The organism is Bradyrhizobium ganzhouense (genome assembly GCF_049949285.1).
In the GTDB taxonomy this organism is placed as follows: domain Bacteria; phylum Pseudomonadota; class Alphaproteobacteria; order Rhizobiales; family Xanthobacteraceae; genus Bradyrhizobium; species Bradyrhizobium ganzhouense.
The window spans coordinates 4518496-4574917 of record NZ_CP181318.1; the positions used below are offsets into that span (position 1 = coordinate 4518496).

General features: G+C 64.8%; 50 protein-coding genes (2 of these 50 running past the window's edge). 21 read left to right on the forward strand and 29 right to left on the reverse strand.

Features of this window, described 5'->3' with window-relative positions; all coding sequences use genetic code 11:
- Both ACLFLU_RS20660 and ACLFLU_RS20665 read right to left on the reverse strand, forming a co-directional pair.
- Window positions 1–89, reverse strand: the 5' portion of a protein-coding gene (locus ACLFLU_RS20660) for a hypothetical protein (RefSeq protein ID WP_426406725.1). Its footprint begins 85 nt before the window's first position; only the first 89 of its 174 coding nucleotides appear in the window; its start codon is at window positions 87–89; the stop codon falls past the left edge of the window.
- A 202-nt stretch (window positions 90–291) separates the two neighbouring features.
- Window positions 292–1143, reverse strand: a complete 852-nt coding sequence (locus tag ACLFLU_RS20665; protein WP_426406726.1) for a PhzF family phenazine biosynthesis protein — start codon at window positions 1141–1143, stop codon at window positions 292–294.
- Window positions 1144–1383: 240 nt separating this feature from the next.
- Here ACLFLU_RS20665 and ACLFLU_RS20670 point away from each other — a divergent pair, with 240 nt between their 5' ends.
- The 3 genes from ACLFLU_RS20670 to ACLFLU_RS20680 all read left to right on the forward strand — a co-directional run bounded on the left by ACLFLU_RS20670 (window position 1384) and on the right by ACLFLU_RS20680 (window position 3932).
- The gene (locus tag ACLFLU_RS20670) at window positions 1384–2190 is read left to right on the forward strand and encodes an FkbM family methyltransferase (RefSeq protein WP_426406727.1); all 807 of its coding nucleotides are present in this window, start codon (window positions 1384–1386) and stop codon (window positions 2188–2190) included.
- A gap of 191 nt (window positions 2191–2381) precedes the next feature.
- Window positions 2382–2663 carry a hypothetical protein gene (locus tag ACLFLU_RS20675; protein WP_426406728.1) on the forward strand — a complete coding sequence of 94 codons (282 nt, stop codon included), beginning with the start codon at window positions 2382–2384 and terminating at the stop codon, window positions 2661–2663.
- 258 nt (window positions 2664–2921) lie between these two features.
- Entirely contained in the window at window positions 2922–3932 is a 1011-nt protein-coding gene (locus ACLFLU_RS20680) for an acyl-CoA desaturase (RefSeq protein ID WP_426406729.1), read from the forward strand.
- Between the two features lie 104 nt (window positions 3933–4036).
- Here ACLFLU_RS20680 and ACLFLU_RS20685 read toward each other — a convergent pair whose 3' ends face one another.
- On the reverse strand, window positions 4037–4801 hold the full coding sequence (locus tag ACLFLU_RS20685) for an alpha/beta fold hydrolase (protein ID WP_426406730.1): 765 nt from the start codon (window positions 4799–4801) through the stop codon (window positions 4037–4039).
- A 140-nt stretch (window positions 4802–4941) separates the two neighbouring features.
- On the opposite strand from ACLFLU_RS20685, the gene ACLFLU_RS20690 reads away from it, so the two are divergent.
- A complete protein-coding gene (locus ACLFLU_RS20690) occupies window positions 4942–5400 on the forward strand; it encodes a MarR family winged helix-turn-helix transcriptional regulator (protein WP_426406731.1) in 459 nt (152 codons plus the stop codon).
- Between the two features lie 136 nt (window positions 5401–5536).
- A complete protein-coding gene (locus ACLFLU_RS20695) occupies window positions 5537–6046 on the forward strand; it encodes a GDSL-type esterase/lipase family protein (protein WP_426406732.1) in 510 nt (169 codons plus the stop codon).
- A 21-nt stretch (window positions 6047–6067) separates the two neighbouring features.
- Here ACLFLU_RS20695 and ACLFLU_RS20700 read toward each other — a convergent pair whose 3' ends face one another.
- The 5 genes from ACLFLU_RS20700 to ACLFLU_RS20720 form a co-directional block, all read right to left on the reverse strand.
- Window positions 6068–6865, reverse strand: coding sequence for a transglycosylase SLT domain-containing protein (locus ACLFLU_RS20700; RefSeq protein WP_426406733.1), 798 nt, complete (start codon window positions 6863–6865; stop codon window positions 6068–6070).
- A gap of 64 nt (window positions 6866–6929) precedes the next feature.
- Window positions 6930–7943 carry a hypothetical protein gene (locus ACLFLU_RS20705; RefSeq protein ID WP_426406734.1) on the reverse strand — a complete coding sequence of 338 codons (1014 nt, stop codon included), beginning with the start codon at window positions 7941–7943 and terminating at the stop codon, window positions 6930–6932.
- Between the two features lie 148 nt (window positions 7944–8091).
- Window positions 8092–8607, reverse strand: coding sequence for a ParB N-terminal domain-containing protein (locus ACLFLU_RS20710; protein ID WP_426406735.1), 516 nt, complete (start codon window positions 8605–8607; stop codon window positions 8092–8094).
- Window positions 8608–8840: 233 nt separating this feature from the next.
- Entirely contained in the window at window positions 8841–9890 is a 1050-nt protein-coding gene (locus ACLFLU_RS20715) for a hypothetical protein (protein WP_426406736.1), read from the reverse strand.
- 155 nt (window positions 9891–10045) lie between these two features.
- Window positions 10046–13813, reverse strand: coding sequence for a vitamin B12-dependent ribonucleotide reductase (locus tag ACLFLU_RS20720; protein ID WP_426406737.1), 3768 nt, complete (start codon window positions 13811–13813; stop codon window positions 10046–10048).
- A gap of 766 nt (window positions 13814–14579) precedes the next feature.
- Between ACLFLU_RS20720 and ACLFLU_RS20725 the strand changes: the two genes are divergently transcribed.
- The gene (locus ACLFLU_RS20725) at window positions 14580–15476 is read left to right on the forward strand and encodes a DMT family transporter (RefSeq protein ID WP_426406738.1); all 897 of its coding nucleotides are present in this window, start codon (window positions 14580–14582) and stop codon (window positions 15474–15476) included.
- A 1-nt stretch (window position 15477) separates the two neighbouring features.
- On the opposite strand, the gene ACLFLU_RS20730 is transcribed toward ACLFLU_RS20725, so the two are convergent.
- From ACLFLU_RS20730 to ACLFLU_RS20740, 3 genes are all read right to left on the reverse strand, one after another.
- Window positions 15478–17733: a CHASE3 domain-containing protein gene (locus ACLFLU_RS20730; RefSeq protein ID WP_426406739.1), complete on the reverse strand. Its 2256-nt coding sequence runs from the start codon at window positions 17731–17733 to the stop codon at window positions 15478–15480.
- A complete protein-coding gene (locus tag ACLFLU_RS20735) occupies window positions 17730–18143 on the reverse strand; it encodes a response regulator (protein ID WP_426406740.1) in 414 nt (137 codons plus the stop codon). Before ACLFLU_RS20735 ends, ACLFLU_RS20730 begins: the two co-directional genes overlap by 4 nt.
- A 489-nt stretch (window positions 18144–18632) precedes the next feature.
- On the reverse strand, window positions 18633–19229 hold the full coding sequence (locus ACLFLU_RS20740) for a BA14K family protein (RefSeq protein ID WP_426406741.1): 597 nt from the start codon (window positions 19227–19229) through the stop codon (window positions 18633–18635).
- Between the two features lie 246 nt (window positions 19230–19475).
- Between ACLFLU_RS20740 and ACLFLU_RS20745 the strand changes: the two genes are divergently transcribed.
- Window positions 19476–19889 carry an NADH:ubiquinone oxidoreductase subunit NDUFA12 gene (locus ACLFLU_RS20745; protein WP_426406742.1) on the forward strand — a complete coding sequence of 138 codons (414 nt, stop codon included), beginning with the start codon at window positions 19476–19478 and terminating at the stop codon, window positions 19887–19889.
- Between the two features lie 321 nt (window positions 19890–20210).
- Here ACLFLU_RS20745 and ACLFLU_RS20750 read toward each other — a convergent pair whose 3' ends face one another.
- Complete coding sequence (locus tag ACLFLU_RS20750; protein WP_426406743.1) at window positions 20211–20897, reverse strand: DJ-1/PfpI family protein; 687 nt, start codon at window positions 20895–20897, stop codon at window positions 20211–20213.
- Window positions 20898–20988: 91 nt separating this feature from the next.
- Here ACLFLU_RS20750 and ACLFLU_RS20755 point away from each other — a divergent pair, with 91 nt between their 5' ends.
- Window positions 20989–21927, forward strand: a complete 939-nt coding sequence (locus ACLFLU_RS20755; RefSeq protein ID WP_426406744.1) for a GlxA family transcriptional regulator — start codon at window positions 20989–20991, stop codon at window positions 21925–21927.
- Here ACLFLU_RS20755 and ACLFLU_RS20760 read toward each other — a convergent pair.
- Both ACLFLU_RS20760 and ACLFLU_RS20765 read right to left on the reverse strand, forming a co-directional pair.
- Window positions 21924–22931, reverse strand: coding sequence for a Na+-dependent transporter (locus ACLFLU_RS20760; protein WP_426406745.1), 1008 nt, complete (start codon window positions 22929–22931; stop codon window positions 21924–21926). The genes ACLFLU_RS20755 and ACLFLU_RS20760 overlap by 4 nt on opposite strands.
- A gap of 16 nt (window positions 22932–22947) precedes the next feature.
- A complete protein-coding gene (locus ACLFLU_RS20765) occupies window positions 22948–23895 on the reverse strand; it encodes an alpha/beta hydrolase (protein WP_426406746.1) in 948 nt (315 codons plus the stop codon).
- Window positions 23896–24101: 206 nt separating this feature from the next.
- Here ACLFLU_RS20765 and ACLFLU_RS20770 point away from each other — a divergent pair, with 206 nt between their 5' ends.
- Entirely contained in the window at window positions 24102–25142 is a 1041-nt protein-coding gene (locus tag ACLFLU_RS20770; RefSeq protein WP_426406747.1) for a DUF2155 domain-containing protein, read from the forward strand.
- A gap of 33 nt (window positions 25143–25175) precedes the next feature.
- Here ACLFLU_RS20770 and aat read toward each other — a convergent pair whose 3' ends face one another.
- From aat to ACLFLU_RS20820, 10 genes are all read right to left on the reverse strand, one after another.
- Window positions 25176–25856 carry a leucyl/phenylalanyl-tRNA--protein transferase gene (aat, locus tag ACLFLU_RS20775; RefSeq protein WP_426406748.1) on the reverse strand — a complete coding sequence of 227 codons (681 nt, stop codon included), beginning with the start codon at window positions 25854–25856 and terminating at the stop codon, window positions 25176–25178.
- Between the two features lie 60 nt (window positions 25857–25916).
- On the reverse strand, window positions 25917–27020 hold the full coding sequence (locus ACLFLU_RS20780) for a sensor histidine kinase (protein WP_426406749.1): 1104 nt from the start codon (window positions 27018–27020) through the stop codon (window positions 25917–25919).
- A complete protein-coding gene (locus ACLFLU_RS20785; protein ID WP_426406750.1) occupies window positions 27017–27457 on the reverse strand; it encodes a response regulator in 441 nt (146 codons plus the stop codon). Before ACLFLU_RS20785 ends, ACLFLU_RS20780 begins: the two co-directional genes overlap by 4 nt.
- Window positions 27454–28971: a sensor histidine kinase gene (locus ACLFLU_RS20790; RefSeq protein ID WP_426406751.1), complete on the reverse strand. Its 1518-nt coding sequence runs from the start codon at window positions 28969–28971 to the stop codon at window positions 27454–27456. Before ACLFLU_RS20790 ends, ACLFLU_RS20785 begins: the two co-directional genes overlap by 4 nt.
- A gap of 104 nt (window positions 28972–29075) precedes the next feature.
- Complete coding sequence (gene accC / locus ACLFLU_RS20795) at window positions 29076–30434, reverse strand: acetyl-CoA carboxylase biotin carboxylase subunit (protein WP_426406752.1); 1359 nt, start codon at window positions 30432–30434, stop codon at window positions 29076–29078.
- A gap of 80 nt (window positions 30435–30514) precedes the next feature.
- A complete protein-coding gene (gene accB / locus ACLFLU_RS20800; RefSeq protein WP_426406753.1) occupies window positions 30515–31006 on the reverse strand; it encodes an acetyl-CoA carboxylase biotin carboxyl carrier protein in 492 nt (163 codons plus the stop codon).
- A gap of 37 nt (window positions 31007–31043) precedes the next feature.
- Window positions 31044–31511 (reverse strand): type II 3-dehydroquinate dehydratase, encoded by a 468-nt coding sequence (aroQ, locus tag ACLFLU_RS20805; RefSeq protein ID WP_027530894.1) that lies wholly within the window; start codon window positions 31509–31511, stop codon window positions 31044–31046.
- A gap of 256 nt (window positions 31512–31767) precedes the next feature.
- Window positions 31768–32580 (reverse strand): DUF1236 domain-containing protein, encoded by an 813-nt coding sequence (locus ACLFLU_RS20810; RefSeq protein ID WP_426406754.1) that lies wholly within the window; start codon window positions 32578–32580, stop codon window positions 31768–31770.
- 220 nt (window positions 32581–32800) lie between these two features.
- Window positions 32801–33568: a DsbA family protein gene (locus tag ACLFLU_RS20815; protein ID WP_426406755.1), complete on the reverse strand. Its 768-nt coding sequence runs from the start codon at window positions 33566–33568 to the stop codon at window positions 32801–32803.
- 96 nt (window positions 33569–33664) lie between these two features.
- Window positions 33665–35068 carry a M48 family metalloprotease gene (locus tag ACLFLU_RS20820; RefSeq protein WP_426406756.1) on the reverse strand — a complete coding sequence of 468 codons (1404 nt, stop codon included), beginning with the start codon at window positions 35066–35068 and terminating at the stop codon, window positions 33665–33667.
- 175 nt (window positions 35069–35243) lie between these two features.
- On the opposite strand from ACLFLU_RS20820, the gene ACLFLU_RS20825 reads away from it, so the two are divergent.
- From ACLFLU_RS20825 to ACLFLU_RS20835, 3 genes are all read left to right on the forward strand, one after another.
- Window positions 35244–36431 carry a pyridoxal phosphate-dependent aminotransferase gene (locus ACLFLU_RS20825; protein ID WP_426406757.1) on the forward strand — a complete coding sequence of 396 codons (1188 nt, stop codon included), beginning with the start codon at window positions 35244–35246 and terminating at the stop codon, window positions 36429–36431.
- A 90-nt stretch (window positions 36432–36521) separates the two neighbouring features.
- Complete coding sequence (locus ACLFLU_RS20830; RefSeq protein WP_426414037.1) at window positions 36522–37079, forward strand: biotin transporter BioY; 558 nt, start codon at window positions 36522–36524, stop codon at window positions 37077–37079.
- A gap of 84 nt (window positions 37080–37163) precedes the next feature.
- The gene (locus ACLFLU_RS20835; protein WP_426406758.1) at window positions 37164–38498 is read left to right on the forward strand and encodes a dicarboxylate/amino acid:cation symporter; all 1335 of its coding nucleotides are present in this window, start codon (window positions 37164–37166) and stop codon (window positions 38496–38498) included.
- Window positions 38499–38531: 33 nt separating this feature from the next.
- On the opposite strand, the gene ACLFLU_RS20840 is transcribed toward ACLFLU_RS20835, so the two are convergent.
- The gene (locus ACLFLU_RS20840) at window positions 38532–39410 is read right to left on the reverse strand and encodes an SDR family oxidoreductase (RefSeq protein WP_426406759.1); all 879 of its coding nucleotides are present in this window, start codon (window positions 39408–39410) and stop codon (window positions 38532–38534) included.
- A gap of 104 nt (window positions 39411–39514) precedes the next feature.
- Here ACLFLU_RS20840 and ACLFLU_RS20845 point away from each other — a divergent pair, with 104 nt between their 5' ends.
- Entirely contained in the window at window positions 39515–40348 is an 834-nt protein-coding gene (locus ACLFLU_RS20845; RefSeq protein ID WP_426406760.1) for a helix-turn-helix transcriptional regulator, read from the forward strand.
- Entirely contained in the window at window positions 40305–42494 is a 2190-nt protein-coding gene (locus ACLFLU_RS20850) for a tetratricopeptide repeat protein (RefSeq protein ID WP_426406761.1), read from the forward strand. Before ACLFLU_RS20845 ends, ACLFLU_RS20850 begins: the two co-directional genes overlap by 44 nt.
- Here the strand turns inward: ACLFLU_RS20850 and ACLFLU_RS20855 are convergent.
- From ACLFLU_RS20855 to ACLFLU_RS20865, 3 genes are read right to left on the reverse strand one after another with little or no spacing between them, the layout of a single operon-like run.
- Entirely contained in the window at window positions 42491–43723 is a 1233-nt protein-coding gene (locus ACLFLU_RS20855) for an NAD(P)/FAD-dependent oxidoreductase (RefSeq protein ID WP_426406762.1), read from the reverse strand. The two genes, ACLFLU_RS20850 and ACLFLU_RS20855, sit on opposite strands and share 4 nt — an antisense overlap.
- A 16-nt stretch (window positions 43724–43739) precedes the next feature.
- The gene (locus ACLFLU_RS20860; protein ID WP_426406763.1) at window positions 43740–43877 is read right to left on the reverse strand and encodes a hypothetical protein; all 138 of its coding nucleotides are present in this window, start codon (window positions 43875–43877) and stop codon (window positions 43740–43742) included.
- A 50-nt stretch (window positions 43878–43927) separates the two neighbouring features.
- On the reverse strand, window positions 43928–45424 hold the full coding sequence (locus ACLFLU_RS20865) for an amidase (protein WP_426406764.1): 1497 nt from the start codon (window positions 45422–45424) through the stop codon (window positions 43928–43930).
- Window positions 45425–45634: 210 nt separating this feature from the next.
- On the opposite strand from ACLFLU_RS20865, the gene ACLFLU_RS20870 reads away from it, so the two are divergent.
- Complete coding sequence (locus tag ACLFLU_RS20870) at window positions 45635–46315, forward strand: helix-turn-helix domain-containing protein (protein ID WP_426406765.1); 681 nt, start codon at window positions 45635–45637, stop codon at window positions 46313–46315.
- Between the two features lie 69 nt (window positions 46316–46384).
- On the opposite strand, the gene ACLFLU_RS20875 is transcribed toward ACLFLU_RS20870, so the two are convergent.
- Window positions 46385–48685 carry an Rne/Rng family ribonuclease gene (locus ACLFLU_RS20875; RefSeq protein ID WP_426406766.1) on the reverse strand — a complete coding sequence of 767 codons (2301 nt, stop codon included), beginning with the start codon at window positions 48683–48685 and terminating at the stop codon, window positions 46385–46387.
- Window positions 48686–48706: 21 nt separating this feature from the next.
- Between ACLFLU_RS20875 and ACLFLU_RS20880 the strand changes: the two genes are divergently transcribed.
- The 6 genes from ACLFLU_RS20880 to ACLFLU_RS20905 all read left to right on the forward strand — a co-directional run.
- Entirely contained in the window at window positions 48707–49588 is an 882-nt protein-coding gene (locus tag ACLFLU_RS20880; protein WP_426406767.1) for a hypothetical protein, read from the forward strand.
- A gap of 615 nt (window positions 49589–50203) precedes the next feature.
- Complete coding sequence (locus ACLFLU_RS20885) at window positions 50204–51502, forward strand: N-acetylmuramoyl-L-alanine amidase (protein ID WP_426406768.1); 1299 nt, start codon at window positions 50204–50206, stop codon at window positions 51500–51502.
- Between the two features lie 234 nt (window positions 51503–51736).
- The gene (locus ACLFLU_RS20890; protein ID WP_426406769.1) at window positions 51737–54247 is read left to right on the forward strand and encodes a penicillin-binding protein 1A; all 2511 of its coding nucleotides are present in this window, start codon (window positions 51737–51739) and stop codon (window positions 54245–54247) included.
- A 105-nt stretch (window positions 54248–54352) separates the two neighbouring features.
- Window positions 54353–55484, forward strand: a protein-coding gene (gene prfB, locus ACLFLU_RS20895; RefSeq protein WP_426406770.1) for a peptide chain release factor 2 whose coding sequence is annotated in 2 segments (ribosomal slippage) — window positions 54353–54421 and window positions 54423–55484 — 1131 coding nt in all. Because the reading frame shifts where the segments join, the coding sequence is not laid out codon by codon here.
- Window position 55485: 1 nt separating this feature from the next.
- Entirely contained in the window at window positions 55486–56367 is an 882-nt protein-coding gene (locus tag ACLFLU_RS20900) for an NAD(P)-dependent oxidoreductase (RefSeq protein WP_426406771.1), read from the forward strand.
- A 14-nt stretch (window positions 56368–56381) separates the two neighbouring features.
- A protein-coding gene (locus tag ACLFLU_RS20905; RefSeq protein WP_426406772.1) for a DMT family transporter crosses the window boundary here: on the forward strand, window positions 56382–56422 show its beginning. The gene runs 835 nt beyond the window's last position; the window shows 41 of its 876 coding nt (coding positions 1–41); its start codon is at window positions 56382–56384; its stop codon lies off the right edge, out of view.

Here is a 56422-nt window from a genome sequence, read left to right on the forward strand (position 1 = left end):
TAGGAGATCGCGATGGCGAGCGCCGAGCCGAAGCCCACGCCGTATTTCGCGCCCTCGACGCGGACGCCATAATACCGATTGCCGTTCATGGTGATCCCTCCCGGAGATTGCACTGCATCTCCTTCTATGAGCATCGCGCCGGCCACTTGACGCAGATCAATTGTCCTCCGCGCGCGCCGACCTACGCTTATCAAGTCACCGAAGCGAAGGCGAGGTCAGAGTGATGTCGCGCAGCGTTCGAATTGACCTCGTCCTCGCCGCCCTGATCGCGTTGTCGGGGCTGCTGGATCGCTAGTCGGTTTTGACGCAGCCGTCCATGAACCGCGCCGTCCCCGACACCCGGATCGAGCTGCCCTTGGTCTCGCCGATCTCCGCGCGGATCAGCGAGCGCGCGCCCATGTCTTCGCCCTGGACGATGTCGATGGCACCGCCATGCGGCCAGCCGATGTCGCGCAAGTAACCCGCGAATGCGGCGGCGGCCGCGCCCGTTGCGGGATCCTCGACCACGCCGCCGGCGGCAAAGGCATTGCGAACATGAAACAGGCGCGGCGTCTCCACCGTCACCAGCGCAATGGTGACCAGACCGGCTTGCTCCATCAGGGCGCGGCCCCGTTCGAACTCATAATTCATGCGCGCGAGCGCCTCGCGCGATCGCAACGCCAGCAGGGCATGATCGGCGCCGCCGTGAATTTTCGCCGGGAGAAGCTTTGGATCGAGATCGCCGCTCGCGTAGCCGAACAGGTCCAGCAACGCATCCCGCAGCGACGCATCGAGCGGCGCGCTGCGCGTCGGTGGCGATTGCAGCGCGGCTGCCATGGTGTCGCCGTCGCGCTCGCCCGACACCGAAATGACGGCGTCGTTCAGATGCAGCTCGAACGTACGATCGCCGTAGCGATGCGCGAGCGCCGCGCCGAGCGCGATGGTGGCGTGGCCGCAGAAGGGCACCTCCATCGCCGGCGAAAAATAACGCACGCGCCAGGCCTCGCCCTCGGGCGCGGCAAAGGCGGTCTCGGAAAAGCCGACGTCAGCCGCGACCGCCTGCATCGCTGCGGCATCCGGCAAGGCATCGCCGATCCAGACCCCGGCGGGATTGCCGCCTGTGTTGCCGTCGGAGAAGGCGGCGATACGGAGGAGGGTGGTCATGAGGTGATCCTGCTTGCTTGATCCGTCGGGCAAATCAGGAGCATGATGCCATAATGCATCGGTGACTCGCAGTCCGTAGCCCGGATGGAGCGAAGCGCAATCCGGGGCCGGTCGGGCTTGGGGCAGGACCCCGGATTTCGCTTCGCTCCATCCGGGCTACACGCTTGGCTGATGTCCGGGCAAGCTCCGCGTAAGCTGGCGTTGGGATAGAGGCGTTTACTCTGAGGGGGAGATTCTGCAATGCCGATCGCGGGGCAAAAGCTGGCCTTTGTCATGGCCTCGTCCAGCCATGGAACGATGATCGTCAATCGGTTCGATTATCGCATGGTCGCCCCTGATCGCGGCTACGGCGTGGGGTATCAAATCCTCAACGCGGCCGCGTTCGATCCCGGCGAAGTCAAGATCGCGCTCGAGCTGCTGGCCTTGCGACGCAAGCATCATGGTGACGGCGTGATTGCGATCGATTGCGGCGCGAATATCGGCGTGCACTCGATCGAATGGGCCTCGGCGATGACGGGCTGGGGCTCGGTGATCGCGATCGAGGCGCAGGAGCGGATCTACTATGCGCTGGCCGGCAACATCGCCATCAACAATTGCTTCAATGCGCTCGCGGTGCACGCGGCCGTGTCCTCCGAAGCCGGCACGCTGCAAATTCCGAATCCGGACTATTTTACGCCGTCCAGCTTCGGCAGCCTGGAATTGCAGCAGCGTCCGAACAACGAATTCATCGGCCAGCAGATCGACTACACCGGCAACACCGTTCTGGTCCGGAAGATGACGCTGGACGAGCTCAATCTGCCGCGCGTCGATTTCATCAAGATCGATATCGAGGGCATGGAGATGGAGGCCCTCAGCGGCGCCCGGGACACCATCAACAAGTGTCACCCGGTGCTGCTGATCGAAAAGATCAAGACCGATATCCCGCAACTCGAGCGGTGGCTCGCCGACAACGGCTACAAGCCGTTTGGGCTCGGCATCAACATTCTTGCCGTCCATCAGGGCGATGCCAGCCTGAAGGATATCAACGCGCCGCAACGGGCGGGGTAGGCGGGCTGCTTCGTGACGTGGGCCCGTAGCCCGGATGGAGCGAAGCGAAATCCGGGATGTTGCCACAAGGCACACTGGCCCTGGATTGCGCTGCGCTCCATCCGGGCTACGCCGGCTACCAAGTCGTGATCGAAATGTGCTTGCCTTGCTTTGCGTCCTTTTGCACTCTTGCCGGGCAAGGAGACCAACGCATGAAGATCAAGACTGTCGCGTGTGCGCTCGGAACGGCCGTGGTGCTGTGCAGCCTCGGGATGTCAGGTGCTGAGGCCAAGGCGCGGAAGGCCGTCGTCGTTCGCGCGCCACAGGAGAGGCTCATCGTCACGGCGCCCGTGCTCAGGCCGACGCCGTGGGATTACAATGTTGTTCCACGCTATCGTTATCGCCCCGAAGACGACCGCGTCGATCCCTACGGCCCGCCGATTGTGCCGTCATACGTTCGTTACGAAGGCTGGCGCTGGCCGTATTGGTGGTAGGCCACCGACAGGCGCCGCGCGAACAGTCTCGTAGGGTGGGCAAGGGCGCAAAGCGCCGTGCCCGTCAGATAGATGTGGTGGGCACACTTTCGCTTTGCCCACCCTACAGCACCGAGATTGCCGTCCCCTCGCGTTAACCCCCAAGACAGCTTGCGGCGACGTGATGGCCGCGCCGCGCTTCCACGGGTTGCCCAAGATAACCGGCGTCTGTACCCTGCGTTGCAGAACGGCTGGTTTTCCATCATTGGATCGACTGCAATGACTGCAATTGAGGGCGTGGTTCCGGAGCACGGTGCCGACCGGGAACTGCCGCCGAAAATGCCACCCGGCGTGCTGGTCGAAGGCCCGGTGGTCGACGCAAAGTTTCGCGATTCCTACATCTCGTTCGCCATGATGATTTTGGGCTCGATCGGCGCGCTGGTCTGGGCCTTCTGGCAAGGCATCGGCCGGGTGGAGGTTTTAGTCTTCGCCGGCATGTTTGTACTGACCACGATGGGCATCGGCTTCATGCATCGCTACTTCGTGCACCGCAGCTACCGCTGCGGTCCGGTGATGCGGACGATCCTCGCTGCGATCGCCACGATGGCGGTGCAGGGCTCCATCCTGAAATGGGTGAGCAATCATCGCCGGCACCATCTTCACTCCGACAAGCCCGGCGACGTCCACAGCCCCTATTATGACGGCTTCGGCAACCGCATCGAAGGCTTCGCCAAGGGGATGGGGCATGCGCAAGGCGGCTGGGTGTGGGACCAGGCGACCACCGATGCCGAATACTACGCCAGGGATATTCTGGCCGACCCGATCGCCATGTTCTTCACCAGGACGCGCTGGTACTGGTACGCGCTGTCGGCGATCATCATTCCCGCCGTCATCGGCTACGCGTTCGGCGGCGTGCACACGATGATCGGCTGCGTGTTGTTCTCCGGCCTGTTCCGCAGCTACCTCATGACCATGGCTACCTCGCTGGTCAACTCGGTCTGCCATAGCGACGGCCGCTACGGCTACCGCCGCTATGAGCTCAACGACGGCACGACCAACGAGCTGGTGACCACGATCCTCACCTTCGGTGAAGGGCTGCACAACAACCATCACCGCTTTCCGCGCGACGCCTACCTCTCGCACGCCTGGTACGAGATCGACATCAATGGCCTGATCATTTTGGGCCTTGGGAAGCTCGGGCTGGTGCACGACATCTTTGCGGCCGGCAGCCGGCAGCGAGGCTCGGACGGCGGAAAGAGTTCAGTGCCGGATACGGAAGCGATGGTCTGAAGCAGGGGGCTCATGCCAAGAGCCAGCAGCAGAAGTAGCTGACGACCAAAGGCCCGGCTCTTCGCCGGGCCTTTTTTCGCGTCGGACACGATACGCGGTTACGATCACTCGGCGGCGCCGCGCGCGGCCTTCTCGATGATTGCGGCGACGGCCGCCGGCTTCGAGACGTAGACGGCGTGGCTGCCGGCGACTTCCTCAACCTTGGCGCCGGCGCGCGCTGCCATCTGGCGCTGGGCGGGCGGCGGGATCATGTGGTCGTCCTTGGCGACGAGATACCAGCTCGGCTTCACCTTCCAGGCCGGCTCAGTGACGGCGCCCTGCAGCGCGGCGACGCCCCACGGCACTTGCGATGCCGCCATGAACTGCGCCACCTCAGGCTTCACGTCGGCGGCGAAGGAGGCCGCGAACTTGGTGCTGTCGAGGAACAGATAGCCGTCCTTCGGCGGCAGGATCGGCGGAACGGCTGCGCCGGGAGGCGGGTTGGCGATCAGCGCGTTGACGGACTCGCCCTTGTCAGGCGCGAAGGCGGCGACATAGACGAGGCCCGCGACCTTCGGGTCGGTGCCGGCTTCCGACACCACCACGCCGCCATAGGAGTGGCCGACCAGGATCACCTTGCCGTCGGCGGCCGCGATCGCGCGCTTGGTCACCGCGACGTCGTCGGGAAGCGAGTTGGTGGGGTTCTGGACGATGCTCACCTTGTAGCCGTCCTTGGAAAGGATCTTGTAGACGCCCTCCCAGCCGGAGCCGTCGACGAAGCCGCCGTGCACCAGCACGATCGACTTGACGGGGGCGGGGGTGGCGGCCAGCGCGGGGGCGCCGGCCAGCGCCAGGGAGGCTGCTGCGGCGGCGAGAAGCTTGTTGGTCATGGGATGTTCCTTTGTTTGTTTTCACGATATTGATTATCGCGATAAGTAATTTCTAGTTCGAGGTCGGCTTCTTGTCCAGAAAAAGATTATCACGATATTGTTTATTGTGGTAAGTGTAGGACCCGGAAGGAGATTTTGCCATGCCCGCCCAGACCCGCGACCCGCTGCCGCTCGATGCGCACCTGTGCTTCTCGGTCTATTCGACGACGATTGCGATCAATCGCCTCTACAAGCCGATGCTGGACGAGATGGGGCTGACCTATCCGCAATATCTCGTGCTCTCGACGCTGTGGGAGGAGGATGGCCAGACCATCTCGGCCATCGCCGAGCGCCTCGCGCTGGAGTCCTCGACCATCACACCGCTGGTGAAGCGTCTCGAGGCGGCGCACTTCGTCTCGCGCGAGCGCAATCGCGAGGACGAGCGCCAGGTGCAGGTCCGTCTCACCGAGAAGGGCCGCAAGCTGCGCGGCCACGTCGCCTGCCTCACCGACGCGCTGCTCGCCCATTCGGGCCTGAAGGTCCCCGAGCTGGTCGCGCTGAACAAGCAGGTGCAGAAGCTGCGCGATGCGCTGGTCGGGAGCGAAGAGAAGGGGAAGTAGGGAGCAACCCATCCTACGGACCATCCGGAATGCAGAGTTGCCAAACGCAGACGGAATAGCGAACATTGGCGGCGATTTCGACAGGGCACCCATTCGGCCCGGTGTGAGCGATTTTGAAAAATATTTGGAGAGCGCCATGAATTGTTCGACTATCCGAATGTTCTTCCTTGCCGTTGCCGCCGTCGTCGTCGCCTCGGTCAGTCCTGCGTCCGCGCAGATCGTGGCGCTTGGCCATAGCGCGGTCCACGGCAACGTCGCCGAATCCGAGATGTGGCCCGCTCTGCTGGAGGGATTGCTGCGCGCCAAGGGGTCTCAGGTTCATGTCGCCAATGCCGGCGTGTGGGGAGAGACCACCGATGCGACACTCGCGCGTGTCCCGACCGCCGTGCCGGCAGGGACGAAGCTCGTCATCCTCTGCGACAATCCCGCCAACGACGTCAGGCACAATATGTCTCCGGTCAAAGCCATGGAGAACATCGCGGCCATCAAGAGCCAGTTGAAGGCACGGGGCATCCGGGTCGTCGACGTCTGGGGTACCTACATGTCGGTTTGGCGGCAACCGGGCAGCGTCGGTCCCGACGGGCGTCATTTGAGCGTCGAGGGCAACAGGAAGATGGCGGCGGCGGTGGTCGGCGTGGCGAGGTAGCCGGGCGTTCCGGATACGGCGTTAATTGTCGTCATCCGCCGCAAGGCGCTGAAACTGCCGCTTCATCGCGTTGACCTTCGCGACATAGCTCGCAACGAGATGATCGCCACAGCGCTCGGTGACGATCATCTGAAAGTGGCGGCGCGCATAGGCGGTGGCGGGACCTCCGCCGCAGAGATGGATGAAGGCGGCGAGATCCTGCTTTTGCTGCGCGGTGGCCTTCACATCGCCGGCGCGGGCCAGAACGTCCGCCACCTGGCGATCCAGATACACCGATGCGAGCTCAATGGCGTGGCTCGGGATCGCGCGGGTGTAGAGGCTCGTAAACCCGCAGCCGGTATCGGTCACCACATTGCCGCGGACACAGAATCGCGCGGCCTCGCTGAGGGCCGGATCGGTCATCTGGTAGAGGCCGACGGCAGAGGAGGCGGGCCGGTAGATCGCGAGCGGATTAAAGCTCCATCGCCAGCGCCAATAGGTGCGCGCCACCGGGTTGCCAGAACTCTCGACCTGCGCAAGGGCTGCCAGCAATTCGGGCGTGATCGTCGCGGTGGAGAAGGCGCGGAAGTGCGGGCCGTATTGGCGCCAGTTCTCGGCGGGGTCCTTGTCGAGGGAGTTGCCGACGAAGACGAACAGCTCGGTGGGCTTGCGGATGACGTGATAGGCGAGATTTAGAAGTGCGATGGTTGCGAGGAGGAGCGTCGCGATGCTCGCGATCCGAACCACCCGCGGTGCACGTGCGAAGGTCTTTCGCACCCATCGCGTACCCCGCCGTACGCTGCGTAGGCGAGGGAAGAGGCTCCTGCTTTTCCTTGACATGGGTCTTGTGCAGCATCGCGCGGAGAGCGGGGAGCCGCGCCGTCAGCTTATCCGCCCCGCGGGCCTACCAATCCGGATCGCCGTAAGGGTCCATATAGGGCGGCGGCATCCAGGGTCCTCGCGGTGGCGGCCTGGGCCGCCGGGGGGCCGCCGCTTGCACGTGCGGCCGCGCAGGGGCAGCCGTCTCGTTGTTCACCACGCTCCGCACGGCGGGTTTTGTGGGTGCAGATGAGGATGAAGTCGTCAGTTGTGTTTGCAGCGCCTGGACCTGTGCGGCGAGGCGCGCATTGTCCGCCGCATCTTTCTCCTGCGCCGCCTTGAGTTGTTGAATGGTGTCGGCCTGCTCGCGCAGCGTCTGCTCGTTGCGGCTTTTGAGTTGCTCGAGCTTTCCGTTGAGGCTCGCAAGCTCGCCTGTGATGGTCTTGAGCGATTGCGCGAGATCGGACGACGACTGGTCAGGCGCTGCGGCGGCAGGTTTTGGAGCGTCAGGTCTTGGTGCGTCAGGTCTCTGAACTTCAAATTTTGGAGCGCTCTCCGTTTCCTTGCCGACCGGCGGCGCGGGCACCGGAGCAGGCTGATCCGCCGCAGCCAGCAGCACGGCCGGAGGCTGCGCCGGACTTTCAACCGCGGAGGCTTGCGGCGGCTGACTTGCGGACGGCGGAGCCCATCGCGCCATGATCGACTTGCTGATCGATTTGGCCTCATCGCGATATTGCGAAGCGAAGGCCGCACCGAGAACGCCGATCGCCAGCACGAGGATAACCAAAGCGCGCAGCATGGGCCGATCTCCCTTCAGGCCTTGCGCGCGAACCTTGCTATCAGGCGGCGGCGCCTTGTCCCTGGGAGTCTCGGTTGCCTTCGCGCCGGCAGTTGCCTGCGAGACCCGCGGGCGATCGTTGCCGTGTTCCATTCCCGAAACCAGCCGGTCCAGCCGCGCCAGGTCTTGCTCAGCGCTCTTGATTTGGTCAAAGGCCCGCGCCAGCCCGCCATCGGCGCGCCCCTCGTCCGCCTTGGGGGCGTCAGGCTTTTGGCTATCAGGCTTGGGGTCGTCCGCTTCAGGCACCGATGCGCGCTCCATCCAGTCGGGTCAATGGGAGTGCGGCAGTCCGATCGCTGCAAGGATAGGCCTCGCCACCGGCCAACACAACGCGCGTGCGAAGGAGAAATTATGGCGGGGGCGGGGCGGATCGAGGCTCCGACACTGTCACCTCATTTGGAGCCGGCAATCAATAGCGGCCGCCGCTGCCCTTTTGCTGCGTGATCCAGTCCGACAATGTTTTCGGTGTCGATTTCGCAGTCCGGCCCGGTGATGCCTTCGGATTGCCGCGGACGCCTTGCGTCGGACGGGTGCGCGGCGTTTCCGTTGCGTTGACGCTCTTCAAGGCAGCCGTCGATGCCTCTGCGGCTTCCCTCTCGAGACGCAGCTGTTTCAATCGCGCCATCTTGATGCGCTCTGCCTCGACTTCGGGTCGTTCGGCGAGCTGCGGCTTGTGCTGGGCAAGCTCGGCCGGGACCAGGACACCGAGTATGGTTGTCTCGCCGAGCGCCTTGCAGGCCTCTAACCGATGCAGTCCCTCGACCAGAACGAGGCGGTCTCCGTCGAGCCGAACGGAAATGGGGGCCTGTTGTCCGATGTCCAGAATACTTTCCGCGATCGCCCCGACGATCTCGGGCTTGATAGCTTTCTTCTGCTTCGTGGGAACGAAGATCTTCTCGATCGGGAAGCTTTCCGGTTTGGGCATAATCTGACTCCGCTTCTACCGGGCCCGTCGGAACCCATGCCGGTGGTGTCTGGAGTTTAGGAGGGAAGGCCTCGACCGCAAAGGCAATTTCGGCGGCAGGGTATAGATGAGCATCGAAGCCGGAACCGATCTGCGATTATGGCGACAGTGCGTAGGATGGGTTGAGCGTAGCGAAACCCATCAAGTCGTGGTGGCATGATGGGTTTCGCAAGGGCTCAACCCATCCTACGGGCTTAAAACCAATCTTTGGTCACGTCGTATATCTTGTTCGCGAAAACACCGCCGGCGATTCCGACGAGCAGTGCGGCGATGACGCCGTATTTTATGAAGTCATAATTCTTGCCGTAGGTCTTCAAGTAATGAGAGGAGTAGTCGTTGATCGTTATGAAGCTGGCTTTGGCGGCAACAGCTAGAAAATAAAAGCCTGATAGAATACCAATTACCAATGCTCCCCGGGCAAATGCCACAAAGGGGAATAAATCGATCTGTCGTCGCGCAAGTCCAAGAGCGACAAGCAGGTCAACCTTATCATTCAGTGTTTCTAGTTTGAGATGATCAAGTCCGCCGAGCCGTTCCGCGGCGCGCGCAATGTAGGCGTTGCTCGCGGAACTCAATCCCCAAAATGAGGCGCTCATGCCAGCTAACATCGCTAGCGGCAATAGTGATGTCACTCTAAATTTACGCATCCATAGCGTGGGCTTGAACAGTGGCTCCGTCTTCGCGACGATGTAGCTCACCATTTGGCTATAGAGATCTTCACCCCAAGTAACGTCAGTAAAGTTGATCGTGAGAGATAGGGATCCATCGCGATCGCCCGCGGAAACGAACGTCTTCGTTTCCTTATAGTCTCGAGGCTTTTGCTTTTCGATGTTGCTATCCGTGAATGCTTGAAAGCGAATTTCTTGCTTTTCAGGCAATTTCGCCAAGGGAAACTTAATGAGATAGTTCCAACGAAAATCAAGACCCGTACAGAGTTCATTTGAGAGATCTTGAAATGCGCGAAAGGCCTCGTGGTCCTCGATGGTGATGGTCTTGCCATTTGCAAAATAGAACTTTGCAGAGAACGCAACCAATCTGGCTTGGTTTTGTGAGGCAAGCCGCTGGGCGATTATGTGGTCTAGATTGAGCAGCCAATTGAGATCAATTTCAAATCTTCGGTCAAAAAAACTGCGCTCGATTGAACGCGATTGGCCCAACAGACTCGAGATAAATTCGCCTAGCACGCGGCTCTCTAGCGGAATTGTAAGTGCGCCTGCATCAGGTGGATCGTGATCGGAGGGCATGAATGCTCTGTCAAAAGGAATGGAATGGGAATGAAGTATGCGCGTAATAGTTGTACACATGCTCCGTGCTTAATGAAAGGGCGGCCTTACGGCCGCCCTTCGTAGATGCACCGAGCAAGCCCGGGGTGCGATGACGATCCTCTCGCTCTACCCCCTCACGAACACCCCGTCGTGCTGCCGCAAGTATCGCACTTCATGCAGGTGCCGTTCCGCACCAGCGTGAAGTTGCCGCACTCGCTGCACATCTCGCCTTCGTAGCCCTTGGCCTTGGCTTCCGCGCGGCGCTCGGCCTTGCTGGGAGCCGCGACCGTCGCGGCGCTGCCGGCCTTGCTCCACTGGAGGGCTTCGAGCTTCTCGGTGGGCGAGAGGTCGTGGGCCACTTCCTGCTTCAGCGCGACTGCGCCTTCGAGGACATCGCCGACCCGCGCGCTTGCGCCGTGGGAGGCAAGCGCGGTGACCTTGGAGCCGCCGCTCGGGGCACTGTCGTTACCCTGGGCGACCGCGGCCGAGCCGCCGCGCATCACCACCAGATTGTCGGTGCGGGAGCGGGTGAGGCCGCGCGACACCAGCTTGGTGGCGTGATGGGCCTCGTCCGGCTCCTTGCCTTCTTCCACGCCTTTGCCGAGCGCGTCGAAGTTCGACTCGGTCGGGTCGACATGGGCGAGATCGAAGCGCGACATGTAGCTCACCGCGAGCTCGCGGAAGACGTAGTCGAGGATCGAGGTCGCGTACTTGATGCTGTCGTTGCCCTGCACCGGGCCCGCCGGCTCGAAGCGGGTGAAGGTGAAGGCGTCGACATATTCGTCGAGCGGCACGCCGTATTGGAGGCCGAGCGACACCGCGATGGCGAAGTTGTTGATGAAGGAGCGGAGCGCCGCGCCTTCCTTGTGCATGTCGATGAAGATCTCGCCGAGACGGCCGTCGTCATATTCGCCGGTGCGCAAGTACACCTTGTGGCCGCCGACGACCGCCTTCTGGGTGTAGCCCTTGCGGCGATCCGGCATCTTCTCGCGCTCGCGCATCACGATGATGCGCTCGACCAGCTTCTCGACGATCTTTTCCGAGACCTGGGCGGCGCGTGCCGCCATCGGCTTCTCGTAGAGGCTCTCCACCGCATCGTCCTCGTCCTCGTCATCGCTGATGAGCTGCGAGTTGAGCGGCTGGCTGAGCTTGGAGCCGTCGCGATAGAGCGCGTTGGCCTTCAGCGCGAGCTTCCACGACAGCATGTAGGCGGACTTGCAGTCCTCTACAGTGGCGTCGTTCGGCATGTTGATGGTCTTGGAGATCGCACCCGAGATGAAGGGCTGGGCTGCCGCCATCATGCGGATGTGGCTCTCGACCGACAGATAGCGCTTGCCGATTTTGCCGCACGGGTTGGCGCAATCGAACACGGAGTAATGTTCCGCCTTCAGATGCGGGGCCCCTTCGACAGTCATCGCGCCGCAGATGTGGACGTTGGCCGCCTCGATCTCGCGCTTGGTGAAGCCCACGGCCTGGAGCAGGTCGAAGCCCGGCGCGGCAATGGCTTCTGCACCAATGCCGAGCTGGTCGCGGATAAAGTCCTCGCCAAAGGTCCACTTGTTGAAGGCGAACTTGATGTCGAAGGCGGTCGGCAGGGCCTTCTCGACCTTGGCGATGGCCTCATCGGTAAAGCCCTTGGCCTTCAGCGTCGAGGCGTTGATGCCGGGCGCGTTGGAGAGCGAGCCATGGCCGACGGCGTAGGCTTCGATCTCCGCGATCTCGCTCTCGCGGTAGCCGAGCGCGCGCAGCGCTGCGGGGACCGCGCGGTTGATGATCTTGAAGTAGCCGCCGCCGGCAAGCTTCTTGAATTTTACGAGCGCGAAGTCCGGTTCGATGCCCGTCGTATCGCAGTCCATCACAAGGCCGATCGTGCCGGTCGGCGCGATCACCGTGGTCTGGGCGTTGCGATAGCCGTGCTTCTCGCCGAGCTCGAGCGCAGCATCCCAGGCCGCCTGCGCACGCGTGACGATGTCAGCCTGCGGGCAGGAGACGAGGTCGAGCGGCACAGGGTTGACGCTGAGCGCCTCGTAGCCGTTGGACTGGCCGTGGGCGGCGCGGCGGTGGTTGCGGATGACGCGCAGCATGTGCGCGGCGTTCTTCTTGTAACCGGGGAAGGTGCCCAGTTCAGCAGCCATCTCAGCGGAGGTCTTGTAGGTGATGCCGGTCATCACGGCGGTCAGCGCGCCGCAGAGCGCACGGCCTTCCTTGCTGTCATACGACAGGCCCATGGTCATCAAGAGGCCGCCGATATTGGCGTAGCCGAGGCCGAGCGTGCGGAACTCGTAGGAGAGCTCGGCGATCGCGCGCGACGGGAACTGCGCCATCATGACCGAGATTTCGAGCACGATGGTCCAGAGCTGGCAGAGGTGCTCGTAGCCGGCGACGTCGAACTGCTTTGTGGTGGTGTTGTAGAACGTCAGCAGGTTGGCCGAGGCGAGGTTGCAGGCCGTGTCGTCCAGGAACATGTATTCCGAGCACGGATTGGACGCGCGGATGTCGCCGGACGCCTTGCAGGTGTGCCAGTCGTTCATGGTGGTGTTGAAGTGCAGGCCCGGGTCGGCCGACGCCCAGGCGGCGTAGCCGATCTTCTCCCAGAGGTCGCGCGCCTTCAGCGTCTTGGTCACCTTCTTGGAGGTACGGGCGTTCAGGTTCCAGTCGCCGTCGGTCTCGACGGCGCGGAGGAAATCGTCCTTCAGCGAGACCGAGTTGTTGGAGTTCTGGCCGGAGACCGTGAGATAGGCTTCCGAATCCCAGTCGGTGTCATAGACGTCGAACTGGATGTCCTTGTAGCCCTGCTTGGCGAACTGCATCACGCGCTTGATGTAGTTGTCAGGCACGAGGCTGCGGCGCGCGAGCTTGATCTCGCGGCGGAGCGCCGGGTTCTTCTCGGGATCAAAGCAATCGTCGCCCGAGCCTTCGCAGTTGACGCAGGCCTTGAGCACGGCCTTGAGGTGCTTCTGGTTGATCTTGGAGCCGGTGACGAGGGCGGCAACCTTCTGCTCCTCCTTCACCTTCCAGTCGATATAGGTCTCGATATCGGGGTGATCGACGTCGACGACGACCATCTTGGCGGCTCTACGCGTCGTGCCGCCCGACTTGATCGCGCCGGCAGCGCGGTCGCCGATCTTGAGGAAGCTCATCAGACCGGACGAGCGGCCGCCGCCGGACAGCTTTTCACCTTCGCCGCGCAGGCGCGAGAAGTTGGAGCCGGTGCCGGAGCCGTACTTGAACAGGCGGGCTTCGCGGACCCAGAGGTCCATGATGCCGCCCTCGTTGACGAGGTCGTCACCGACGCCCTGGATGAAGCAGGCGTGCGGCTGCGGGTGCTCGTAGGCCGACTTGGACTTGGTTAGCTTGCCGGTGAAGGGGTCGACATAATAGTGGCCCTGGCCGGGGCCGTCGATGCCATAGGCCCAATGCAGACCGGTGTTGAACCATTGCGGCGAGTTCGGCGCGACCATCTGCATGGCGAGCATGTAGCGGAGCTCGTCATAGAAAGTCTGGGCGTCCTCGTCGGAGGAGAAGTAGTTGCCCTTCCAGCCCCAATAGGTCCAGCAGCCGGCGAGGCGATCGAATACCTGCTTGGCCGAGAGCTCGCTGACATAGCGCTCTTTCTCGGGCAGGAGGCTCAGCGCTTCCGTATCGGGCACGGAGCGCCACAGGAAGGAGGGGACGGACTCTTCCTCGACCTTCTTCAGGCGCGCGGCAACACCGGCTTTGCGGAAATATTTCTGGGCCAGCACGTCGGAGGCGACCTGCGACCATTCGGTCGGGACCTCGACGCCGTCCATTTTAAACACGACCGAGCCGTCGGGATTCCTGATCTCCGACGTGGTCAGCCGGAAATCGATCCCGGCGTAAGGTGACTGTCCCGAAGTGGTGTGGCGCCGCTCAATCCGCATGGTCTTGCCCCGTCCTATTCTTTGACCGGACTGCCTCCGTTCAGGCGCCCGGGTCGACATTTCGTTTCGCGTTTCCACCCAGGCCCGATCGGCCCAAAGGCACCGCAGTTCAGCCGGTGGATCCGGCCCAGTTTCTCCCGACGTGATTCATCGATGCTCGCACCGATCATCCGCCGGCATGTCCAGGCCCATCCGCCCCAAAGCGATGAGCCCGACATGCGTTCAAACGCCCCACACCGTCACAACGTCTATCAATGCCTTCCGAGCCTGTTGCCGGCCCGTTCTGGCGCCCGAAAAGTCCGCTTCCTGCGGGCAGACAAGCCCTCATCCCGCTGCCTTCGTCTGGCTTGGCGGAGTGCAGTTCTGCGGACCCTTTGGGGGAGTGCCGGCGGGACGCAAACTCACTCGCGCCGAACGGACCGAAAGCTAGGACTCTCCGTTGCGCCCGTCAAGAACTAGTGCGAGTTCCTGAATCAAATACTAAATATGGTGGATTGCGGGGGATAACAGGGGGCAAGCCCTCACCTGTTGTTGAGCCAAGTATCAGTGAGTCCTCAGGGATTCCCAACCGAAAAAATTTGCATCCGGTGACGATACGGACCCTTCATCCCGCTGTTCACAGGGCAGGTATATTTTTGAGGTCCGGGGTTGCGCCAACGGGACTCACGTAGGGCTACGGAAGGAGGGGGCAGGCATGCCCGCCAGGGTGGTGGCGGCGGGGGCGAATCCGCGCCAAGCTGACCTCGATTTTGCCGGACTACCCCACATGCTTGATTCGACTCAGCCGAGGCTGCGGCCGCGCATCGCCCCGGCCGGCCTGATGTTCCTTGCGATCACCTCGATCGGCTGGGGCTTCAATTGGCCGGTGACAAAGTTCCTGCTCGGCGAGTTGCCGCCGCTCACCCTTCGCGGGGTGACCGGCGTGCTCGGCGCCGTGCTGCTGGCCGCGCTGGCGCTGGTCCGCGGCGACAGCCTGAAAGTCGCGCCCGCGATCTGGCCGCGGCTGGCGACCGCCGCAATCCTCAACGTCACCGGCTGGATGGTGCTGATGGGGCTGGCGCTGCTGTGGCTGCCGGCGAGCGAGGCGGCGCTGATTGCCTACACCATGCCGGTCTGGGCCTCGCTGATCGCCTGGCCCGTGCTAGGGGAGCGGCCGACGGTGCTGCGCACGCTCGGTCTGGTGATGGCCTTCGCCGGGCTCGCCTCGATCATGGGCGGCAACGGCATTGCCGCCAGCGCCGAGAAGCTGCCGGGCATCATCATGGCGCTGTGCGGCGCGCTCGGCTTTGCCGTCGGCACGGTGTTCTCGAAGAAGTACCCGATCCATCTGCCGCCGATCACGGCCGCCGCCTGGCAGATCGGGATCGGCTGCCTGCCGATCTCGATCATTGGCCTGCTGATCGAGACCTCGCATCTGGACAAGGTGACGCCGGTCGGCTGGTGGCTCCTGATCTATTCGACCGTCGTGCAGTTCTGCATCGCCTATGTCAGCTGGTTCGCGGCATTGGCCCGCCTGCCGGCCTCGGTCGCCGCGATCGGGACGATGGCAGTGCCGGTGATCGGCGTCGTCGCGTCCGCGATAGCGTTGCACGAGCCGCTCGGGCCGGGCCAGATCGCCGGGCTTGTCTTCACGCTTGCCGCGGTGCTGCTGGCGACACGCTAAATTAGCCCGCCATTCCGCCGCCGTTCAACGCCTTCCGGATCATCTCCGCGAGCTGGTTGCGGCGATAGGGTTTTGTGAGCAGCATGACGCCGTCGTCGAGCTTGCCGTGGTGGACGATGGCGTTGTCGGTATAGCCGGAGGTGTAGAGCACCTTGACGCCGGGTCGGCGCTTGGCGATCTCTTCGGCGAGTTCGCGGCCGCTCATGCCGCCGGGGATGACGACGTCGGTGAAAAGAAGGTCGAAGGCCTGGCCGGCCTCGATCAATTGCATCGCGGCTCGGCTGTCGGCGGCGGCGACCGTCTTGTAGCCGAGGCTCTGCAGCTGGGCAGTGACGAAGTTGCGCACCAGCGTGTCGTCCTCGACGACAAAGATGATCTCGGCGCCGCCTTCGGCCTGCAGCGCGATCGGGGCCGTCGCTTCCGGCACGCCTTCGCCAGGCGGCAGATAGAGCTTGATCGTGGTGCCGTGGCCTTGCTCGCTGTAGATCTTGATGTGGCCGCCGGATTGCTTGACGAAGCCGTAAACCATCGAGAGGCCGAGACCTGAGCCCTTGCCAACCTCCTTGGTGGTGAAGAACGGCTCGAACGCCTTCTCCTGGACGCTCTGCGGCATGCCGGTGCCGGTGTCGCTGACGGCGAGCATGACATAGGGACCGGGCCGCACATCGGCATTGGCCTGCGCATACGCCTCGTCCAGCACGACGCGGTGGGTCTCGAGCAGGAGCTTGCCGCCGTTCGGCATGGCGTCGCGGGCGTTGATCGCCATGTTGAGCACGGCATTGGTGAGGCGGGACGGATCGATGTGCGCGGTCATCGGTCCCTGCTCGAGCACGGTCTCGATCTGGATCTGCTCGCCCAGGGTGGGGCGCAACAGTTTCGCGATGTCGGCAATGGCGGCGTTGATCTCGACGTCGCGCGGCTGCAGCGGTTGCTTGCGGGCGAACGCCAGCAGATGCTGGATCAGCTCGGCGCAGCGATCGGCGGCATCGTCGATCAGCCGCGCGGTGCGTTGCAGCTCCGGCTGACCCTTCAGGCTCGCCACCAGCGTCTCGGTATTGCCCGAGATCACGGTCAGCATGTTGTTGAAGTCGTGCGCGACGCCGCCGGTCAGCTTGCCGATCGAGTCGAGCTTCTGCGACTGATGCAGCTGCCGCTCGGTTTCGCGCGAAGAGGTCGCATCGTGATAGACCAGCACGGCGCCGGAGATGTTGCCTTGCCCGTCGCGCATCGGCCGGCCGCTGATCATCAGATGGCGCGTGGCGTTGCCGCTGTGCGGGCGGACGATCATCTCGAGCTCTTCGAACGCGTCGCCGCGCAGCACGCGCACGGACGGCAGCTCGTCGGACTTGAGCGGCGTGACGCCGTCGCCGTGAAACACGTCGGACAGCGCGCGGAGATTGCGCAGGCTCATGCCGGCCCGATGCAGCAGCATGCGCTCCGCCGCAGGGTTGGACAAAAGCACGGTGCTTTCGGCGTCGATCACCAGCACCGCCTCCGCCATACTGCGGAACGTGCTCTGGAGCACGTTGACCGACAGGCGCAGTTCGTCATGGGCGGTGACGAGGTGCTCGGTGCGCTCGGCCACGGCCGCCTCGAGCGCCTCGTTGGCGGCCTGGGTCTCGTGCAGCGTGCTCTTGAGGGCGACCTGGGTGCGCTGGCTTTCGCGCATCAACATCAGGACGAGCAGGAGGATCACCAGCGCGCCGATCACGTCGATGCCGAGCAGCACGATCCCGGTCCGACGGGAGTCGGCTTCGCGGCTGGCCAGCAGCTTCTCTTCGCCAGCAGCCAGCCGGTCGAGATTTCCCGTGAGCGTCTCCATCAGGCCGCGTCCCTCGGCGCGGTCGCGCAGCGCGTCGAAGCCGTCATTATCGCCGTTTGCGCGCAGCCTGATCGCTTCGGCCGCGACCTCGAGCCGGCGGAGGATGAGAAGCTCCGTGGCATCCAGCAGCGTTGACTGGTCGGGATTGTCGCGCGTGGAGAGCTTGAGGTCGGCCAACGCCGGCGCGATCCGGCCGCGCGCTGCCTCGAATTCCTCGGCGAAGCCGCTGGTCCGGAAGATCTCGTAACCGCGCGCGGCGCTCTCGGCGCGGCGGACCCAGAGACGCACGTCCGAGATCTTCTTCAGCACCTCGACGGTGTGGTTGACCCAGGCCGCGTCCGACCGCGACTTGACGTCGAGCCCGATCGAGGCGGCGGTGATGAGCAGGAGGATGGCAAGTCCAGCACCGAGAATGACGCGCTGCGAGGGGATCAAGGGGCCTCTTTCTGGTCCTTCGGCGGCGCGTTCTCGCCGAGGCAGTCCCGGATGGTCGTCAACAGCGTGTCGGGCGTGAACGGTTTGCGCAGGCAGCGCGATGCGCCGAGTTCCAGCGCCATGCGGAGGAAGTCCGGGGAGGGCGAGGCGGATGAGGCGAAGGCGTAGCCCGACATGGCGATCAACGGGATTGCCGGCGCACGCTCGTGAAAGATGCGGATGGATTCGAAGCCGCGCATATGCGGCATGAAGATATCAACCAGCATGACATCAAACGTCTGCGCTTCCAGCGCAGCAAGCCCCGTTTCGCCGCCGTCGGTCAGCGTGACGTCGAAGCCCTGGCGCAGGAGGAGGACCTCGATGGTCGCGCCAACCATCGGATCGTCATCGACCACGAGAATACGCGGCATGACCCTTCCTAGTAGATCGAAGTCCCCACAGCGTTTGGTGATATAGGCGAATCGTGCGCCGGGTCAATTTTGGATTGGGCCGAAGTAGATATGCACGGCGGAATGCATAGCGCCTCTGCAGGTTCCGGGTGGCAGGTGAATTCCATCGGACTTCAATGACAGGTTGAGGCAAATCCGCGCGATCAGCGAAAGATGCTCCGTCATTTGGGCGGGGGGCGTGCGTCACCCGAGGGATGATGACGCGTGCGTGTAGGTCGAACTACTGCAGAACCGTGATCTGCGGAGGCTCTGCGATGACCGATGCGCGCTTCATGACTGGATTCGCAAGACGTGAAAGACCGGGGCGCGGAAGATCGCAAGACCAATCGACGATGGGCACCGTGATGGTCGCTCAATCTGTATCCGGAACGGGAAACTCGCCGAACGGCCAACACAAATGAGCGGCACCGTTGCTCAGCGCCGCTCACAGAGGATGGTCTTCAGCCCACGTTACGGGCAGGGATGGCGCAGGCCGTCATAGCCGAGATAGGTGCCGGACGCCGGGTCGTAGGACTGGTAGCGCTGAGCACAATAGGCCGACGAGTCGCCGCCACTGTCAGGCACCACGGCGACGGAGGCGCCGTCGTCATAGTAGCTGTCGTCGTAATAGCCATCGCCGTAATACGGACCGCCGCCGTAATAGGCGTAGGACGAGCCCAGCGCGCCGATCGCAGCACCAGCCGCGACGCCGGGCCAGAAGCCGCCGTGGCGATGCCAGCCGCCGCCGTGCCAGTTGCCGCCGCCGCCATTCCAGTTGCCGCCGCCATTCCAGTGACCTCCGGCGGCTGCGAAGTTGCGGCCACCGCCGCCAAAGGCGGGTCCGGCGCTCGGGCGCGCAACCGCGCTGGCCGCAAAATTGCCGCCGCCACCGATCCGGGGGCCGCCGCTGAAGCCGCCGCCGCCCATACGGGCACCGCCGCCACCGCCGAAATGAGCACCGCCACCACCGCCACCGTGGCCGCCAGGGCCCTGAGCGAAGCTCGGGGTCGCCAACGGAAGAACCAGTGCCAGCGCCGCGGCCGCACTCAAAACTCTCAGACTGTTCATGTTCAAACTCCTTTCCCGGAAGCAAATCCCTTGAAAGGGCTACAGTTCCTGGGATCACGCCGGTTTGCGCATGAGAGGCAGATTTCCACGGCCACACTGTACCCGGCATGAATGGATCGCGACCGATTTGCGGCGGCCACGGCAGGCCTGTGTCACCGCGTTTGGGCTGGACACGGCCGTATTGGCCGAACTGGACATTTGGCCGTCCGGATGGCATCAGGACCCACGAAGCAGGGCCCTTGCCGCATGAAACAATTCTTCTTGAAGCTTTTCACCTGGTGGAACGGCCAGACCTTTGGCACCCAACTCTGGACCCGCCGGTACGGGGAGCTGGTCGGTGAGGACGAGCAGGGCAACCGCTACTACCGGACGGCCGGTGGCAAGATCGATCCGACGCTCGGCTTCGAGCGGCGCTGGGTGATTTATAACGGCTATGCGGAAGCAAGCCGTATCCCGACGGGCTGGCATGGCTGGATGCATCACGTCGTCGACGTGCCGCCGACCGAGGAGAACTACCAGCCGCGCGAATGGCAGAAGCCGCACCAGCCGAATCCGACGGGCACGGCCAAGGCCTATCGTCCGGCCGGTTCGACGCTCGCCAGCGGCAGGCGTCCCAAGGCGACGGGCGACTACCAGCCCTGGACGCCTGGCGAGGCCTAGCGCACTTCCATCATTGGTTTGGATGCACACGCATCCGCATCACCCCGCTGTGGACAACGGGAACAGCGGGGATGCTGCTTGCGTGGCCGTTGCGCCTGCGCGAGCGATGCGGCTCAATGAACCCATCTTACGGAGATGGGAGACCATCGCGTTCGGTTCGGGCAACAGCTCGCGACTGTCCCGAAATGCAGCGGCCGCCGACCAGGACTCGATCGGGAGATAGGCCCCCGGTCTGGAAGCTCCGAAATCGCCCGATGAAATGTGCAGCCGCCGTAAGACAGGAAAGGCCGCTTGGGAAACCGGGCGGCCTTTTTCTTTTGCTCACATCACCTTTGCGGCTGCGCGCTGGGCTGCTTCGATCCGGCGCGCCTGGTTCGGTGCGATCCGGTCCTTCACCAATGTGAGCACCTCGGTCGGCGCTGTGTCCGGCGAGCCTGCATTGAACGGCGGCGCGGGGTTGTATTCGAGCCCGAGCTGGATCGCTTCCGCCGTTGTGCGGTCGAACAAGATCGAAACCAGTGTCAGCGCGAAATCGATGCCTGCGGTGACGCCACCGCCGGTGACGCGGTTGCGGTCGACGCAGACGCGCGTCTTGGTCGGCGTCGCCCCGAACTGTGCGAGCAGCTCCATGGCGCTCCAATGGGTGGCGGCGCGGTATCCCTTCAACAGGCCGGCGGCGCCAAGCGCCAGCGATCCCGTGCAGACCGAGGTAACGTATCTGGCGCCCTCCGCCTGCCTGCGCAGGAAATCGAGCACCTCCTCGTCGTTGAGCAGATCGTCGGTGCCGCGGCCGCCGGGTACGCAGATCACGTCGAGCTGCGGACAATCGGCAAAGGTCATGGTCGGCATGAGCGTCAGCACGGAATCGCTCGGCACCGGCTCGATCCGTTTCCAGATCAGGTGCAGCTTCGCACCGGGGATGCCTGAGAACACCTGCAACGGACCGGTGAAGTCGAGCTGGGTGACGCGCGGGAACACCAAAAGACCGATCTGGAGCGGTGCCGACATGAAAACCTCCAATGAAGAGCTTGACGGGCGCAGAATGGCATGATGCCCTCCTGTCCAAAATGGCGTATTTCCCTCACTTTCGGACATGACCATGATCGGCATCCTGATCTTCCCGGATTTCCAGTTGCTCGACGCGGCCGGCCCGATCTCGGTGTTCGAGATCGCGGCACGCGCCAGCGACAAGCCGCTTGCGCTGCGGGTGCTGGCGCTGAACGCGGGCGCGGTGCGCTCGTCCTCCGGCGTCGAGATGATGGCGCGTGATTTCAGATCGGCGAACGCGATCACGACGCTGGTCGTGGCAGGCGGCGCGGGCGTCGCGGCGGCGGCGCGCTGTCCGGCCACGCTCGCCTTTGTGCAGCGGTTGGCCAGGCGCGGTGTGCGGGTCGCCAGCGTCTGCTCGGGCGCCTATGTGCTGGCGGAGGCCGGCCTGCTCGACGGCCGCCGCGCCACCACGCATTGGGGCCGCACGCGCGATTTCGTCGCGCGTTATCCGCAGGTGAAGTTCGAGCCGGACCAGATTTTTACCCGCGACGGCAACGTGTGGACGTCGGCAGGCATCAGCGCCGGTATCGATCTCGCGCTCGCGATGGTCACCGAGGACCATGGCGAGGAGATCGCGCAGGCGACCGCGCGTCAGCTCGTGCTCTACCATCGCCGCAGCGGCGGCCAGTCGCAGTTCTCGTCGCTGCTGGAATTGAAGACGCCGAACGGCCGCTTTGGTGCGCTGTTATCCTGGGCGCGGGAAAATCTCGACGCGCCGCTGACAGTGGAAAACCTCGCCGATCGCGCCGGCATGAGCGCGCGGCATTTCGCCCGCGCCTTTACTGCGGAGACCGGCACGACGCCATCGAAGGCGATCGAGCGGCTGCGGATCGAGGTCGCGCGCGAACGCGTGCAGTCCTCGCGCGAGGCGATCGAGCTCGTGGCGGAGGCGACCGGCTTCGGCGATCCCGAACGCATGCGCCGCGCCTTCATCCGCGCCTTCGGCCAGCCCCCGCAGGCGCTGCGCCGCGCGGCACGGGCGGGCTAGGTGGAGCTCTTTGCAGCCGCTGCTGCGGTCGTACCCGCCCGCGCCGTCAGCCGCCGCGCGATCGGCGTCAGCAGGTACGGCGACAGATGGATCGGAAACTGCGTCATCGCGAAATAGAGCCAGGTCGTGGCCGGCAATGCGCCCGCGGTCGCGGCCAGCATCAGGCCGAGATTGCGTTGTGACACCATCAGCCCGAGCGCCAGCGCGCGTTCATAGCCGATGCGGCGGAACAGGAAGGTCGTGACGGCGAGCAGCGTGAAATAGATCGCGAAGGAGAGAGCTGCGAGGCTGATGGTGAAGACCGGCTGCGCCACCAGATCGCTCACGACATCGCCCATGATCGCGGCTGCGAAGATGAAGAGGATGATGATGTTGAAGCCGTCGATCGGCTGCTTGTGGCGCTGGATCGCATCGGCGCCGAACAGCCAGCGGATAACGGTCGCGGCCAGCAGCGAGGCTGCCAGGATGCCGAGCAGTTTCAGTCCAAGCGTGAGCGGCGAGATGCTCAGCATGCCGCCGAGGAAAAGGCTCGCGAACAGCGACGCGGTGAAGGGCACGATTGCGGTTGCGGTTACCAGCGTGACCAGCACGAGCGTGGCATCGAGGCCCATCAGGGCCGCGAGCGCCGGAGAGGCCATCATCGGCGAGGCCACGCTTTGAAGCATCAGCGCCAGCGACAGACCGGGGGCGCGATCGGTGAGCCCGGTCGCATGCGCGACCAGTCCGACGATCAGCGGCACGCCGATCGTGGTCCAGGCGGTGGCCGTTGCCACCAGCGCCGGCCGGCGCAGATGTCCGTACAGCGCCGCCAGATCCACCCGCATGAAGGAGATGCAGAGCAGAACGAGGATCGCCTCGGTGACGTAGGGACGCAGCAGCGCGCCGAGCGGCGGCACGGCGGCGGCGATGAACACGACGGCGGCCACCGCACGCGTGCCCTGGCTGCCAAGCCAGGTCAGGCCGCGGAGGGGAAGGGTCAGAACTGTTTTGAGCGCAGACGACATTCGGATGACGGCGTTGTCAGCCCAACTCCTTCAGCCATGCGCCGATCTCGCTCACGGCGACATTGGCCTGTTGCAGCAATTTGCCCATGGTGAAGAAGCCGTGGAACTGGCCGGGGAAGTGCTTATAGGTCACGCTCACGCCGGCCTGCTTCAGGCGCACGGCGTATTCATCGCCCTCGTCGCGCAGGGGATCGGCGCCGGCCGTGAGCACATAGGCTGGCGGCAATCCGGCGAAGTATTGAGCGCGCGCGGGCGAAGCGCGCCAATCGTGGATGTCAGTCGCGCCGTCGAGATAGTGGTCGCGGAACCAGCGGATCACCGAGTGCGTCAGCAGCACGCTGGTCTCGGGCTCGCTGTGCGAGCCGTGCGTCATGGCGAAATCGACGGCCGGATAGATCAGCACCTGGCCCGCGATCTTCGGGCCATCGCCGTCACGCGCGGCCAGCGCGACGACGGCTGCGAGATTGCCGCCCGCGCTGTCGCCGCCAATCGAGAGGCGCGCAGCGTCGATGCCGAGCTCGCGCGCGTTCGCCGCAATCCATTTGGTCGCGGCGATCGCATCGTCGACGGCGGCGGGAAATTTGTGCTCGGGCGCGAGGCGGTAATCGACGGAGATGACGATCAATGCGCCGGCGTCGGCCAGCTGGCGGCAGACGACGTCGTGGGAATCGAGATCGCCGATCACCCAGCCGCCGCCGTGGAAGAACACCAGTGCAGGCGCCAGCCCATTCTTGAGGCGCGGCTGCTTCGGGACGTAGATCCGCGCGGGGATCGCACCGTGCGGTGCCGGGATCGACAGCGGCGCGACCCGCGCAAGCTCCGGCGGCTCGGGGTTGGTGGCAAAGCGAGCCTGAGCGTAATAGGCACGCGCCTCCGCCGCGGTCAGCGTCTCGTAGGCGGGGCGGCCGGCCTCCTGGAACGCCTTGTAGACGGCGGCGGCATCGGGATCGAGCACGACGGGCATGGGGTGGGGACCCTTGAGGTTCTGGTTATCGTTGGACGCATTTTCGGGGGCGATGCCCGTTTTCCGCCCCGGAGAGAGGCCTCCAACTATCCCATCCGGGCGCCGGTCTGGCCAGCCGGCGGCGGGCAGGGCAGGGATGCCGCCCTTTCCCCGCCGTATTCGCCGTGTTAACCGGTTGGCCTGCGAGCGGCGGTATCCCCTGTAGAATGTCCAACGAACCCGATTCGCTGTTGAAGCCGCGCGAGATTATGTTTCGAACCATTACCCTGACAGGTCTTGCGGCGCTTTTGGCCGCAACCGCGCTGACGGTTGCGACGCCTGCGCAGGCGCAGATCGGCACGATTTTCTCCGATCCGCCGCCGCTGCGGCCGCCGGGCAGCATCCCCCGTGGCGGGCAGCCGCAACCGCAGCCGACCCCCGACGACGATGAAGAGGTGCCCGAGCTGCCGCCGCAGGGCCGCGTGCTGCCGTCGCGGCCGATGCCGCGCCAGGGCAATGCCATGCCGGGACCGGTCGAGAGCCAGCCGCTGGCGCCGCCACCGGGCAGCACCATCGCGCCGCAGAACCCGCCGCCCGCCGTCGCGGTTGCGCCGCCGGGCGCGCCTGCTCAGCCGGGCGCAGCGCCTGGTCAGCGTCAGCCGCAGCAGAAGGGCGGAACCCAGCCGGGTGCCGTGCCGCAGGCGCCTGCGAGCCTTCAGCCGGGCGACGAGGTCGTCACCGAGCCGCCGGCCCAGAAGATCGTGAACAAGAAGGCGACCTTCTCCGGCCTCGACAAGATCACCGGGCGCATCATCAATTTCGACGAGGATATCGGCGAGACCGTGCAGTTCGGCGCGCTGCGGGTGAAGACCGACGCCTGCTACACGCGGCCAGCGACTGAAGCCGCCAACACCGATGCCTTCGTCGAGGTCGACGAGATCACCTTGCAGGGCGAGGTGAAGCGGATTTTCTCCGGCTGGATGTATGCCGCGAGCCCGGGCCTCCACGGCGTCGAGCACCCGATCTACGATATCTGGCTCACCGACTGCAAAGAGCCGCAGCAGACCATTGCGACCGCGGCGCCCGATCCCGCGACTAAGCCTGCGCCGCCACCGCCGCCTCCGGCGCAGAAGAAGGCCGCGCCCAAGCAGGCCGTGCAGCAGCGTCCGCCGCAGCCTCCGCCGCCGATCCAGCAGCAGCCGGCGCCACCACCTCCGCCGCCGGAGCAGCGGCCGGGTCTGTTCGGTATTCCCGGGTTTGGCCGCTAGGCCAAATCCCCGGGCTTCGGCCGGTCATCTGACTTATTGCCGCGAGGCGACGATCTCGAGCGCGCGCGCGCCCGGGATCGCATCCCCCGAAGACAATCTCAGGAAATCGCCGGGCTCGCCGGCAAGCGCCTTGTCGAGCAGCGCGGTGTAGCGCCGCCGCGAGATCTCGGCCGCACCAAAGCTCTTCAGATGCTCGGTGACATATTGCGTGTCGAGCAGCTCGAAGCCGCCATGGATCAGCCGCGCGACCAGATGCACCAGCGCGACCTTCGAGGCGTCGCGCGTGGTGTGAAACATGCTCTCGCCAAAGAAGGCGCGCCCCAAGCTTACCCCATAGAGGCCGCCGACGAGGTCGTCGCCCTGCCAGGCCTCGACGCTGTGGCAATGGCCGAGCTCGTAGAGCCCGCCATAGAGGTCGCGGATGCGCTTGTTGATCCAGGTGTCCTCGCGCCCGGCCTGTGGCGCGGCGCAGCCGGCGATGGTCGCCTTGAACGCGGTGTTGACGGTGACGCGAAACGCATCCGAGCGCACGGTGCGCGCCAGTCGCGAAGAGACGCGAAAGCCGTCGAGCGGGATCACGCCGCGCATCTCCGGCTCGACCCAGAACAGGGTCGGGTCGTCGGCGCTCTCGGCCATCGGAAAAATGCCGCAGGCATAGGCGCGCAGCAGCACGGCCGGCGTGATTTCAGACGAGGCGGAGTCGCGCGAAGTCATAGCGTCCGATCATAGCAGGATCGCGATGCGCGTGCGATGGGGGGCAATTCCGGATGCGGATCAGCCCGCCGCGGCGGTGTTCGCCTTGGCGGTTGCCGCGGGCGTGCGTTGGAACCGCAGAATGATGCGGGTTCCGGAATGCGCGGGATCGCGCTCGACCGTGGCATCGAGCTTGGTGGCCATCGCCGCGACGATGCGCTGGCCCATACCGGTGGAGCGCGGATCGGCCTTGACGTTGTCGCCGACGCCGTCGTCGGTGATCGACAGCAAGAGGTCATCATCCTGCGAGGTCAGCTCGACATGGATGGGGCCGGCGCCATCGGGATAGGCGTATTTCACCGCGTTCATCACCAGCTCGTTGACGATGATGCCGACGGCGACCGCCCGATCCGGGTCGATCTCGATCGGCTCGGCCTTCACCGTCAGGCGCGACATCCGGTTGCCTTCGGCGGAGCGGCGGAGATCCTCGAGCAGGGAGTCCAGGTACTGATTGAGCACGACGCTCTTCAGATCCTGCGATGTGTAGAGACGGCGATGCACCTGGGCGACGGCGGCGACGCGGCCCATGGCGTTGGTCAGCGCGGCCTTGACCTCGTCCTGCCCGGCGGAGTTTGCCTGCAAATGCAGAAGCGAGGCGATGATCTGGAGCGAATTGCCGACGCGGTGATTGACCTCGCGCAGCAGCATTTCGCGTTCGGCGGCGAGCGCGGCATAGCGATCGCGCGAGGCGTGGATCTCGGCCTCGGCTTCCTCGCGCGCCCGCTGCAACTCGGCCTGGCGCAGCGCGCCTTCGGCCGCGACATGCAGCAGCGGAATGAAGTCGCCCTTGACGTCCTTGACGAGATAGTCCGCCGCGCCTGCCTTCAGCGCGGTGACGGCGATGCTGGAATCCTGCGAGGCCGTGACGAAGACCACCGGCGGGGCGTCCGGGATCGCCATGATCTGCTCGAGCGTCTCGAGTCCGTCGAGACCCGGCATGTACTGGTCGAGCGCCACGACATCGATGCAGCCCTTAACTCCCGCTTTGCGAATCCGCTCGAGGCCTTCCTCGCCGCTTGCAGCATGGATGACCTTGTAGCCGCGCCGCGTCAGGCCGCGGTCAACCAGGCGCGCAAGCGCGGCGTCGTCGTCGATATAGAGCAATGTCGGCGTGCGCTGGCTCATGTGGCGGCGGGCGGAACCTGGATGACCGAGAAAAACAGGCCGAGCTGCCGGATGGCGTTGGCGAAATTCTCGTAGTTGACGGGTTTTGTGATGTAGACGTTGCAGCCGAGCTCGTAGCAGCGCTTGATCTCCTGGCTGTCGTCGGTCGTGGTTAGCACCACCACGGGCGAGGCCTTGAGATATTTGTTTTCCTTGATCTGCTTCAGGATATCGATCCCGCTCATGTCGGGCAGGTTGAGGTCGAGCAGGATCAGCAGCGCGTTACCCTTCTGGGCGAGCCCACTGCCGTCGGCGCCGAACAGATGCTTGACCGCCTCGGTGCCGTTGGCGAAGGAGATGATCTCGTTGTTCACGCCGGAGCGGCGAATGTTGCGCTCGATCAGCCGGGCGTGCCCTTCGTCGTCCTCGATCATGATGATGCTGACAGGCTGGGTCATTTGTCGGCGTTCCGGTTGCTGGCGTTCCAGGCGATGGGCAGCGTGATCGTAAACGTGCTGCCCGCGTTCAGTTCCGACGATACCGACATCGTGCCGCCGAGGCGGCGCACAAGTGCACGCACATGGGCAAGACCGATGCCCTGACCGGGCTTGTCCTGGGTTCCTGCCCGGCGGAACAGGTCGAAAATCCGCTGATGATCCTTCGCATCGATGCCGCGGCCGTTATCGCTGATTTCGAAGATAGCGTAGCCGAGCTTGGTGCGCCCGCGAATTCTGATCTCGCCGGGCACCCCGTTCTTCAGATACTTGATCGCGTTATCGATCAGATTGGAGAAGATCTGCTCCAGCGCAAAGCGGTCGCTGACGAGATTCGGCAGCGGCTCGATGTGGATCTCGGCCTGCGCCTCGGCCGCCTGATGCGCGAGCGATGTGACGATGGCCTCGATGAAGTCGCGCGTGTCGATCTTCTCCGGCTGGAACTCGCGCCGGCCTTCGCGGGTGAGGTTGAGGATCGCCGAGATCAGCCGGTCCATCCGGGCGATCGAGGATTTGATGAAGCCGAGCGCTTCGGAAAAATCCGCCGAGAGCTGCTTGTCGGGCTCGTCGAGCGGAATGTCTGGGATGTCGACGGGCGGGCCGCCGGCCGGCACACCCGTGAGCCCTCCGATCCGTCGAAAGATGTCCTTGCCCAATTCCTCGAGCTCGCTGGTGAAGCCCATGATGTTGACCAGCGGCGAGCGCAGGTCATGGCTGACGATATAGGCAAAGCGTTGGATCTCGTTGTTGGCTTCGCGCAGGTCTGCCGTGCGCTCGTCGACGGTGGCCTCCAGATTGAGGTTGGAGTCGCGAAGCCGGGTTTCTGCCTGATCGCGGGCGCGCGAGGACTGACGCACCAGCAGCACCGAACCGAACGCGAGCGCCAGAACCATGCCGGAGCCGGCGATCGTGACGGAGGAGGCGAGCTTCTGGGTTCGGTCGGCGGTGTCGGTCCGCTGCCTGAACAGGCGATCCTCCTCGGTCCGCATGTCGCGTCCGGCCTCGGCGATGGTTTCGACCGCTCCCGTCGACGAGCCTTCGCGCAGGACCGTGATCGCTGTCGAGAGATCGTTTGTCTTCACGCGCTCGACGCCGCGCGCAAATTCCGACAGCCGTTGCTCGACCGCCTTTCGAAGCTTGGCGACGTTGGCCACCTGAACGGGATTATCGCTGGTGAATGCGGAGAGCTTGTCGAGGGCCGGCACGATGATGGTGGCGGCAGCCTGATATTCTGTGAGGAATTGCGGCGCGCCGGATAACATATAGGCCCGCGTCGCGCTCTCGGCGCGCCGGATTTCGAGCAGCAGATTGGAGATCTGGCTCTCGGCCTCGACCGTGTGAAGCACCCAGGAATTGTCCTCGCGCGCCTTGTTGACCAGCAGCACCGAGGCCACGCTGATCGCGACCAACACGACGAATCCCGCCGTGAGCAGCAGGATTTGCATCACCGTGCGCCGCCGCTGTGCGTCGGCCGTCACGATGGCTTTGCCTTGTTACGCGGAGTGAAGTGCAAAATAGCCCCTTGGAACTGTCCCCAACCGTCCATAATGCGATTGGGGCCAAAGGGTTCCACGGACGGAGATTATTTCGCAGTCGGTTCCGTCTTACCGGCGAGGTACTGCTCCAGCCAGTGGATGTGGTAGTCGCCGTTGATGATGTCGTCCTGGCGCACCAGGTCGCGAAACAGCGGCAGGGTGGTCTCGATCCCTTCCACGACCATCTCGTCCAGCGCCCGGCGCAGCCGCATCAGGCATTCGGCGCGGGTCTTGCCGTGGACGATCAGCTTGCCGACGAGGGAATCGTAATAGGGCGGGATCGTGTAGCCCTGGTAGACCGCGGAATCGATGCGGACGCCGAGCCCGCCCGGCGGATGATATTGCGTGATGCGGCCCGGCGAGGGGCGGAAGGTCTGCGGGTTCTCGGCGTTGATGCGGCACTCGATGGCATGGCCGATGATCTGGATCTCGCTCTGCTTGGCCGGCAGCTCGCCGCCGGCGGCGATGCGGATCTGCTCCAGCACGAGATCGATGTCGGTGATGCTCTCGGTGACAGGATGCTCGACCTGGATGCGCGTGTTCATCTCGATGAAGTAGAACTCGCCGTCCTCGAACAGGAACTCGATGGTGCCGACGCCGAGATATTTCATCTCGCGCATCGCCTTCGCGCAGGTCTCGCCGATCTTGGCGCGCGCAGCGGCGGCCAGCACGGGCGAGGGGCCTTCCTCCCAGACCTTCTGGTGGCGGCGCTGCAGCGAGCAGTCGCGCTCGCCGAGATGGATCGCGCCGCCGCGGCCGTCGCCGAGAATCTGGATCTCGATGTGACGCGGCTTCTGAAGGTATTTTTCCAGATAGACGGAGGCGTCGCCGAAGGCGGACTTCGCCTCGTTGGCCGCGGTCGACAGCGCCACCTGGAGATCCGCCTCGCTCTGCGCGACCTTCATGCCGCGACCACCGCCGCCGGCAGCCGCCTTCACCAGCACGGGAAAGCCGATCTTCCTGGCGATCGCCATCGCATCGTCGTTGGGACCGACCGCGCCGTCCGAACCGGGCACCACGGGGATGCCGAGCTTCTTGGCGGTCTTCTTGGCCTCGATCTTGTCGCCCATCAGGCGGATGTGCTCGGCCTTGGGACCGATGAATTGCAGATTGTGCTCGCCGAGGATTTCGGCGAAGCGCGCATTCTCCGACAGGAAGCCGTAGCCGGGATGCACGGCGTCGGCGCCGGTGATCTCGCAGGCCGCGAGCAGCGCGGGCACGTTGAGGTAGCTGTCCTTGGACGGCGGCGGCCCGATGCAGACGCTTTCGTCCGACAGGCGCACATGCATGGCGTCGGCGTCGGCGGTGGAGTGCACGGCGACGGTCGCGATCCCTAGCTCCTTGCAGGCCCGCAGGATGCGAAGGGCGATCTCGCCGCGATTGGCTATGAGGATCTTGTCGAACATGGTGCCTCAGGGGCGAATGGGGAATAGCGAATGGCGAATGGGGACGAGTAACGATTCGCTACTCGCTATTCGCCACTCCCTCACTCAATGATCACCAGCGGCTCGCCGAACTCGACCGGCTGGCCGTCCTCGACGAGGATCTGGGTCACCGTGCCGGCGCGCGTCGAGGGGATCTGGTTCATGGTCTTCATCGCTTCGATGATCAGGAGCGTCTGGCCGACCGAGACCTTCGAGCCGACCTCGACGAACGGCTTGGCGCCGGGCTCGGGCGCCCAATAGGCAGTGCCGACCATCGGCGAGGTCACGGCGCCCGGATGCTTCGACATGTCGGCCGCAGCAGCCGCGGGTGCGGCAGCCGCAACGGCGAGCGGCGCGGGGGCCGCATGCGCCACTGGAACAGGCATGGTCGCGGCGACGCTGATGTTGCGGGCGACGCGAAGGCGCAGGCCGGCGCGCTCGATCTCGATCTCGGTGAGGCTGGTCTCATCGAGCAGCAAAGCGAGCTCGCGGACGAGTGCGGAATCCTCGCTGGAAAACTTTGCGGCTGCTTTGACGTCTGGCTGGCGCGCCATGTTCTTTGATCCGAATGTTCTGTGTGATGAGGGAGCGTCAGGCTTTGGGCTTGATGCCGACCTTGGCGGCAAGGCCCTGGATGGCGAGGCGGTAGCCCTCGATGCCGAAACCGCAGAGCGAGGCGAAGGCCGCCCGCGCTGTGTAGGAGTGATGGCGGAAACTCTCGCGGGCGTGGATGTTGGTCACGTGCACTTCGACGGTCGGGATCTGCACCGCGAGCAGCGCGTCGTGCAGCGCGATCGAGGTGTGCGAATAGCCGCCGGCATTGATGATGATGCCCTTCATCTTGCGGGCATGCGCCTCGTGGATGAAGTCGATCAGCTCGCCTTCGCGGTTGGACTGCCGGCAATCAGCCTTGAGGCCGAAGGTCGCGGCCGTCTCCCGGCACAGCGCCTCGACGTCGGCCAGCGTCGCGTGGCCATACTTCTCGGGCTCGCGTGTCCCCAACATGTTGAGGTTCGGCCCGTTGAGAACGAGGATCGTATCGGTTGCTGCTTCGGCCATTCGTGTCCCGGCGCGTGTTTCGGCGTGGCGGGGGTTATAGGTAACAAAGTGACCTAGGGGAAGCCTTGAAGGGCCTCCGGGACCGCTTCAGGCACCTCATCCAGTGTGCAAAAACCTGTGCGGAAACTACGGAAATTGCTTGTTAACCAGTCGAAAGGATGGCTTGCGGCGGGGACCGGCGGCGGAGGCTGCCCAATAGGCCAAGAGCCCCCGCCGATCGCTCGGCGGGGGCTCCCTTGGGCGTCAGCGAGGCGGCTTAGCCTTCGATGATGTAGACGATCTCGCGCGTCTGGGGCCGGACGATGATGTACTGGCCATGCACGAAGATCACGTCATAGCCGCGCCATTCCGGGTAGATCTCGACAATCCGTGCCGGGAGCGGATGGAAGCGGACGCTCGCGGGGACTGCCGTGCCGACCGAAATGTTGAAGTTGACGTTGGTCGTCTCTTCAATCTTCTCGGACTTGATCGCCGACACGATCTGGGTCCGCTTTTCCGCCGGCGGAGCAGCGGTTGCCGTGGTGGCGGCGTTGCCGGTCGTGGTCTGCGACTTGCTGTCGGTCGCAGCCGGACGGTTCTCGGCATTGTTGCTCTTGGCGGCGCCACCGGCCTTGTTATCTTCGGCCTTCATGCCCTTGCTGTCGGATTTGGTCGAGGAGTCAGAGCTCATGCTCTTCGACTTGTCCTGCACGGACTTGTCCTGCGCACTCTGGGCGTGCTCACCCTTCGCCGCGCCGGCCTTCTCGTCGGCCGCGTTCTTGTTCATCGCGCCAGACTTTTCCATGCCGCCGGATTTCTCCGCCGCGCCGGATTTTTCCATCGCGCCAGACGATTTCTCTTCGCCCGGCTTCATGGAGCCACCGGCCTGACCGACGGTGCCCTTTTCGGGAGCCGCTTCCTTGCCCATCGCGCCACCGCGCTCGGCTGCGCCGCCGGCGGGCTGCGAGTGCTGCATCGGCTGCGCGCCGGCGCCGCCGTTGTCGTTCTTCATCGTGCCTTGTGCGTTCGCCAGACCGGTGCCGGCGAAAAGTGCAAGCGCGGCAACCGAGATCATAAAGCGGTTCGACATTGAATTCTCCTCACGTGTTTCTTTTGCGTCATTGCCCGCGCCGACAACGGGAGGAGGTGTCACTTGTTCCGGAACATCTGCTGTTCCGCGGCATTTGTTTCTTAAACGCGAGATGAACGTGCATGCCGGATTCGCGCCAGGATTCGTGCAGAGCTGCTGCCAACGAAAAAGGCCGGCTTTTCAGCCGGCCTCGTTGCGTGCGCGAATTTTACGATGATCGCTAGCAGGTCGCCTTGCCGCAGCGGGCGACGCCGATTTTTTCCTTGAGGCCGTCGAGGCCGACGGCGCCGACTACGATCTGCTTGCCGATCACGTAGCTCGGCGTGCCGTTCATGCCCATCGCTTCGGCGAGCTTGAAGTTCTCCTCGATGGTGGCGCGCACCTCGGGGCTCGCGATGTCCTTTTCGATCTTCGCGGTATCGAGGCCGGCTTCCTTGGCCGCCTGCAGCGCGCGTGCCTTGTCGGCCGCGCCGCGACCGCCGAGCAGCTTCTGGTGGAAGTCGAGATATTTCTTGCCGGAGGGATCCTGCATGCGCACGGCGACCGCAACCTGCGCGGCCTCGACCGAGCCCTGGCTCAGCACCGGAAACTCCTTCAGCACGACCTTCAGCTTGGGATCGGACTTCATCAGGTCGAGCATGTCGCTCATCGCGCGCTTGCAGTAGCCGCAATTGTAATCGAAGAACTCGACGAAGGTGACGTCGCCGTCCTTGTTGCCGAGCACGACCTGGCGCGGCGAGTTGAAGATCGCATCCGAGTTCTGCGCGACGCTGGCCTCGTGCTTCTTGGTTTCGGCGTCAGCCTGGCGCTTGCTGAGCTCGGTCATGGCCTCCTCGAGCACCTCGGGATGGCTGACGAGGTAGTTCTTGATGATCGCCTCGATGTCGGTGCGCTGGGCATCCGAGAAGCTGTCGGCCGAAGCCGGTCCCGTTGCGCCGAAGATGGCGAGCGCAAACAGCGCGGGAGCAAGCAGGCGCAGCGAAGGCATTGGCAAATCCTCTTATCCAGAGCAGGTTTCGAAAAAACGTCCCGGCGGACTTAATCCGAGTGTCGTGACGTCAAAGTGGCGGATGTCGTGATCAGGCTAGTTGCGCGGCGGTTTCGACGCCACGATGTCGTCGGCCTTGACCCATCCGGGCGTGCCGACGGCGAAACGGGTTTTCGCGCGCGTGGCAAGCTCGCGAGCGGTCTTGTTGTCGCCGCGCAAGTAGGCGGCCTGGGCGGAGGCGAGATCCGCCTCGGCATAGTCTCCCTTCCGGCCATAGGCCATCGCGAGCTGCATGTAGCCGAGAGGAGCCTCGGGCTCCCGTGCCACCGCGGCGCGGAGAATCCGAACGGCGTCGTCCGTGTAGGCCTTATTATCGGTTCCAACCAGAGCCTGCCCAAGTAACATCTCGATGAGGGGCGCATTGTTCGAGAGTGCGACAGCCTTGCGCAGGGGGGCGATCGCGTCGGCCGGCTTGCCGCTCTCCAGCAGCGCCTGGCCGCGGACCTCGTAGAAGTACGGGTTGTTCGGCTGCACCGCGATCAGCGCGTCGATCTGGGTCAGCGCGCTGCGCAAATCGCCGTGCAGATAGGTGCTGATGGCGCGGGCATAGCGCGCCGGCATGCTGTCATTGGTCAGGGGATAGCGGCGGTAGACCGTCTCGGGCCGCTCCATGAAGGCAGAGATCTTGGCGCGCACCATGTCGTGACGGAGCTGCAGCGCGGGGTCGTCCTTCTTGTCCCAATAAGGGCTGGTGCTGGCGAATTCCTGGAGCGCCGCGACGCGCTCGGCGGGCATCGGGTGCGACTGCAGATAGGGATCGGCGCCGCGCGCCGCGAACAGGCTCTCGCTGGTGAAGCGCTTGAAGGTCTCGTACATGCCCTTCGGCGACTGCTGGGTCGCGGTCAGGAATTTCACGCCGGCACGGTCGGCGTTCTCTTCCTGCTGGCGCTGGTAGGACAACAGCGAGCGGCGGATCATCTCCTGCGGTCCGGCAATCGCAGCCGCTCCGGCATTGGCGAGCCCGTTATTGCCACTGCTGGAGCCGCGGCTCGCACCCGCCACGAGCGCGCCGGCGCCGAGCAGCATGGCGATGATCATCTGGGTCTGGGCATTGGCGAGCTGCTCGCGCATCTTGGACAGATGGCCGCCGGCCAGATGCCCGGTCTCGTGCGCGAGCACGCCGATCAGCTGGTTCGGCGTTTCCGACTGCATGATCGCGCCGTAATTGACGAAGATGCGGCGGCCGTCGGCGACGAACGCGTTGAACGAGCTGTCGTTGATGATCACCATCTGGATGTTCTGCTTCTCCAGACCGGCGGCGCGCAGGATCGGGCGCGTATATTCGCGCAACAGCTGCTCGGTTTCGGTGTCGCGCAGGACCGGCGGTCCCCGGCCTTCCTGCGCCTGCGTCGCCGGGACCGGCAGCAGCGCGATCGCAGCCGCCGTGACGAGGGCGGTGAGGGCGGAGGCCTTCTTGCGCAATGCGATCTGGAGCAACATCAAACGGTCTGGGTCAAACGGGCTTGTAATGCAGTTTTTGTGATGGTTTTGGCGATTGGCGGCGGACCGGATACGAGATATGCCCTTATGAGCCGTATAATGCGGCTAGTCTGGGGCGCAAGCGCCCTGATTTCCGGACCGAACGGACCGGTCCGCCAGCGAATAGCAGAAATCGATGCACGATGCGACATTGAGGAACCGGGTGGGGCAGTGGCTCGAGCCCTCCCGCCGCAGTGATGTTCCCCCATTCATGGTGATGGACGTGATGGCCGCAGCGGCCCGGATCGAGGCGGCCGGCGGCCATGTCATTCACATGGAGGTCGGCCAGCCCGCGGCCGGTGCGCCGAAGACCGCGATCGGGGCGGCGCAGGCCGCGCTGTCAGCGGGGCGGATCGACTACACCTCGGCGCTCGGCATCCCGTCCTTGCGCGAGCGCATCGCGCGGCATTATCGCGATGCCTATGGCTGCACCGTCAGCCCGGAGCGAATCGTGGTGACCACGGGCTCCTCCGGCGGGTTCATCCTGGCTTTCCTGTCGATGTTCGAGCCCGGCGATCGCGTCGCGGTGACAGTGCCGGGTTATCCGCCGTACCGTCACATCCTCACCGCGCTCGGCTGCGAGCCGGTGCTGATCGAGACCACCAACGACACGCGCCACGCGCTGACCGGCGAGGCGCTGCTCGCCGCTCATCGCAAAGCACCGCTGAAGGGCGTGCTGGTCGGCAGCCCCGCCAATCCGACGGGAACGATGATGTCCCGGGAGGCGCTCGCCGGGCTGATCGCGGCTTCCGAGGATGCCGGCATCCGCTTCATATCTGACGAAATCTATCACGGGCTCGATTATGCCTTTCCCGCAGTGACGGCGGCAGAGCTGTCTCCGCATGCACTCGTGATCAACTCGTTCTCGAAGTATTTTTGCATGACGGGCTGGCGCGTCGGCTGGATGGTCGCGCCCGAGATCCTGGTGCGGCCGATCGAGCGGCTGCAGCAGAACCTCTCCATCTCGGTGCCGTCGCTATCGCAGATCGCGGCCGAGGCCGCCTTCGACGGTGCGGCCGAGATGGAGGAGATCAAGCACGGCTATCAGGAAAACCGGCGGATCTTGATCGAGGGATTGCCCAAGGCGGGCCTTAGCAAGTTCCTGCCCGCGGACGGCGCGTTTTATCTCTATGCCGACGTCTCGGACTTCACCTCGGACAGTTTCGACTTCGCCAAGCAGATGCTGGAGAAGGCCAACGTTGCGGCAACGCCGGGCGTCGATTTCGATCCGATCCACGGCCGCTCGTTCATCCGATTCTCCTATGCGCGCTCGGCCGAGGAGATGCGCGAGGCAGTTGACCGGATCGCTCACTGGCTTAAATAGCCGCCAGTTTCTAACAGCCTTCCGGAGTGCATCTTGTCTGACCGAACCGTCCAGTCCGCTGCCACGTCGCATTCTCCTCTTGCCGCAGTGATGTGGCCGACCCGACCGGGTGAGACCGTCGGCGCCTTGCGCGCCGTCGTCCTGGTCGCGCTCGGCTCCGCACTAATGGCATTGTCGGCCAAGGTGAACCTGCCACTGCCTTACGTGCCCATGACATTGCAGACCCTGGTCGTGCTGATGATCGGCGCGGCCTATGGCTGGCGCCTTGGCAGCGCAACCATGATCGCCTACCTCGCCGAAGGTGCGATGGGGCTGCCGGTGTTCGCCGGTCCGGTTGGTGGAATTGCGCCGCTGGTCGGCCCGACCGCAGGTTACCTCTACGGCTTCGTGCTGGCTGCCCTCGTCATCGGCTGGTTCGCCGAACGGGGCTGGGATCGCAACGTCGTGCTGCTGTTTGCAGCGATGGCGGTCGGCCATATCGTCATTTTCATCGCCGGTTTCGGCTGGCTGGCCTACGGCATCGGCCTTGGCGCGGATAAGGCCTGGCTGGTCGGCGTCGCGCCGTTCATTGCGGCTTCGGTGGTCAAGAACGCGCTGGGCGCTGCGCTGATGCCAGCAGTACGCCGGATCGTCGATCGCCGCGTCTAGAACTCACCATACGGAATGGTTCCAATTGACAGGGCCGGCCAAGTTGATCTTGGCTGGCTCTAAATTTTGAGGGGGGAGGAAATAATGACAACGACAACGATGACCGGCGCGCCGGCCGCACCCAGCGCGGCCAAGCCGTGGTATAAAATTCTCTACGTTCAGGTGCTAATTGCCATCGTGCTCGGCGCGATCGTCGGCTGGCTCTGGCCGACGGTTGCCACCAACGACTGGATCAAGGCGCTCGGCGACGGCTTCATCAAGCTGATCAAGATGGTGATCGCGCCGATCATCTTCTGCACCGTGGTCTCCGGCATCGCCCACATCCAGGATGCCAAGAAGGTCGGACGCATCGGCGTCAAGGCGCTGCTCTATTTCGAGGTCGTCTCTACCTTCGCGCTCGTCATCGGCCTCATCATCGGCAACGTCATCAAACCGGGCGCAGGCTTCGGCAACGCCGCGGCCAACGCGCAGGCGGTCGCCACCTACGCCAAGCAGGCCGAGGGCCAGAAATCGGTCGACTTCATCCTGCACATCATTCCCGACACCGTGGTCGGCGCCTTCGCGCAAGGCGAGATCCTGCAGGTGCTGCTGTTCTCGGTGCTGTTCGGCTTCGCCATCATGGGGCTCGGCGAACGCGGCCATGTGATCCGTAGTTTCATCGACGATGCCGCGCATGCGGTGTTCGGCGTCATCTCGATCGTGATGCGCGCGGCGCCGCTCGGTGCGTTTGGCGCGATGGCCTACACCATCGGCAAGTTCGGCACCGGCGCGATCCTCAATCTGATGGGCCTGATCGCGACGTTCTATTTGACCTCGGCACTGTTCGTCGTCGTGGTGCTCGGCACTATCGCGCGGTTCGCCGGCTTCTCGATCTTCAAGTTCCTTGCCTACATCAAGGACGAGCTGCTGATCGTGCTCGGTACCTCGTCGTCGGAGAGCGCGCTGCCGTCCTTGATGGAGAAGCTGGAACGGCTCGGCTGCTCCAAATCGGTGGTCGGCCTCGTGGTGCCCACGGGTTATTCGTTCAACCTCGATGGCACCAACATCTACATGACGCTGGCGACGCTGTTCATCGCACAGGCGCTTGGCTTCGATCTCACCTTCGGCCAGCAGCTCACGATCCTGGTCGTGGCGATGCTGACCTCGAAGGGCGCCTCCGGCATCACCGGCGCGGGCTTCATCACGCTAGCCGCGACGCTCGCGGTGGTCGATCCGCGGCTCGTGCCGGGCATGGCGATCGTGCTCGGCATCGACAAGTTCATGAGCGAGTGCCGCGCGCTGACCAATCTGTGCGGCAACGGCGTCGCCTGCGTGATCGTCGCCTGGTGGGAGGGCGAGCTCGATCGCGATAAGCTCAACGCGCGGCTGAGCCAGCAGATCGATCCGACCGACCTCGAGACCGCGGTCACGACGGACTGATCTGCAAGCTGCATCTGGCGGCGTGAGGCGCCGTCAGACCTTGAAGTAATAGGGCTGGTTGAGATCCTCGATCAGCCCTTTTTCTTTCGGCGCCCAGCCGAGCAGGGCGCGCGTCTTCGCGCTCGACGTGGGGACATCCACGCCGGCGAATTGCGCGAACCAGCCGAAATGCTCGGCCGCTTCATCCTGCGATTTCGAGACCACGGGCACGCCGAGCCTTTTGCCGATCACTTCGGCAATCGTCTTGAACGGGATGCCTTCCTCGGCGATCGCGTGATAGCGCGGTGCGGTTGCGCCTTGCTCGAGCGCAAGCCTGTAAACGCGCGCCGCATCGGAGCGATGCCCGGCCGGCCAACGATTGCTGCCGTCGCCGATATAGGCCGCCACGCCCTTCTGGCGAGCGAGGTTGATCAGGATCGGCACAAAGCCGTGGTCGCCTTCGCCATGGGTCGTCGGTGGCAGCCGAACCACGGCGGCGCGAACGTCGGGCAGCGATAGCGCGGTCGATTCCGACACGCGCGGAAAGCGGTGCGCTGACTCATCGTCCTCGGTCGCGAGGCGCCCTGGCGCGAGCAGGGCCACGCCGGAGGTGACGATGAGCGGACGCTCGGAGCCTTTCAGTTCTTCGCCAAGTGCGACGATGGCACGGCGGTCGAGCTCGCAATTGTCCAGGAATTTCGAGAAGTCGTGGTTGAAGCCGAGGTGCAGCACGCCGTCGGAGCCGGCCGCGCCGCTGCGCAGGGAGGCGTGGTCCTCCAGCGAGCCGCGGTGGACCTTTGCTCCCATCGCGGCGAGCGAGGCGGCACCCGCGTCGGAGCGGGCGAGGCCGGTGACGCTATGGCCGGCGGCGATCAGGTCGGCAACGACGGCGGAGCCGACGAAGCCGGTGGCGCCTGTGACGAATACACGCATGAGCAGTTCTCCAAAGAGCGGCAAGAAGGTTGGTGGAGGGCAGCATCTGCGCTAGAGTTATCCGGGTAAAGTAGTGACATTATCAGGGTATAATAGCTAACAGGATGAGCGAGACCACCAGCGAGAACCTGCTCGGGACCTATTTGAAGGACCGCCGGACCCGGCTCGACGCGGCTGCCTTCGGTTTTGGCGGCAGCCGCAGGCGCACGCCGGGGCTGCGGCGCGAGGAGGTGGCGCAGCGGGCCAATATCAGCCCGACCTGGTACACCTGGCTGGAGCAGGGGCGGGGCGGCGCGCCGTCAGCCGATGTGCTCGACCGGATCGCCGGCGCGCTGATGCTGACCGACGTCGAGCGGGAGCATCTGTTCCTGATCGGGCTCGGTCGTCCACCCGACGTCCGCTACCAGGCGAGTGAGGGCGTCTCGCCGCGGCTTCAGCGCGTGCTCGACGCGCTGGAGACCAGCCCGGCGATCATTCGCACGACGATCTGGGACGTCGTCGCCTGGAATCGCGCGGCCACGATCGTGCTGACCGACTATTCAAAGCTGCTGCCCGAGCAGCGCAACATCCTGCGCTTGATCTTCTCCGAGCCGCGGGTGCGTGCCGCGCAATATGATTGGGACAGCGTGGCCCGTTTCGTGGTCGCGGCATTCCGCGCCGATGTCGCGCGCGCCGGCGCGGCCTCGCATGTCGCCGACTTCGTCGACGAGATGTGCCGTCTCAGCCCCGACTTCGCGAAGCTGTGGGCCGACAACGACGTCCGCTCCTATGGCGAGGGCGTCAAGCATCTGCGCCATCCCGTGCTCGGTCCGATCGCGTTCGAATATTCGGCCTTCTCGGTCGACGGCCGGCCCGATCTCGGCATGGTCGTCTACAATCCGGCGACGCCGGAGGATGCCGAGCGCATTCGAAAAGTTCTCGCCACGCATATCGACTGACGGAATCCACGGCCTCGCGCGTTTAACCGGCATCTCTGATGTCGAAGGGGCGGGCGGTATCGTGGGCAATGCGGCTGTTAATCGGATTGTGCTGGACGCGGCGGAGCATTTTGCGGCCGGTCGGCTGGACCAGGCGGAGACGCTCTGCACCGAGGTCTTGAAGGCGGCGCCGGACCATGTGCCGGCGCTGCATCTAGCCGCCGTCGCGGCCTTCGTCACCGACCGCGCGGCCGACGGCGCCGCGCTGCTCAACCGGGTTTTCAACATCGATCCCGACCACGCGCCGGCGCTGGTCACGCTCGGCGATGCGCTTGCGGTGAAAGGCGAGCACGCCGGCGCCGTGGCCGCGTTCCAGCGTGCGCTGCGCGGGCGGCCCGATGACGCCGGCTTGCACAACAAGCTCGGCGTGGCACTGGGCGAGCTGTCGCGCTTCGGCGAGGCCGAGACCGCCTATCGCCACGCGATCGCGCTCGATGCGCATATGACGCGCGCGTGCTTCAACCTCGCCGTCGCGCTCGCCGGGCAGGGACGGCGGATCGAGGCGGAAGACGCCTATCGCGCGGTGATCGCGCGCGAGCCCGCCTTCCGCGGCGTCTGGCTCAATCTCGGCAACGTGCTTGCGGACCAGAACAGGTTGGGCGATGCCGTGGCCGCCTATCGCCGCGCGCTCCAGCTCGATCCCGACGATGTCGGCTTGATCTGCAATCTCGGCGCGGCGCTCTATCGACAAGGATTGCTCGAAGAGGCCATTGACCAGTATCGCCGCGCCATCGCACTCGCGCCAGACAATGTCGCGGCGCTGCGTCTGCTGGGTCTCGTGTTGCATGAAGCCCGCCATTTGCAGGAGGCCGCAGAGATCTACCGGCACAGCTTCGCGCGCGATCCCACAGATCACATGATCGCCACCAATCTCGGCGCCTGCCTCTCCGATCTCGGCGAACTCGACGATGCCGTTGCCGCCTGCGAGCACGCGCTGCGGCTCAAGTCCGATCACGCGCCGGCCTACACCAATCTCGGCATCATCTTCGAGAAGCAGCAGCGCGTCAGCGATGCGGTCGCCGCGCATCGCTGCGCGGTTGCGGTCGATCCGTCCTATGCCAAGGGCCACGCCAACCTCGCGGTCGCCCTGCGCAACGCCGGCGAGATCGACGAGGCGCTCGCGGTCTCGGCCCGCGCGGTTGCGCTCGATCCGGAGCAGCCGCTCGCGCAATACAACCACGCGCATTTCCTGCTGATGAACGGCCATTTCGTCGAGGGGTTCGAAGCCTATCGGTGGCGCCGCAAGTGCAAGACGCTGTCGGACGGCGATCCGACTTTCAGTGAGCCGGAATGGCAGGGCGAGCCGCTCAAGGCGCGCACCTTGCTGGTATTCGCCGAATACGGCCTCGGCGATGCCCTGCATTTCGTGCGCTATCTGCCGATGGTGACCGGGAAGGACGGCAAGGTCATCCTGCAGGTGCAGCCCGCGCTCGCCTCGCTGCTGCGGCAATTGCCCGATGTCACCGTGATTCCGCGCGGCGAGGCGCTGCCGCCGTTCGATCTGCAACTGCCGCTGATGAGCCTGCCGCGCCTGTTCGGCACCACGCTGAACAATCTGCCTGCGGACGTTCCGTATCTGCATCCCGACCCCGAGACGCTGTCGCGCTGGCGCGCCGTGCTCGGTCGCGAGACGCGGCTGAAGGTCGGCGTGGTCTGGGCCGGCAATCCCAAGCACAAGGGCGACGGGCAGCGTTCGCTGTCGGCCGGGGCAGTCCTGCCGCGGCTCGTGATGCCGGGCGTGCAGCTCTACAGCCTGCAAAAGCAGCCGCGCGCGGAAGACGGTGCGGTGCTGGCGGCACTCGGCGGCGACATCATCGATCTCGCGCCGGCGCTCGGCGATTTCGCCGACACGGCGGCGGCGGTGGCGGCGCTCGATCTCGTCATCGCCGTCGACACGTCGGTTGCGCATCTGGCCGGCGCGCTCGGCCGTCCGGTGTGGATGCTCACGCCTTACGCGCTCGACTGGCGCTGGCTACGCGATCGCGAGGACAGTCCGTGGTATCCGACCATGCGGCTGTTTCGTCAGCGCCGCCCGCGCGAATGGGACGACCCGCTGATGCGTCTGACGGCTGCGCTCTCAGTCCTCGCCGCGAAGGCGGCGAGCTAGAACCGCTCCGGCCGGTACGGCGTCGGATCGATCGACGGCGTCTCGCCGTTCATCATCTCCGCGAGCAGGCGTCCGGTGGCGGGGCCGAGCGTAAAGCCCTGGTGACCGTGGCCGAAATTCATCCAGAGGCCGGGGTGACGCGGAGCGCGCCCGAGCACAGGCACCATGTCGGGCGTGCAGGGACGGGTGCCGAACCACGGCTCCGGTTCGGCGCGCTTGCCGAGGTCTATCAGCTCGCGCGCGGAAGCTTCGGCGCTGGCGAGCTGCACCGGCGTTGCCAGCGCGTCCGGTCCGGTCAGCTCCGCGCCTGTGGTGATGCGGATGCCCTTGGCCATCGGGCCCATCGCGTAGCCCTGGCCCTTGTCGACCAGCGGCAAGTCGAGCGAGGCGCCGCCGCTGTAATGCATGTGGTAGCCGCGCTTGCGCACCAGCGGAATCCGGTAGCCGAACTTGTGCAAGAGATCCGGCGACCACGGCCCGAGCGTCACGACGGCGTTGGCGGCATCGATGCGGCCATTGTCGGTGTCGACCGACCATCCGGTCGCGGTCTGCTGCAGTGACTGCGCATCGCCGAGCACGATGGTGCCGCCGAGGCGCTCAAACAGATTGGCGTAGGCGGTGACCAGGGCGCCGGGATCGGACACCGTCCAGGTGTCGAGCCAATGGATCGCACCGGGGAGATCGTCGCGCAGGATCGGCTCGGCCTTGGTCAGCTCGCTGCCCGAGAGCACGCGAAAATTCACGCCGAACTCGCGGCGGTCTTCTTCCGCGGCCTTGATCGAATGGTCGAGCGCGGCAGCATCGCGAAACAGCGCGCGATAGCCGGCGCGGCGGATCAGATTGTCGGCATGGGCCTCGCGGATGAGGATGTCGTGCTCGGGCGTCGCATAGGCGATCAGCTGCGCCCAGGCGGCGATCGCTTCGCGATGCCGCTTCGGCGCCGAATGCCACCAATAGCGGAGCAGGGGCTCGACATGGCGATGCAGCGAGGACAAGCTGTAGCGCACGTCGTTGGTGCGGCCGGTCGCGATCTTCACGAGCGAGGCGAGATCCCGCGGCATCGGATAGGGCCGCACTGCTTCGGCCTGGATCATCCCGGCATTGCCGTAGCTGGTCTCGCGGCCGGGCTCCTTGCGGTCGACCAGCGTGACCGTCCAGCCACGTTGCCTCAGATGCAAGGCGGCACCGACGCCCACCATGCCGCCGCCGAGGATGATTGCGCTTTGCATTGGCAGAATTCTCCTGTCAGGCGGCCTTCGGGGCAAGCCTGGGCTGCGCCGTGTTGATGGTGGCGGCGACGACGACGGACAACGCGGTCATCGCCACCAGGAAGCCGAAGGCGGAGGCGACGATGCCGGTCTTGCGGTTCGACAATTCGGCCATGCTGATCTCCGCTGCGCCGGCGAGCCGGCGGTCATGCCTGCTTGCTTGATCTATTCCCAGGTGAGGAAGCCGGGCGCCGACGACAGCGGCGGCGCTGCCGCAAGTCGCGCCAGGTCAGGCACCGGCCGGCACAATTGCGCATCGCCCGCAAATGCAGCCTTCAGGCTCGCGGCAACGGCGAGCACGATGGCATCGCCACCGCGCGGGCCGACGATCTGCAGGCCGAAGGGCAGGCCGGCTTCATCGACGCCGAGCGGGATGCTGATCGCGGGATGGCCGGGAAGCGTGACGGCATAGGCGAGCGCGAGCCAATGGAAGTAGGATTTCGTCGGCACGCCATCGATCTCGGCGGGATAGAGCTCCGACCACGGCCGCGGACTGAGCGTGATCGTCGGGCTGATCAGCACGTCGCAATTGGCGAAGAAAGCCTGGTAGGCGCGATAGATCCGCGTCTGCGTGGTGGAGGCGCGGGCCTGGTCTTCGAGCGAATAGCCGAGGCCTTCCTCGACATTGGCGCGCACGTTGGGGCCGAGCATCTCCGGCCGCTCTTTGTAATTCTTGCCATGCGTCGCCAGGAACATGCCCGCGCGCAGCACGGCGAAGGCATCGTCGGCGCCGGTGCAGTCGGGAGTCGCCTCGCGGCTTTCAGCGAACAGCGGCGCAAGCTTGCTCACGCGATTGCGGAATACGCGGCGGATCGCCTGCTCGGTCGGTGCGAAGCCGAAATCTTCAGTGAAGGCGAGACGCAGCTTGCCGAGCTCTGCGGGACGCGGGTCAGCCCAATGCTCGGCCCGCGCCCGCACAGGTTCGCCGGGTAGGGTGTATGCGAGCGGATCGCGGACATCGTCGCTCGCCATCACCGACAGCATCAACGCGGCGTCGGCGACGTTGCGCGCCATCGGTCCGTCGGTCGACAGGTTCGACCAGCCGAAGATGCGCTTCTCGCTGGGCACGAGACCGTAGGAGGGGCGCATGCCGACGATGCCGGAAAAGCCGGCCGGATTGCGCAGGGAGCCGCCGGTGTCGGAGCCCGAGGCGAGCGGTGCCATGCCGCAGGCGAGCGCGACTGCCGATCCGCCGGAGGAGCCTGCCGCCGAGCGCATGGGATCGAAGGGATTGCCGGTCGCACCGAACACAGGGTTGCGGGTGTTGCCGCCCGCAGCCCATTCCGGCGTGTTGGTCTTGCCGAAGATGATGGCGCCTGCCGCACGCAACCGTGCGACCGAGCCCTGGTCGGCGGCCGGGACATTGTCGCGCAACAGCGGACTGCCGTAGGTTGAGCGCATTCCGGCGGTGTCTTGGGTATCCTTGATCAGGACGGGAAGCCCATGCAGGGCGCCATGATCCTCGCCGCGCAGGATCGCGGCCTCAGCCTTCTTTGCGGCGGCACGTGCCCCCGGCTCGTCGAGTGTCACGACCGCATTGACGGCGGCATTGGTGATGGCGATGCGGGACAGGCAGGCGTCGAGCACCTCGACGGGCGAGATCGCCCGTGCAGCCAGCAGGCGGCGCAGCTCGACGGCACTCGTGTCGCAAAGTTGGGACAACGCCGGGTCCTTTCAAATTATGAAAACAATTTAGTATATCGGAAAGTGAGTTTGACGCACCAATATTCGTCAAATCCGGGCATTTCATGCACAAATCCTCGCCTTCACGTCCAGGAGGGAGCCTGGAGAGGTATTCCGTGACGGATTACGTCAAAAAAGATTAGGCCGATCGGTCAATATTTTTTCCCGGCGGCGTGATAGAGATGCTGCATGAGCGAGATCACGACGCCCGAAGGTGCCAACTCCCAGCTCGGCCAGTGTCTCAAGGCTGCGCGCCAGGCGCGCGGCCTGACGCTCAAGCAGGTGGCGGAGCGGACGGGCATGGCGCTGTCGACCCTGTCGAAGGTCGAGAACGGCCTGATGTCGCTGACCTACGACAAGCTGCTCCAGCTCACCTCCGGCTTGAAGATGGAGATCGCGGAGCTGTTCAATCCGGCGGTCTCAGCGCCTGCGCAAGGCAGGCCGGTCACCGCGCGGCGGAGCATCAGCCGGGCCGGGCAGGGGCAGCTGATCAACACGAAATTCTACACCTACACCTATCAATGCACCGACCTGATCGGCAAACGCATGGTGCCGATCGTGGCCGAGGTCCGCGCGCGCTCGCTGGACGAATTCGGTCCGCTGCTGCGCCATGCCGGCGAAGAGTATTTTCTGGTGACGAGTGGACGCGTCGCTGTTCACACTGAATTCTATGCGCCGGAGATCCTTGGCGAGGGCGACGGCATCTATCTCGACAGCACCATGGGCCACGCCTACCTCAACGCCGGCGAGGCACCGTCCGCCACGGGCGTCTGTCTCTGCACCAGCGAGGCGCCTGATCTTTACGACCAACTTCGCCAGATTGCATCGCGCGAGGTGGCGTCGCTCGGTGACGACGAGTTGCAATCGTAACTTTCAGACGATGCTTAAAATGAAAAACGCCCGGCCAGGCCGGGCGTTTTCTTATTTGGGTGCTTCGTTCTATTCGCCGCCGCCGAAACGGCGCGACCACCAGCCGGCGCGACGCGGTGCGGCCGGCGTCTCGCTTGCCGCTTCCGGGGCGGGCTCAGGCGCGGGCGGAGCAACCGGCTCCGGCGCTGCCGCAACCGGGGTTGCCGGCTCGCTCGGGCCGCTCGACAGGAAGCTCACCTTCTCCCGGACGGTGGAGCGGCGGCGTGCCGCCTTGTCGTCGGATGCGGGCTCTTCCTCAGCAACAGCGGCAGAAGGCGCGGGCTGCACCGGCGCTTCAACCGGTGCCTGCAACTGAAACTCGGGCTGAGACGTTTCGACCGGCGCGATATGCTCCGAATGGGTAATCGACGGAGCTGTCTCGCCGCCGGAGCTATCGAAATCAGCAACCGCATCGGTTGCTTCCGACGGCTGATTGCCGGTGAGCTCGTCGCCGATTGAGCCGGCGAGGCCCTCCTCGCCGTTGCCGCGCCGACGACGTCCACCCCTGCGACCACGCCGGCGCCGGCGCTCGCCGCTGCCCTGCTGATCGCCACGGGCGGCCTGCTCCTCGCCTTCCTCGCCGTCCTGCTCGGTGTCGGCATCCTCTTCGCCTTCGCCGGCCGCTAGCGCCCCCTCGGGAGACGCGGGAGCACCATCCTCGCGCGCCTCGCCGTCGCGCTGACCACCGCGGCCACGCCGACGGCGGCGGCGCTTGCGGCGCTGGCCATCCTGCTCGGGCGAAGCATCGCCTGCAGCTTGTTCTTCCGCGAGACCCTCGGTCTCCTCGGTCTCGACTTCGGATTCCAGCTCCGCGTCGAACTCCTCGTCGTCATAGGCTTCTTCGACCAGCGGCGGCGGGCTTGCGGCCGCCTGTGCCGCCAGCAGCGCCTTGGCGGCTTCGAGCGTATGCACCTGCTCGCCACGGTCGATGACATAGGCCTGCGGTCCGCTGACGCTGGGGTCGGCGATGACCGATAGCGAGACCTTGAAGCCGTTTTCGAGATCGCGCAGATGACCGCGCTTGTGGTTCAGCACATAGAGCGCGACGTCGGTGCGGGTGCGGACCACGAGGTTGTGGGTCGCGCCCTTCATCAGGATCTCTTCGAGGCCGCGCAGCAGCTGCAGCGCCACCGAGGACACCGAGCGGACATGGCCGGTGCCGCCGCAATGCGGGCAGGGATCGGTCGAGGATTCAAGCACGCTGGCGCGGATGCGCTGGCGCGACATCTCGAGCAGGCCGAAATGCGAGATGCGGCCGACCTGGATGCGCGCGCGATCCTGCCGCAGGCAGTCGGACAGCTTGCGCTCGACCGCACGGTTGTTGCGCTTCTCGTCCATGTCGATGAAGTCGATGACGATCAGGCCGGCGAGGTCGCGCAGGCGGAGCTGGCGGGCGACCTCTTCGGCCGCTTCCAGATTGGTCTTGAGCGCGGTGTCCTCGATATGGTGCTCGCGCGTCGATCGTCCGGAGTTGACGTCGATCGAGACCAGCGCCTCGGTCTGGTTGATCACGATGTAGCCGCCGGAACGCAGCTGCACGGTCGGCGAGAACATCGCATCGAGCTGGCTCTCGACGCCCATGCGCGAGAACAGCGGCTGGCCGTCGCGATACTGCCTCACCGCGCTGACATTGGCGGGCATCAGCATCTTCATGAAGTCGCGGGCTTCGCGGTAGCCGGAGTCACCGGCGACAGAGATCTCGTCGATCTCCTTGTTGTAGAGGTCGCGCAGCGAGCGCTTGATCAGCGAGCCTTCCTCATAGACCAGGGTCGGGGCCTGCGACTTCAGCGTCAGGTCGCGCACCGTCTCCCACATCCGGATCAGGTACTCGAAGTCGCGCTTGATCTCGGGCTTGGTGCGGGCAGCACCTGCGGTGCGCAGGATGATGCCCATGCCCTCGGGCACGTCGAGATCCTGCACCACTTCCTTCAGGCGCGAACGGTCCTGGGCGCTGGTGATCTTGCGGCTGATGCCGCCGCCACGGGCGGTGTTCGGCATCAGAACGGCATAGCGGCCGGCGAGCGACAGATAGGTCGTCAGCGCCGCGCCCTTGTTGCCGCGCTCTTCCTTGACCACCTGCACAAGCATCACCTGGCGGCGCTTGATGACTTCCTGGATCTTGTACTGACGGCGCGGGCGGAAGGTGCGCTCCGGCACTTCCTCCATAACGTCGTCACCGCCGACGGATTCGACGTGTTCCTCTTCGGCTTCCTCGCCGTCTTCATCGTCCTCGTCGTCTTCGTCGGCCCTCGCTTCCGCGTCCTGATGCGAAGCTTCCGTGCTCTCACCGGCGGTGTAGACGGCATCGGCCGGCTCGGTGACGGAGGTCACGGCTTCGGCAAAAGCCTCAACATGCGTTTCGAAGGCCGGAGCCTCCTGAGGCTCGGCAACGGTCTCAGCCGCGACGACTGGCTCGGCGCCGATCGCTGCGACAGGCGCGGGCGTCTCATCGGCATGGTCGTGGTCGTGATGATCGTGCTCGTGGTCATGACCATGGTCGTCATGATCATGCGCGTGATGGTGCTCGTCATCATGGGCGTGATGATCATCGTGCCCATGTTCTTCATGATCGTGATCGTCGTGATCATGGTCGTGATGATCGTGGTCGTGACCTTCGTGCTCGTCGTGATGCCCGGCATCGGCGTGCAGGTGCTCGCCCTCATGCGCAGCGCCGTCGGCATGCTCCGGCGGGGCCTGGCCCTCGACCGGCTGAGCGGCCGGATCGGCGCCGGCGTCGAGGCCCTCGACGATGTCGCTGCGGACGCGCTCGCCATGACCGCGGCGGCGGGCGTTGCGATGGCGCGAGCGGCGGCGGCCGTGGGAGCGGCTCTCGCTTTCTTCTTCGGCTTCGCGATGGGCCTGTTCTTCGGCCTCGATCAGTGCCTGCCGGTCGGCGACCGGGATCTGGTAATAGTCGGGATGGATTTCGCTGAAAGCGAGGAAGCCGTGGCGGTTGCCGCCATATTCAACGAAAGCGGCCTGAAGCGAGGGTTCGACCCTTGTGACCTTGGCGAGGTAGATATTCCCGCGCAGTTGCTTGCGTTGCGCGGTCTCGAAGTCAAACTCTTCGACGCGATTGCCGCGGACCACGACGACCCGGGTCTCTTCCGGGTGGGTGGCATCGATCAACATCTTGTTGGGCATGTCTTAACTCTTGGCGGCGGCGGGCGCGATCGACCGTGGGCGCGAAGAGCGCTGCCGGGTGACGCGACGGTCCACCTGATTCGGGGGTGAGGGGAAGGCCGAAACGCCGTCTCTCGCGCCCTGCCGAACCGGAAGCTTCAGGACCGAAGCGGCGCGCGGGAGTGTCACTCCGCAGCGTCGCGAAAGGTCCTTCAGAATTCGTCGGCACAGTCTGGCGCATCAAGCGTCGGCCCGTCTGAAACATTGGGCGGCGGGGCCGCCCCTAATCAATTGCTGCTAGCCAGGCATGGCGCGTGCGCGCTCGCCTTGGGATCACAAACCGCCCCCTTGGGATTAAGGGACCGGGTAACTGGCCGCGTCGCTGTCAAAACTGTCCCGGAAACAGTGTGGTAACCGGAAACCGTCCGCTGCCGGGGCTTGCCCCGTTCCACCTCGCTGCCGCGCACCGCGCTGGTCTTAGAGGGGAACAGAAAAACGCTGGAATTCCCAAACCTTGGGCGTTCCGGCGCTGCACCGGGAGGCTGAATGCGACACAACCGGAAATTATCGGCCGTCAGCAATCCGTACATACGAGGAATGGGCCATCCGTGCAAGGGAGCGTCGCACGCCGGTCACAGTCGGAGAGTTTCGCGATTCCGTCATTAAGGATCGATTAACCCTGTGGTTCTATTGCGTTAAAGAGGGCTGCTCGGAGGCACGGATTCGGTGGCGAGCCGCACAAATCAACGGGTTTTGCTGGGGGTTGCGCTGCTGTGCGCCACGGCACTGCCGTGCGCCGATTCCTCGCGTCTCAGCGCGGCCGAAAGCCCATCGCAACCCTCTGTTGCAACGGCGAATTTTCCGATTGCCACAGCTGCGCGGCTGGCGGGCGACGGCAAGCAAACCCGCTTCATTCTCGACCTCGACCAGACCGTCAGCTTCCGCGCCACGACGCTCGCCGATCCCTACCGGGTTGTGGTCGACGTTCCCCAGGTCAATTTTCAGCTGGGTCCGGGCACCGGGGCCGGGCGAGGGCTGGTCAAGGCCTTCCGCTACGGGCTCGTGATGCCCGGTGGCTCCCGAATCGTGTTCGACCTGACCGGGCCCGCCAAGATCACCAATTCCTATGTGCTCGAGGCCGCCAACGGCCAGCCGGCCCGGCTCGTGCTCGAGCTGGAGGAGGTCGACCGCGCGGCTTTCGTGCAGACGCCCGCCCCGGAGAATCGCCCTGAGCTGCGGCCGGCGATCGCCGCCGCACCGCCGGCAACGATTCCTGCCGCGCCTGAAGCGGCGCCGCAAAAGCCGGGGGCGCCTTCCGATGGCCGTCCGGTCGTCGTGATCGATCCCGGCCATGGCGGCATCGACAACGGCACCCAGTCGAGCGGCGAGAGCGAGAAGAACCTGGTGCTCGCCTTTGGCCTGGCGCTGCGCGACCGGCTGGAAAAGGCCGGCAAATACCGGGTGGTGATGACACGAGACGACGACACCTTCATTCCGCTCAATGACCGGTCCAAGATCGCCCGCAATCTGAATGCCGCGCTGTTCGTCTCGATCCACGCCGATGCGCTGCCGAAAGCCGAGGGTGATGCGCAGGGCGCCACCATCTACACGCTCTCGGACAAGGCCTCCGACGCCGAGGCCCAGCGCCTGGCCGATGCCGAAAATCGCGCCGACGCGATTGCTGGCTTTAATCTCGCGGAAGAGCCGACCGACGTCGCCGACATCCTGATCGACCTTACGCAGCGGGAAACCCGCACCTTTTCAAACCGTTTTGCGCATTTGCTGATGGGCGAAATGAAGTCGACCGTGCGGATGCACAAGCATCCCCTGAAGTCGGCCGGTTTCCGGGTGCTGAAAGCCCCCGACGTGCCCTCGGTGCTGGTCGAGATCGGCTACGTCTCCAACAAGGGCGATCTCGAGCACCTCGTGTCCGAGGGATGGCGGTCCAAAGCTGTAGGCTCGATGGCCCAGGCGATCGACACGTTCCTGGCCAAGCGGATGGCAACGGCGGGGGCCGGCAATTAGCCGGGGAATACCGGTTCCGATGCTAAGCCCTAGTTTGGCCACAGCGGACGCTTTATAAAAACGACGCAGGGGGTTCCGGAATCGCGAGAATCCCGTTCGGCAAGCGTCTTCGGTCCGGCATCGATGGTATTGAGTAGGCCGGTGAATTCGCGACGTGAAAATGGCGCCTTATTTGGTTTGGGCGCCTTGAGGCTGATCTTGGGCTGATCCAGGAATTAAACGGATAAACACATAATGCGCTTGCTTGTGCGGTTCATGGGCTTCCTGTTCGCTGCGGGGACGGTGTTGTTCCTTGTCGGTGTCGGTGCCGTGGCAGGCCTGATCTGGCATTTCTCCAAGGACTTGCCCGACTACTCTCAGCTTCAGGATTACGAGCCGCCGGTGATGACCCGCGTGCACGCGACCGACGGTTCGCTGCTCGGCGAATACGCCAAGGAGCGGCGGCTTTATTTGCCGATCCAGGCGGTGCCGAAGCTCGTGATCAACGCGTTCCTCGCCGCCGAAGACAAGAATTTCTACGAGCATGGCGGCATCGACTACACCGGCATGGCCCGCGCCGGCCTGGTCTATCTCCAGAACTACGGCTCCAACCGCCGTCCGCAGGGCGCTTCCACGATCACCCAGCAGGTCGCCAAGAACTTCCTTCTGACCAACGAGGTCTCGTTCGCGCGCAAGATCAAGGAAGCCTTGCTCGCGATGCGCATCGAGAAGACCTATTCGAAGGACAAGATCCTCGAGCTGTATCTCAACGAAATCTATCTCGGTCTCGGCGCCTACGGCATCGCAGCCGCTTCGCTGGTCTACTTCGACAAGTCGGTGAACGAGCTCACCGTGGCGGAAGCTTCCTACCTCGCGGCTCTACCGAAGATGCCGGCGACGCTGCATCCGGTGCGCAACCGTGATCGCGCCATCGAGCGCCGCAACTACGTGATCGACCGCCTTCAGGAGAACGGCTGGATCAAGCAGGCCGACGCCGACAAGGCGCGCAAGGAGCCGCTGGCCGTCACCAACCGTTCCAACGGTGCCCACACCTTCGCCGGTGAATATTTCGCCGAGGAAGTCCGCCGCGACATCTTCGAGCGTTACGGCGAGAAGAAGCTCTACGAGGGCGGCCTCTCGGTGCGCACCACGCTCGATCCGAAGATCCAGGTCATGGCGCGAAAGACCATGGTCGCCGGCCTCGTGAACTATGACGAGCAGCAGGGCTATCGCGGCGCCATCAGCAAGCTCGATATTTCGGGCGACTGGGGCGTGAAGCTCGCCGAGATCAAGTCGCTCTCCGACATCTCGCCGTGGCGCATGGCGGTGGTGCTGGAGACCAGCGACCAGTCGGCGCGGATCGGCTTCCAGCCGAACCGCGAGCTCGGCGGCGCCGTCAGCAAGCAGCGCGAGACGGGCCTCGTCACCCTCGACGGTGTCAAATGGGCCAAGGCGGCCCAGGGCGCTGCAAAGGGCAGGGCGGCGACGTCGGTGGCGCAGGTGCTGCAGCCCGGCGACGTGATCTATGCCGATCCGCTCTACAGCAAGGAAGGACAACCGGTCGAAGGCCAGTACCGTCTGCGCCAGATCCCCGAAGTGTCGGGCGCGATGGTGGTAATGGACCCCTGGACCGGCCGCGTGCTCGCAATGGTCGGCGGCTTCTCGTTCGATCAGAGCCAGTTCAACCGCGCCACGCAGGCCTATCGGCAGCCCGGTTCGTCGTTCAAGCCGATCGTCTATTCGGCTGCCCTCGACAACGGCTATACGCCCTCGACCGTCGTGCTCGATGCGCCGATCGAAATCGATCAAGGCCAGGGCGCCGGCGTCTGGCGGCCAGAAAACTTCTCGGTGAACAAATATCAGGGACCGGTGACGCTGCGGAACGCGCTGCGGCAGTCGCTCAACACGGTGACGGTGCGCCTCGCGCAGGACATCGGCATGCCCCTGATCGGTGAATATGCGCGCCGCTTCGGCGTCTATGACGAATTGCCGAACTATCTCTCCTACGCACTCGGCGCCGGCGAGACCACGGCGATGCGCATGGTGACGGCCTATTCGATGCTCGCCAATGGCGGCCGCCGCGTGAAGCCGACGTTGATCGACCGTATCCAGGATCGTTACGGCCACACCATCTTCAAGCACGACCAGCGCGAATGCCGCGGCTGCGACGCGCCCGGCGGCTGGAAGAACCAGAACGAGCCGCAGCTGATCGACCGCCGCGAGCAGGTGCTGGACTCCATGACCGCCTATCAGATCACCGAGCTGTTGGAGGGCGTGGTCCAGGCCGGTACCGCGACCGTCGTGAGGGAAGTCGGCAAGCCGATCGCCGGCAAGACCGGCACCACCAACGAGGCCAAGGACGCCTGGTTCGTCGGCTTCTCGCCTGACGTCGCGGTGGCCATCTACATGGGCTACGACAAGCCGCGTCCGCTCGGCAGAGGCAACGCCGCGACCGGCGGCCATCTGGCCGCTCCCATCGCGCGCGATTTCCTCAAGCTCGCGCTCGCCGACAAGCCCGCCGTTCCGTTCAAGGTGCCGGCCGGCATCAAGCTGATCCGCGTCGTCGCCAAGACCGGCATGCGCGCCGGCCCCGGCGAGACCGGCGGAACCATTCTGGAAGCCTTCAAGCCGGGTACGGCGCCGCCGGATAATTACTCCGTCATCGGCGTCGCCGATGCTGACGGGCGCGGCGGCGTGCCGGGGGGACAGCAGCAGCCGCCGGATTCCGGCTTCTTCATGCGGCCGGGCACTGGCGGACTGTATTAGCGTATAACGCCGACGATGAATGAGGCGGGCGGTTGCGCTTTCCAGCCGCCGCCGCTACATCCCCATCTCAATTGCACGCGGGATTCCGCGAGACCAGAGAACGACATGCGCGCCGAAATCGAACGGTTGGTAGAAGAGATCAAGCAGTCAGTCGGGCTGCTGAGGAGGCATCTTTGACGTCGAGAAATCGACGGCGCGCCTCGCTGAGCTGAACAAGCTCGCAGAAGATCCCGACCTCTGGAACGATCCCCAGAAAGCCCAGAAGCTGATGCAAGAGCGAACCTCGCTTGAGGATTCGCTCTCGGGCATCGGCAAGGTCGAGCAGGAGCTCGAAGACGACATCGGCATGATCGAGCTCGGCGAGGCCGAGGGCGACGCGGGTGTCGTGGCCGAGGCTGAAGCCGCGCTCAAGAACCTCAAGAAGGAAGTGGCGCGGCGCGAGCTCGAAGCGCTGCTGTCGGGCGAGGCTGATCGCTTCGATTCCTACCTCGAAGTCCATGCCGGCGCCGGCGGCACCGAGAGCCAGGACTGGGCACAGATGCTCTTGCGCATGTACACGCGCTGGGCCGAGACGCACGGCTTCAAGGTCGAATTCCTCGAAGAGTCAGAGGGCGAAGAGGCCGGCATCAAATCCGCGACCATCCAGGTCTCCGGCCACAATGCCTATGGCTGGCTGAAGACCGAGGCCGGCGTGCACCGGCTGGTGCGCATCTCGCCGTTCGATTCCAACGCGCGGCGACATACGTCTTTCTCGAGCGTGCAGGTATTCCCTGTGATCGACGACAGCATCAAGATCGACATCAAGGAATCCGATGTCCGCGTCGACACCATGCGATCGGGCGGCGCCGGCGGCCAGCACGTCAACAAGACCGAATCCGCGGTGCGCCTGACGCATATTCCGACCGGCGTCGCGGTGGTCTGCCAGGCCGGCCGCTCCCAGCACAAGAACCGGGCGCAGGCCTGGGACATGCTGCGCGCGCGCCTTTACGAGATCGAGCTGAAAAAGCGCGAGGAGAAGGCCGCCGCCGACCAGGCCGCCAAGACCGATATCGGCTGGGGCCACCAGATCCGCTCCTATGTGCTGCAGCCCTATCAGATGGTGAAGGATCTGCGCACGGGCGTGCAGACCTCCGACACGTCGGGCGTGCTCAACGGCGAGCTCGACGACTTCATGGCCGCGACCCTGGCGCAGCGCGCCTTCGGCACCACTGGCGCTGACATCGAGGACGTGGATTAGCATGCCCCGTGTCGCCTTCATCGGGTTGGGGCGGATGGGCCATGGCATGGCCGGCCGCTATCTCGATGCCGGTTTTACGGTGACGCTGTGGAATCGCAGCAAGGCAAAAGCCGAAGACCTGATCGCGCGCGGTGCGCAATGGGCGACCTCGCCTGAGGACGCCGCGATCGATGCCGATGCCGTCGTGACCATGGTCGCCGACGACGAAGCTTCACGCGTCGTCTGGCTCGGGATCAACGGCGCGGCCAAGACGGCCAAGGCCGGCACCATCGCGATCGAGTGCTCCACCGTTTCCTATGACCATGCGCGCGAGATGGGTCGCGAGCTCAATGCACGCGGCCTGATCTACATCGATTGCCCGGTAACGGGATTGCCGGATGCGGCCGCTGCCGGAAAGTTGACGCTGCTCGCCGGCGCTGACGCGGCCGACCTGGAGCGGGCGCGGCCATTCCTCGAACCGATCGGCTCGACCATCCGCCATTTCGGTGCGGTCGGCTCCGGCACGGTCTACAAGCTCATCAACAATCTCCTGGGCGCGATCCAGATCGCGGGCCTCGCCGAGGGCCTCGCGATCGCCGAGCAGGCCGGGCTCGACATGAAGCTGGTGCTGGAATCGATCCAGGCGGGCGTTGCCGCGAGCCCGCAGGTGCAACGCCATTCCAAGCGCATGGTCGCCCGCGACTTCAGCGGCGCGACGTTCACAGCTGCGCTCCGTCACAAGGACGCTGCCTACGCCGTAAAACTCGCCGAGAGCCTGCTGGCCAGCAAGCCGCTGGTCTCGCGTGCGGCTGTCGAGTCCTACGCGCAGGCGAAGGCCGCGATGCCCGACGACGACGAAGGCAAGATGATCGAGCTGGTGTCGCGGCCGAAGAAGCCGTCCTAATCCGGAAATCCTACATGGGCCAGCCTCGATCGGAACGCGGTCTCGGCATTGCCCT

Coding starts and splice junctions, on each gene's coding strand:
- accB (WP_426406753.1), bottom strand. CDS start 31,006: ATGGCGCGCCAGCCAGACGTCAAAGCAGCCGCAAAGTTTTCCAGCGAG.
- ACLFLU_RS20680 (WP_426406729.1), top strand. CDS start 2,922: ATGACTGCAATTGAGGGCGTGGTTCCGGAGCACGGTGCCGACCGGGAA.
- ACLFLU_RS20840 (WP_426406759.1), bottom strand. CDS start 39,410: ATGCGTGTATTCGTCACAGGCGCCACCGGCTTCGTCGGCTCCGCCGTC.
- ACLFLU_RS20825 (WP_426406757.1), top strand. CDS start 35,244: ATGCACGATGCGACATTGAGGAACCGGGTGGGGCAGTGGCTCGAGCCC.
- ACLFLU_RS20750 (WP_426406743.1), bottom strand. CDS start 20,897: ATGTCGGCACCGCTCCAGATCGGTCTTTTGGTGTTCCCGCGCGTCACC.
- ACLFLU_RS20785 (WP_426406750.1), bottom strand. CDS start 27,457: ATGACCCAGCCTGTCAGCATCATCATGATCGAGGACGACGAAGGGCAC.
- ACLFLU_RS20810 (WP_426406754.1), bottom strand. CDS start 32,580: ATGTCGAACCGCTTTATGATCTCGGTTGCCGCGCTTGCACTTTTCGCC.
- ACLFLU_RS20760 (WP_426406745.1), bottom strand. CDS start 22,931: ATGTCGTCTGCGCTCAAAACAGTTCTGACCCTTCCCCTCCGCGGCCTG.
- ACLFLU_RS20695 (WP_426406732.1), top strand. CDS start 5,537: ATGAATTGTTCGACTATCCGAATGTTCTTCCTTGCCGTTGCCGCCGTC.
- ACLFLU_RS20700 (WP_426406733.1), bottom strand. CDS start 6,865: ATGTCAAGGAAAAGCAGGAGCCTCTTCCCTCGCCTACGCAGCGTACGG.
- ACLFLU_RS20835 (WP_426406758.1), top strand. CDS start 37,164: ATGACAACGACAACGATGACCGGCGCGCCGGCCGCACCCAGCGCGGCC.
- ACLFLU_RS20665 (WP_426406726.1), bottom strand. CDS start 1,143: ATGACCACCCTCCTCCGTATCGCCGCCTTCTCCGACGGCAACACAGGC.
- ACLFLU_RS20900 (WP_426406771.1), top strand. CDS start 55,486: ATGCCCCGTGTCGCCTTCATCGGGTTGGGGCGGATGGGCCATGGCATG.
- ACLFLU_RS20815 (WP_426406755.1), bottom strand. CDS start 33,568: ATGCCTTCGCTGCGCCTGCTTGCTCCCGCGCTGTTTGCGCTCGCCATC.
- ACLFLU_RS20755 (WP_426406744.1), top strand. CDS start 20,989: ATGATCGGCATCCTGATCTTCCCGGATTTCCAGTTGCTCGACGCGGCC.
- accC (WP_426406752.1), bottom strand. CDS start 30,434: ATGTTCGACAAGATCCTCATAGCCAATCGCGGCGAGATCGCCCTTCGC.
- ACLFLU_RS20850 (WP_426406761.1), top strand. CDS start 40,305: ATGCCGAGCGCATTCGAAAAGTTCTCGCCACGCATATCGACTGACGGA.
- ACLFLU_RS20765 (WP_426406746.1), bottom strand. CDS start 23,895: ATGCCCGTCGTGCTCGATCCCGATGCCGCCGCCGTCTACAAGGCGTTC.
- ACLFLU_RS20830 (WP_426414037.1), top strand. CDS start 36,522: ATGTGGCCGACCCGACCGGGTGAGACCGTCGGCGCCTTGCGCGCCGTC.
- ACLFLU_RS20745 (WP_426406742.1), top strand. CDS start 19,476: ATGAAACAATTCTTCTTGAAGCTTTTCACCTGGTGGAACGGCCAGACC.
- ACLFLU_RS20855 (WP_426406762.1), bottom strand. CDS start 43,723: ATGCAAAGCGCAATCATCCTCGGCGGCGGCATGGTGGGCGTCGGTGCC.
- ACLFLU_RS20675 (WP_426406728.1), top strand. CDS start 2,382: ATGAAGATCAAGACTGTCGCGTGTGCGCTCGGAACGGCCGTGGTGCTG.
- ACLFLU_RS20870 (WP_426406765.1), top strand. CDS start 45,635: ATGAGCGAGATCACGACGCCCGAAGGTGCCAACTCCCAGCTCGGCCAG.
- ACLFLU_RS20705 (WP_426406734.1), bottom strand. CDS start 7,943: ATGGAGCGCGCATCGGTGCCTGAAGCGGACGACCCCAAGCCTGATAGC.
- ACLFLU_RS20670 (WP_426406727.1), top strand. CDS start 1,384: ATGCCGATCGCGGGGCAAAAGCTGGCCTTTGTCATGGCCTCGTCCAGC.
- ACLFLU_RS20740 (WP_426406741.1), bottom strand. CDS start 19,229: ATGAACAGTCTGAGAGTTTTGAGTGCGGCCGCGGCGCTGGCACTGGTT.
- ACLFLU_RS20845 (WP_426406760.1), top strand. CDS start 39,515: ATGAGCGAGACCACCAGCGAGAACCTGCTCGGGACCTATTTGAAGGAC.
- ACLFLU_RS20890 (WP_426406769.1), top strand. CDS start 51,737: ATGCGCTTGCTTGTGCGGTTCATGGGCTTCCTGTTCGCTGCGGGGACG.
- ACLFLU_RS20770 (WP_426406747.1), top strand. CDS start 24,102: ATGTCCAACGAACCCGATTCGCTGTTGAAGCCGCGCGAGATTATGTTT.
- ACLFLU_RS20780 (WP_426406749.1), bottom strand. CDS start 27,020: ATGAGCCAGCGCACGCCGACATTGCTCTATATCGACGACGACGCCGCG.
- ACLFLU_RS20685 (WP_426406730.1), bottom strand. CDS start 4,801: ATGACCAACAAGCTTCTCGCCGCCGCAGCAGCCTCCCTGGCGCTGGCC.
- ACLFLU_RS20725 (WP_426406738.1), top strand. CDS start 14,580: ATGCTTGATTCGACTCAGCCGAGGCTGCGGCCGCGCATCGCCCCGGCC.
- aat (WP_426406748.1), bottom strand. CDS start 25,856: ATGACTTCGCGCGACTCCGCCTCGTCTGAAATCACGCCGGCCGTGCTG.
- ACLFLU_RS20720 (WP_426406737.1), bottom strand. CDS start 13,813: ATGCGGATTGAGCGGCGCCACACCACTTCGGGACAGTCACCTTACGCC.
- ACLFLU_RS20715 (WP_426406736.1), bottom strand. CDS start 9,890: ATGCCCTCCGATCACGATCCACCTGATGCAGGCGCACTTACAATTCCG.
- ACLFLU_RS20880 (WP_426406767.1), top strand. CDS start 48,707: ATGCGTTTCGAAGGCCGGAGCCTCCTGAGGCTCGGCAACGGTCTCAGC.
- ACLFLU_RS20690 (WP_426406731.1), top strand. CDS start 4,942: ATGCCCGCCCAGACCCGCGACCCGCTGCCGCTCGATGCGCACCTGTGC.
- ACLFLU_RS20735 (WP_426406740.1), bottom strand. CDS start 18,143: ATGCCGCGTATTCTCGTGGTCGATGACGATCCGATGGTTGGCGCGACC.
- ACLFLU_RS20710 (WP_426406735.1), bottom strand. CDS start 8,607: ATGCCCAAACCGGAAAGCTTCCCGATCGAGAAGATCTTCGTTCCCACG.
- aroQ (WP_027530894.1), bottom strand. CDS start 31,511: ATGGCCGAAGCAGCAACCGATACGATCCTCGTTCTCAACGGGCCGAAC.
- ACLFLU_RS20860 (WP_426406763.1), bottom strand. CDS start 43,877: ATGGCCGAATTGTCGAACCGCAAGACCGGCATCGTCGCCTCCGCCTTC.
- ACLFLU_RS20820 (WP_426406756.1), bottom strand. CDS start 35,068: ATGTTGCTCCAGATCGCATTGCGCAAGAAGGCCTCCGCCCTCACCGCC.